Origin of the sequence: Chromobacterium sinusclupearum (genome assembly GCF_002902845.1) — a bacterium.
GTDB lineage: Bacteria > Pseudomonadota > Gammaproteobacteria > Burkholderiales > Chromobacteriaceae > Chromobacterium > Chromobacterium sinusclupearum.
Genome location: NZ_PPTF01000015.1, coordinates 1 through 54407, shown reverse-complemented (window position 1 = coordinate 54407; position 54407 = coordinate 1). Strand labels below are relative to the sequence as shown.

At 62.8% G+C, this 54407-nt stretch carries 57 protein-coding genes and 7 tRNA genes (1 of these 64 running past the window's edge); 32 read left to right on the top strand and 32 right to left on the bottom strand.

Annotation, left to right across the window (positions count from 1 at the left end; genetic code table 11):
• The 6 genes from motA to flgJ all read left to right on the top strand — a co-directional run.
• Positions 1 to 297, top strand: partial view of a flagellar motor stator protein MotA gene (gene motA / locus C2134_RS04125; protein ID WP_103317759.1) — the end only. Its footprint begins 570 nt before the window's first position; only the last 297 of its 867 coding nucleotides appear in the window; the start codon falls outside the window, past its left edge; it ends in the stop codon at positions 295 to 297.
• Between the two features lie 3 nt (positions 298 to 300).
• Positions 301 to 1290 carry a flagellar motor protein MotB gene (locus C2134_RS04120; protein ID WP_103317757.1) on the top strand — a complete coding sequence of 330 codons (990 nt, stop codon included), beginning with the start codon at positions 301 to 303 and terminating at the stop codon, positions 1288 to 1290.
• A gap of 212 nt (positions 1291 to 1502) precedes the next feature.
• Positions 1503 to 2189 (top strand): Crp/Fnr family transcriptional regulator, encoded by a 687-nt coding sequence (locus C2134_RS04115; RefSeq protein ID WP_103317756.1) that lies wholly within the window; start codon positions 1503 to 1505, stop codon positions 2187 to 2189.
• 118 nt (positions 2190 to 2307) lie between these two features.
• Complete coding sequence (gene flgM, locus C2134_RS04110; RefSeq protein ID WP_103317754.1) at positions 2308 to 2568, top strand: flagellar biosynthesis anti-sigma factor FlgM; 261 nt, start codon at positions 2308 to 2310, stop codon at positions 2566 to 2568.
• Positions 2568 to 2993: a flagellar export chaperone FlgN gene (flgN, locus tag C2134_RS04105; protein WP_103317752.1), complete on the top strand. Its 426-nt coding sequence runs from the start codon at positions 2568 to 2570 to the stop codon at positions 2991 to 2993. The genes flgM and flgN overlap by 1 nt, the downstream gene beginning before the upstream one ends.
• On the top strand, positions 2974 to 3684 hold the full coding sequence (gene flgJ, locus C2134_RS04100; protein WP_233196348.1) for a flagellar assembly peptidoglycan hydrolase FlgJ: 711 nt from the start codon (positions 2974 to 2976) through the stop codon (positions 3682 to 3684). Before flgN ends, flgJ begins: the two co-directional genes overlap by 20 nt.
• A 114-nt stretch (positions 3685 to 3798) precedes the next feature.
• Here flgJ and C2134_RS04095 read toward each other — a convergent pair.
• The 5 genes from C2134_RS04095 to C2134_RS04075 all read right to left on the bottom strand — a co-directional run bounded on the left by C2134_RS04095 (position 3799) and on the right by C2134_RS04075 (position 4224).
• A tRNA-Ala gene (locus C2134_RS04095) sits at positions 3799 to 3874 on the bottom strand.
• 9 nt (positions 3875 to 3883) lie between these two features.
• Positions 3884 to 3959, bottom strand: a tRNA-Glu gene (locus C2134_RS04090).
• 19 nt (positions 3960 to 3978) lie between these two features.
• A tRNA-Ala gene (locus C2134_RS04085) sits at positions 3979 to 4054 on the bottom strand.
• Positions 4055 to 4065: 11 nt separating this feature from the next.
• A tRNA-Glu gene (locus C2134_RS04080) sits at positions 4066 to 4141 on the bottom strand.
• 7 nt (positions 4142 to 4148) lie between these two features.
• Positions 4149 to 4224: transfer RNA gene (locus C2134_RS04075), tRNA-Ala, on the bottom strand.
• Between the two features lie 307 nt (positions 4225 to 4531).
• Between C2134_RS04075 and C2134_RS04070 the strand changes: the two genes are divergently transcribed.
• From C2134_RS04070 to C2134_RS04060, 3 genes are read left to right on the top strand one after another with little or no spacing between them, the layout of a single operon-like run.
• Positions 4532 to 5296: an amino acid ABC transporter substrate-binding protein gene (locus tag C2134_RS04070; protein ID WP_103317750.1), complete on the top strand. Its 765-nt coding sequence runs from the start codon at positions 4532 to 4534 to the stop codon at positions 5294 to 5296.
• Between the two features lie 13 nt (positions 5297 to 5309).
• The gene (locus C2134_RS04065) at positions 5310 to 5990 is read left to right on the top strand and encodes an amino acid ABC transporter permease (protein WP_103317748.1); all 681 of its coding nucleotides are present in this window, start codon (positions 5310 to 5312) and stop codon (positions 5988 to 5990) included.
• Entirely contained in the window at positions 5987 to 6754 is a 768-nt protein-coding gene (locus tag C2134_RS04060) for an amino acid ABC transporter ATP-binding protein (protein WP_103317746.1), read from the top strand. The genes C2134_RS04065 and C2134_RS04060 overlap by 4 nt, the downstream gene beginning before the upstream one ends.
• Positions 6755 to 6843: 89 nt before the next feature.
• Here the strand turns inward: C2134_RS04060 and C2134_RS04055 are convergent.
• A tRNA-Ala gene (locus C2134_RS04055) sits at positions 6844 to 6919 on the bottom strand.
• Positions 6920 to 7125: 206 nt separating this feature from the next.
• Between C2134_RS04055 and hpnC the strand changes: the two genes are divergently transcribed.
• The 9 genes from hpnC to C2134_RS04010 all read left to right on the top strand — a co-directional run bounded on the left by hpnC (position 7126) and on the right by C2134_RS04010 (position 14593).
• Positions 7126 to 7938, top strand: a complete 813-nt coding sequence (gene hpnC / locus C2134_RS04050) for a squalene synthase HpnC (RefSeq protein WP_103317744.1) — start codon at positions 7126 to 7128, stop codon at positions 7936 to 7938.
• A gap of 64 nt (positions 7939 to 8002) precedes the next feature.
• Positions 8003 to 8848, top strand: a complete 846-nt coding sequence (hpnD, locus tag C2134_RS04045; protein WP_103317742.1) for a presqualene diphosphate synthase HpnD — start codon at positions 8003 to 8005, stop codon at positions 8846 to 8848.
• A complete protein-coding gene (gene hpnE, locus C2134_RS04040; RefSeq protein WP_233196347.1) occupies positions 8845 to 10116 on the top strand; it encodes a hydroxysqualene dehydroxylase HpnE in 1272 nt (423 codons plus the stop codon). The genes hpnD and hpnE overlap by 4 nt, the downstream gene beginning before the upstream one ends.
• Positions 10113 to 10874, top strand: a complete 762-nt coding sequence (locus C2134_RS04035) for an SDR family oxidoreductase (RefSeq protein ID WP_103317738.1) — start codon at positions 10113 to 10115, stop codon at positions 10872 to 10874. Before hpnE ends, C2134_RS04035 begins: the two co-directional genes overlap by 4 nt.
• Positions 10875 to 10900: 26 nt before the next feature.
• A complete protein-coding gene (locus tag C2134_RS04030; protein WP_103317835.1) occupies positions 10901 to 11443 on the top strand; it encodes a hypothetical protein in 543 nt (180 codons plus the stop codon).
• Positions 11444 to 11515: 72 nt separating this feature from the next.
• Positions 11516 to 12877, top strand: coding sequence for a DNA repair protein RadA (radA, locus tag C2134_RS04025; protein WP_043622635.1), 1362 nt, complete (start codon positions 11516 to 11518; stop codon positions 12875 to 12877).
• 2 nt (positions 12878 to 12879) lie between these two features.
• A complete protein-coding gene (locus C2134_RS04020; protein WP_103317736.1) occupies positions 12880 to 13440 on the top strand; it encodes a sigma-70 family RNA polymerase sigma factor in 561 nt (186 codons plus the stop codon).
• On the top strand, positions 13437 to 13634 hold the full coding sequence (locus C2134_RS04015; protein ID WP_071108360.1) for a zf-HC2 domain-containing protein: 198 nt from the start codon (positions 13437 to 13439) through the stop codon (positions 13632 to 13634). The genes C2134_RS04020 and C2134_RS04015 overlap by 4 nt, the downstream gene beginning before the upstream one ends.
• 62 nt (positions 13635 to 13696) lie before the next feature.
• The gene (locus C2134_RS04010) at positions 13697 to 14593 is read left to right on the top strand and encodes a hypothetical protein (RefSeq protein ID WP_103317734.1); all 897 of its coding nucleotides are present in this window, start codon (positions 13697 to 13699) and stop codon (positions 14591 to 14593) included.
• Positions 14594 to 14665: 72 nt separating this feature from the next.
• On the opposite strand, the gene C2134_RS04005 is transcribed toward C2134_RS04010, so the two are convergent.
• The 5 genes from C2134_RS04005 to C2134_RS03985 all read right to left on the bottom strand — a co-directional run bounded on the left by C2134_RS04005 (position 14666) and on the right by C2134_RS03985 (position 19973).
• On the bottom strand, positions 14666 to 15340 hold the full coding sequence (locus C2134_RS04005) for a hypothetical protein (protein WP_103317732.1): 675 nt from the start codon (positions 15338 to 15340) through the stop codon (positions 14666 to 14668).
• Positions 15341 to 15647: 307 nt separating this feature from the next.
• On the bottom strand, positions 15648 to 16256 hold the full coding sequence (locus C2134_RS04000) for a 3'-5' exonuclease (protein ID WP_103317730.1): 609 nt from the start codon (positions 16254 to 16256) through the stop codon (positions 15648 to 15650).
• Entirely contained in the window at positions 16256 to 18061 is a 1806-nt protein-coding gene (locus C2134_RS03995) for a putative nucleotidyltransferase substrate binding domain-containing protein (RefSeq protein WP_103317728.1), read from the bottom strand. Before C2134_RS03995 ends, C2134_RS04000 begins: the two co-directional genes overlap by 1 nt.
• Before the next feature lie 57 nt (positions 18062 to 18118).
• Complete coding sequence (locus C2134_RS03990; RefSeq protein ID WP_103317726.1) at positions 18119 to 18898, bottom strand: class II glutamine amidotransferase; 780 nt, start codon at positions 18896 to 18898, stop codon at positions 18119 to 18121.
• 163 nt (positions 18899 to 19061) lie between these two features.
• Complete coding sequence (locus C2134_RS03985) at positions 19062 to 19973, bottom strand: LysR family transcriptional regulator (protein WP_103317724.1); 912 nt, start codon at positions 19971 to 19973, stop codon at positions 19062 to 19064.
• A 143-nt stretch (positions 19974 to 20116) separates the two neighbouring features.
• Between C2134_RS03985 and C2134_RS03980 the strand changes: the two genes are divergently transcribed.
• From C2134_RS03980 to C2134_RS03970, 3 genes are all read left to right on the top strand, one after another.
• Complete coding sequence (locus C2134_RS03980; RefSeq protein ID WP_103317721.1) at positions 20117 to 20977, top strand: MBL fold metallo-hydrolase; 861 nt, start codon at positions 20117 to 20119, stop codon at positions 20975 to 20977.
• Positions 20978 to 20982: 5 nt separating this feature from the next.
• A complete protein-coding gene (locus tag C2134_RS03975; RefSeq protein WP_103317719.1) occupies positions 20983 to 21663 on the top strand; it encodes a DsbA family protein in 681 nt (226 codons plus the stop codon).
• A gap of 155 nt (positions 21664 to 21818) precedes the next feature.
• Positions 21819 to 23138 carry a chitinase gene (locus tag C2134_RS03970; protein ID WP_103317717.1) on the top strand — a complete coding sequence of 440 codons (1320 nt, stop codon included), beginning with the start codon at positions 21819 to 21821 and terminating at the stop codon, positions 23136 to 23138.
• Between the two features lie 17 nt (positions 23139 to 23155).
• Here the strand turns inward: C2134_RS03970 and C2134_RS03965 are convergent, their stop codons facing one another.
• The 9 genes from C2134_RS03965 to C2134_RS22045 form a co-directional block, all read right to left on the bottom strand.
• The gene (locus C2134_RS03965) at positions 23156 to 23881 is read right to left on the bottom strand and encodes a peptidylprolyl isomerase (protein WP_103317715.1); all 726 of its coding nucleotides are present in this window, start codon (positions 23879 to 23881) and stop codon (positions 23156 to 23158) included.
• A gap of 192 nt (positions 23882 to 24073) precedes the next feature.
• On the bottom strand, positions 24074 to 24856 hold the full coding sequence (locus C2134_RS03960) for a peptidylprolyl isomerase (RefSeq protein WP_103317713.1): 783 nt from the start codon (positions 24854 to 24856) through the stop codon (positions 24074 to 24076).
• A gap of 32 nt (positions 24857 to 24888) precedes the next feature.
• A complete protein-coding gene (locus C2134_RS03955; RefSeq protein ID WP_103317711.1) occupies positions 24889 to 25677 on the bottom strand; it encodes a peptidylprolyl isomerase in 789 nt (262 codons plus the stop codon).
• Between the two features lie 20 nt (positions 25678 to 25697).
• Entirely contained in the window at positions 25698 to 25964 is a 267-nt protein-coding gene (locus tag C2134_RS03950) for a BolA family protein (protein ID WP_103317709.1), read from the bottom strand.
• The gene (locus C2134_RS03945) at positions 25961 to 26263 is read right to left on the bottom strand and encodes a YciI family protein (protein WP_103317707.1); all 303 of its coding nucleotides are present in this window, start codon (positions 26261 to 26263) and stop codon (positions 25961 to 25963) included. The genes C2134_RS03950 and C2134_RS03945 overlap by 4 nt, the downstream gene beginning before the upstream one ends.
• A complete protein-coding gene (locus tag C2134_RS03940; protein WP_103317705.1) occupies positions 26263 to 26796 on the bottom strand; it encodes a septation protein A in 534 nt (177 codons plus the stop codon). Before C2134_RS03940 ends, C2134_RS03945 begins: the two co-directional genes overlap by 1 nt.
• Before the next feature lie 62 nt (positions 26797 to 26858).
• Positions 26859 to 27800, bottom strand: a complete 942-nt coding sequence (locus C2134_RS03935; RefSeq protein ID WP_103317703.1) for an SPFH domain-containing protein — start codon at positions 27798 to 27800, stop codon at positions 26859 to 26861.
• Between the two features lie 9 nt (positions 27801 to 27809).
• Positions 27810 to 28235, bottom strand: a complete 426-nt coding sequence (locus C2134_RS03930; RefSeq protein WP_103317701.1) for an NfeD family protein — start codon at positions 28233 to 28235, stop codon at positions 27810 to 27812.
• 94 nt (positions 28236 to 28329) lie between these two features.
• Positions 28330 to 28458: a hypothetical protein gene (locus tag C2134_RS22045; RefSeq protein ID WP_255408070.1), complete on the bottom strand. Its 129-nt coding sequence runs from the start codon at positions 28456 to 28458 to the stop codon at positions 28330 to 28332.
• A 105-nt stretch (positions 28459 to 28563) separates the two neighbouring features.
• Between C2134_RS22045 and C2134_RS03925 the strand changes: the two genes are divergently transcribed.
• Together C2134_RS03925 and C2134_RS03920 are read left to right on the top strand one after the other, a co-directional pair.
• Complete coding sequence (locus C2134_RS03925) at positions 28564 to 29151, top strand: IMPACT family protein (RefSeq protein WP_103317699.1); 588 nt, start codon at positions 28564 to 28566, stop codon at positions 29149 to 29151.
• Between the two features lie 30 nt (positions 29152 to 29181).
• Positions 29182 to 30114 carry an exopolyphosphatase gene (locus C2134_RS03920; RefSeq protein WP_103317697.1) on the top strand — a complete coding sequence of 311 codons (933 nt, stop codon included), beginning with the start codon at positions 29182 to 29184 and terminating at the stop codon, positions 30112 to 30114.
• A gap of 5 nt (positions 30115 to 30119) precedes the next feature.
• Here C2134_RS03920 and C2134_RS03915 read toward each other — a convergent pair whose 3' ends face one another.
• A complete protein-coding gene (locus C2134_RS03915; protein ID WP_103317695.1) occupies positions 30120 to 30779 on the bottom strand; it encodes an HAD family hydrolase in 660 nt (219 codons plus the stop codon).
• A 145-nt stretch (positions 30780 to 30924) separates the two neighbouring features.
• Here C2134_RS03915 and C2134_RS03910 point away from each other — a divergent pair, with 145 nt between their 5' ends.
• Together C2134_RS03910 and C2134_RS03905 are read left to right on the top strand one after the other, a co-directional pair.
• On the top strand, positions 30925 to 31572 hold the full coding sequence (locus tag C2134_RS03910; protein WP_233196346.1) for a nucleotide-binding protein: 648 nt from the start codon (positions 30925 to 30927) through the stop codon (positions 31570 to 31572).
• A 184-nt stretch (positions 31573 to 31756) separates the two neighbouring features.
• Complete coding sequence (locus C2134_RS03905; RefSeq protein WP_103317691.1) at positions 31757 to 32707, top strand: GMP reductase; 951 nt, start codon at positions 31757 to 31759, stop codon at positions 32705 to 32707.
• A 65-nt stretch (positions 32708 to 32772) separates the two neighbouring features.
• On the opposite strand, the gene C2134_RS03900 is transcribed toward C2134_RS03905, so the two are convergent.
• The 7 genes from C2134_RS03900 to lptF all read right to left on the bottom strand — a co-directional run bounded on the left by C2134_RS03900 (position 32773) and on the right by lptF (position 40036).
• Positions 32773 to 33255 (bottom strand): MaoC family dehydratase, encoded by a 483-nt coding sequence (locus C2134_RS03900; protein WP_103317689.1) that lies wholly within the window; start codon positions 33253 to 33255, stop codon positions 32773 to 32775.
• Between the two features lie 57 nt (positions 33256 to 33312).
• Positions 33313 to 33858: a GNAT family N-acetyltransferase gene (locus tag C2134_RS03895; RefSeq protein ID WP_103317687.1), complete on the bottom strand. Its 546-nt coding sequence runs from the start codon at positions 33856 to 33858 to the stop codon at positions 33313 to 33315.
• Complete coding sequence (locus tag C2134_RS03890; protein ID WP_103317685.1) at positions 33846 to 34625, bottom strand: alpha/beta fold hydrolase; 780 nt, start codon at positions 34623 to 34625, stop codon at positions 33846 to 33848. The genes C2134_RS03895 and C2134_RS03890 overlap by 13 nt, the downstream gene beginning before the upstream one ends.
• 16 nt (positions 34626 to 34641) lie before the next feature.
• Complete coding sequence (locus C2134_RS03885) at positions 34642 to 35208, bottom strand: GNAT family N-acetyltransferase (protein WP_103317683.1); 567 nt, start codon at positions 35206 to 35208, stop codon at positions 34642 to 34644.
• Between the two features lie 65 nt (positions 35209 to 35273).
• On the bottom strand, positions 35274 to 37844 hold the full coding sequence (locus tag C2134_RS03880) for a [protein-PII] uridylyltransferase (protein ID WP_103317681.1): 2571 nt from the start codon (positions 37842 to 37844) through the stop codon (positions 35274 to 35276).
• Position 37845: 1 nt separating this feature from the next.
• Positions 37846 to 38922, bottom strand: a complete 1077-nt coding sequence (gene lptG / locus C2134_RS03875; RefSeq protein ID WP_103317679.1) for an LPS export ABC transporter permease LptG — start codon at positions 38920 to 38922, stop codon at positions 37846 to 37848.
• A gap of 13 nt (positions 38923 to 38935) precedes the next feature.
• Entirely contained in the window at positions 38936 to 40036 is a 1101-nt protein-coding gene (gene lptF, locus C2134_RS03870; RefSeq protein WP_103317677.1) for an LPS export ABC transporter permease LptF, read from the bottom strand.
• A gap of 193 nt (positions 40037 to 40229) precedes the next feature.
• On the opposite strand from lptF, the gene C2134_RS03865 reads away from it, so the two are divergent.
• The 7 genes from C2134_RS03865 (at position 40230) to C2134_RS03835 (ending at position 46891) form a co-directional block, all read left to right on the top strand.
• Positions 40230 to 41795 (top strand): leucyl aminopeptidase, encoded by a 1566-nt coding sequence (locus C2134_RS03865; RefSeq protein WP_103317675.1) that lies wholly within the window; start codon positions 40230 to 40232, stop codon positions 41793 to 41795.
• The gene (locus tag C2134_RS03860) at positions 41782 to 42210 is read left to right on the top strand and encodes a DNA polymerase III subunit chi (RefSeq protein WP_103317673.1); all 429 of its coding nucleotides are present in this window, start codon (positions 41782 to 41784) and stop codon (positions 42208 to 42210) included. The genes C2134_RS03865 and C2134_RS03860 overlap by 14 nt, the downstream gene beginning before the upstream one ends.
• The gene (locus C2134_RS03855) at positions 42207 to 44822 is read left to right on the top strand and encodes a ribonuclease E domain-containing protein (RefSeq protein ID WP_103317671.1); all 2616 of its coding nucleotides are present in this window, start codon (positions 42207 to 42209) and stop codon (positions 44820 to 44822) included. The genes C2134_RS03860 and C2134_RS03855 overlap by 4 nt, the downstream gene beginning before the upstream one ends.
• On the top strand, positions 44819 to 45370 hold the full coding sequence (locus C2134_RS03850) for a cob(I)yrinic acid a,c-diamide adenosyltransferase (RefSeq protein WP_103317669.1): 552 nt from the start codon (positions 44819 to 44821) through the stop codon (positions 45368 to 45370). Before C2134_RS03855 ends, C2134_RS03850 begins: the two co-directional genes overlap by 4 nt.
• A gap of 307 nt (positions 45371 to 45677) precedes the next feature.
• Complete coding sequence (locus C2134_RS03845) at positions 45678 to 46109, top strand: hypothetical protein (RefSeq protein ID WP_103317667.1); 432 nt, start codon at positions 45678 to 45680, stop codon at positions 46107 to 46109.
• Positions 46110 to 46155: 46 nt separating this feature from the next.
• A tRNA-Thr gene (locus C2134_RS03840) sits at positions 46156 to 46231 on the top strand.
• Between the two features lie 228 nt (positions 46232 to 46459).
• Positions 46460 to 46891 (top strand): hypothetical protein, encoded by a 432-nt coding sequence (locus C2134_RS03835; protein WP_146042090.1) that lies wholly within the window; start codon positions 46460 to 46462, stop codon positions 46889 to 46891.
• Between the two features lie 2 nt (positions 46892 to 46893).
• Here C2134_RS03835 and C2134_RS03830 read toward each other — a convergent pair whose 3' ends face one another.
• Genes C2134_RS03830 through C2134_RS03815 form a run of 4 tightly spaced genes read right to left on the bottom strand, consistent with a single transcriptional unit; the run spans position 46894 to position 53957 of the window.
• Positions 46894 to 47889 (bottom strand): restriction endonuclease, encoded by a 996-nt coding sequence (locus C2134_RS03830; RefSeq protein ID WP_103317663.1) that lies wholly within the window; start codon positions 47887 to 47889, stop codon positions 46894 to 46896.
• 39 nt (positions 47890 to 47928) lie between these two features.
• Positions 47929 to 51063, bottom strand: coding sequence for a type I restriction endonuclease subunit R (locus C2134_RS03825; protein ID WP_103317662.1), 3135 nt, complete (start codon positions 51061 to 51063; stop codon positions 47929 to 47931).
• Positions 51064 to 51070: 7 nt separating this feature from the next.
• Positions 51071 to 52414 carry a restriction endonuclease subunit S gene (locus tag C2134_RS03820; protein WP_103317660.1) on the bottom strand — a complete coding sequence of 448 codons (1344 nt, stop codon included), beginning with the start codon at positions 52412 to 52414 and terminating at the stop codon, positions 51071 to 51073.
• Positions 52404 to 53957 (bottom strand): class I SAM-dependent DNA methyltransferase, encoded by a 1554-nt coding sequence (locus C2134_RS03815; RefSeq protein ID WP_103317658.1) that lies wholly within the window; start codon positions 53955 to 53957, stop codon positions 52404 to 52406. The genes C2134_RS03820 and C2134_RS03815 overlap by 11 nt, the downstream gene beginning before the upstream one ends.
• Between the last annotated feature and the right edge of the window lie 450 nt (positions 53958 to 54407).

Genomic DNA, 54407 nt, shown 5'->3' with positions numbered 1-54407 from the left:
GCCCAGGGCGCCAGCGCCGGCGAGATCGCCGCCAGCGTCGCCGCGGCGATGGTGGGCACCTTCATCGGCATTTTCTTTTGCTATGGCGTGCTGGACCCGCTGTCCAACGTGATGGGGCAGCTGGTCAAGGAGGAACTGTCCAATTTCGAATCGGTGAAAGTGGTGCTGACCACCCACGCCTCCGGCAAGCCGCCGTTGCTGGCCATCGACGCCGGCCGCCGCCTGGTGCAGTTGAACACCAAGCCCAGCTTCTCGCAGCTGGAAACATGGATCAATACGCTGGAAGGGCTGGCTTAAACCATGGCGGGCCTGAAGAACAAGGATGGCCAGGACGGCGCGGTGATCAAGCGCGTGGCGCGCCGCCACGCCGAAGACGCGCACGGCGGCGCCTGGAAAGTGGCGTTTGCCGACTTCGTATTGGCGCTGATGTGTTTGTTTCTGGTGCTGTGGGTGCTGGCCGCGCGCGATCAGGAAAACCTGCAGCAGCTGCTCACCACTTCCGGCGGCAGCCCTTTGCTGCAGGGCAACGGCCGGCAGATAGACCATATGGGCAATCCGCCCGGCACGCTGATTCCGCGCGACCCGATTCCCGGCCACAACGGCAGCCAGGCGGCCAGCAAGTCCATGGTCCGCGACAGCGACAAGCAGGCGGTGAATGATGAGCCGGAGCGCGAGCGGCGCAGCTACGACAGCGAGGCCGATCTGCGCAAGCTGGCGGCGGAGTTGTCCGAAATGAGCCGCAAGGCGGGGCTGGAGAGCAATCTGCAAACGGTGATCACGCCGTATGGTCTGCGCGTGACGCTGCATGACACCGACAAGCAGGGCATGTTCGAGCGCGGCAGCGCGATTGTGGAGCCGCGTTTCCGATCCTTGCTGCAGCAGATCGGCGCCATGCTGGGCGAGATCGACAACCGGCTCTTGCTGGTGGGGCATACCGACGCGGCGCGATACCACAGCGCGGGCGGCTTCAACACCCTGTCCAACTGGTCCTTGTCCAGCAACCGGGCCATGGCGGCGCGCATGCACATGCTGCAGGGCGGGTTGGCCGGCGAATCCGTGCTGCAAGTGGTCGGCATGGCCGACCGCGCGCCGCTGGACAGCGCGCATCCGCTGGCGGCGGTGAATCGCCGCATCGAGCTGTTGATTTTGACTTCCGGCCAGGCGCAGGCGGTGGTGTCGATGTTCGGCGCGGCGGCGAAAGGCTCAGCCGGCATCCCGGGCGTGGCGTCCGCACTGCCCAGCGCGTCAGACTTGAGCAATCTCAAGCGGGATACCATCGGAATACGTTAATTTTCTGTTAATATTGTGTTTCCATAAAAATCCTTGCGTTGCAAGGATTTTTTTTTGTGAGAATTTCACACAAATTTTAAGCAAATTATTTACAATATCCCAATAGTTGATAAGAATAACGACTTGAGAGTCATATCCAATAATATAAAATGTCAATCAATGACTTTGACATTCAGTGATGGGTGTCAGTGAGTCGGGGACGTGTTACCGAGATGAAACAAGAACAAGCAATACAGATGTTGCGGCAGACGCCGCTGTTTGGCCATTTGGCTGAAGAGCAGCTGGATAGGGTCCTGGAGGAGGGCGAGACGATCCGCCTAGCCAAAGGGGAGGCGTTGTACTCGGAAGGCGATGCTTCCGACGAGGTTTACCTGCTGTTCGCCGGCTGCATGCAGGCCTATGTGGCGGAGCCGAACGGCAAGAAGTATGTGCTGCAGATCAGCATGCCGGGCGACATGCTGGGCATGGAGTCGTTTGTCGACGGCGGCATGCGCAACAGCAGCGTGGTGGCCGACGAGGACAGCATGCTGCTGCGCTTCTCCCGCAGCATGTTGTGCCAGTTGTTCGACAGCGAGGATGGCTTGCCGGGCTGCCATATGGTGCGCGGCAGCATCATGCGCTACCTGGTTTCCCTGGTGCGTCACATGACCATGCTGGCGCGCAACCTGGCCCTGCTCGATGTGTATGGCCGCGTGCGCATCCTGATCAATCAGATGCTGGTGGAGCAAGACGGCGTGCTGATCCTGCGCAAGCAATTGACGCAGCAGGAAATCGCCGATCAGATCGGCTCCTCGCGCGAGATGGTGGCGCGCATCCTGAAAGAACTCGTCTATGGGCACTATATCCGCATGGAGAACCGCCGCATCGTGGTGTTGAAGATGCTGCCGGAAAACTTCTGACGCGACCCGGCCGCGCCGCCAATGAGGCGGCCGGCCTTTTTGCCCTCCCAGCTTAAGTTCGGCGCGCTGGCGTCGCCTTGTATCGGTATCACACCGTATACGGATAGCAGGCATTCTGATGCAGATCTCACCTCATTCCTCCTGGCGCGGCGAACAGGCCGCAAACCTCAAGACCGAAAACCGCCCGGCAGCGGAAGCCGTGCCGCGCGCGCTGCCGGCGCAGGACTCGTCCGCCTCGCTGGCCGCCGATCTGCGCGCCATGCCGGAAATCGACCAGGCCAAGGTGGATGCGGTGCGCGCCGCGCTGGCGCGCGGCGAGGTGCGCTTCGATCCGCAGCGGTTGGCTGGCCTGATCGAGCAATATCACGGCGGACGTTGATGGATAGAAAGCAGGTTTATCGCGAGTTGTTCACGACCATAGCAGCGGATCTGGCTGATTATCCGCTGCTATTGGAGAGTCTGGAGGCGCAGTTTCAGGCCGCGCTAGCCCATGATGCGGCAGGCTTGGAGGCGTGCGCCAGCCGGATTTCCGAGCTGTGCGACAGGCTGGAGCGTAGCCGCCACGCCCGTCAGGCATGGGTGCGGGATTTGCTGCCTGCCGGCGCCGAATTGTCGATGAGCGCGCTCTTGGATGCCTTGCCGCCAAATCTGCGCGAGCAGGGCGCGGCGCGTTGGCGGCGGCTGTGCGAGCTGGCTGCCGCGTGTCGGGAGCGCAATCTGCGCAACGGCCAATTATTGCAGCAGCGGCAAGCCCTGTTGCGACGGGTGCTGGAGGGGGAGTCCGATGTTTACGCAGCGCAGTGAGCGAGCGGCCGGTTTTGACTCGCCCTTGGCCGAGTCCGTCGCCTTGCCGCTGGACTTGCCGGGCGGCGGCGCAGGATTCGCCGAGCAGTTTTCTGGTTTGCGCCGCGAGGTGGAACGTTTCATCGCCAATGGCGAGCCGGGTGCGGCTGCGCAATTGACGCCGGAAGCCTGGCGCTTGAAGCAGCAATTGCAGGCTGCGGGTCGGGTGGATGCGGCTGCGGTTTCGCCTGACAGGCAGGCTTTTCTTGAGGAGATGAGGCCGTATGCGCAGGCGGCTGCGGCGAGGCTGGGCGTCACGCCGGACATCGTGCTGGCGCAGGCGGCGCTGGAGTCGGGCTGGGGGCGCAAGCCGTTGACGTTGGCGAATGGCGGCAATAGCCATAATCTGTTTGGCATCAAGGCCGACTCGCGCTGGCGCGGCGGCGTCGCGGCGGCGCTGACCACGGAATTCGCGGATGGGCAAAAACAATCCCGGGTGGAGTCGTTCCGGGCTTATCCCGATTACCAAGCCGCTTTTGACGACTACGCCAGGTTGTTGGCGAGCAATCCTCGCTATCGCGCGGCGTTGGGCGTTGGCGGCGATGCGCAGGCGTTTGCCCGGGGTTTGGCGAGCGGCGGCTATGCCAGCGATCCGGGCTACGCCGGCAAGCTGGCCGACCTGGTTGGGCAGCTGCGGCGAACGGCGCGTTGATGCGGGGCGGCGGGGCGGGTAAAATCGGCGTCAAAGCACGCCGATTTTTGTTTTGAGCTTTTTAGGGGAAATAAAAAGAAAAAAGCCGAAATCTCAAGATTTCGGCTTTTTAACTGGTGGAGGTAAGCGGGATCGAACCGCTGACCTCTTGCATGCCATGCAAGCGCTCTCCCAGCTGAGCTATACCCCCAGTATTCGCTGGCGTCCCCACGGGGATTCGAACCCCGGTTATCGCCGTGAAAGGGCGGTGTCCTAGGCCTCTAGACGATGGGGACATACGTCCTAATTGTATTGTGGTGGAGGTAAGCGGGATCGAACCGCTGACCTCTTGCATGCCATGCAAGCGCTCTCCCAGCTGAGCTATACCCCCACATGAAACTATGGCGTCCCCACGGGGATTCGAACCCCGGTTATCGCCGTGAAAGGGCGGTGTCCTAGGCCTCTAGACGATGGGGACTAAATTTTGGTGGAGGTAAGCGGGATCGAACCGCTGACCTCTTGCATGCCATGCAAGCGCTCTCCCAGCTGAGCTATACCCCCACATAATCTGTCGATTTCGCTTTCGCTTTTGACCGTTGGGTCTCGACAGGAGGCGAACTATACCCGGACCAATTTGGGCGTGCAAGCGTTTTGTGAAAATATTTCGAAAATATGCAGAAATTACCCATTTTGACTGGCGAATGAAGTGCGGCGCGCGACACGAGGAGGCATTTTGGGTATTTATATTTCAATAAAGAATATAAATCTAAAATAATATTACTTAGTATTCTAACATTGCCGCTGTTAAGGTGTCGCCATGGCCGGCCCATGCTGCCGGAAGACACTGAGCAACGATGGAGATTCGACAATGAAAAAACTGAATGCCGCACTGATTCTTGGTCTGTCTTTGGCCGCCGCTTTTGCGCACGCTGACGATCTGGCCGATATCCGCAAGGCTGGCGTGTTGAAGATCGGCACCGAAGGCACGTATGCCCCGTTTACTTATCACAATGCTTCCGGCGAACTGACCGGTTTTGATGTCGAAATCGGCCAGGCCATCGCCAAGCGTCTGGGCGTCAAGCCGCAATTCGTCGAGGGCAAGTGGGATGGCTTGATCGCCGGCCTGGACGTCAAGCGTTACGACGTCGTGATCAACGAGGTGGCCGTCACCGATGCGCGCAAGGCCAAATACGATTTCTCCGAGCCGTACATCGTGTCCAAGGCGGTGTTGATCGTGCGCGACGACAATCGCGACATCAAGCGCTTTGAAGACTTGAAGGGCCGCAAGTCCGCCAATACCCTGACCAGCAATTTCGGCAAGCTGGCGCAGCGCTATGGCGCGGAGGTGGTGCCGACTCAGGGCTTCAATGAATCCGTCGCGCTGCTGGAGTCCGGCCGCGTGGAAACCACCATCAACGACAGCCTGTCCTTCCTCGATTTCAAGAAGAAGCAGCCCAAGTCACGCCTGAAAGTAGCCGCTACCGAGGCGAATGGCGACGCGTCCGCCGTGCTGTTGCGCAAGGGCAATCCGGAATTGAAGGCCGCCATCGACAAGGCGCTGGCGTCGATCAAGGCTGACGGCACGTATCAGAAGATTTCGCACAAATACTTCGGCGCCGACGTGTCGCGCTGATTGAGGAGGAGCGATGCCTTCGTGGTTGCAGTTGATGGCGGATTCGCTGCCGTCGCTTATTTATGCCGGGCTGGTGTTCACCGTGCCGCTGACCTTGCTGTCTTTTGTCGGTGGCTTGGCCTTGGGCCTGGTGGTGGCCTTGATCCGGCTGTTTGGCCCGCGCCCGTTGGTGCTGTTGGTGCGCGCTTATTCCTGGCTGGTGCGCGGCACGCCCTTGCTGGTGCAGCTGTTCGTGATCTTCTACGGCTTGCCGCGCGTCGGCATCGTGTTTGATCCGTTTCCAGCGGCGCTGCTTGGCTTCGTGCTCAGCGTCGGCGCGTATACCTCGGAAGTGATACGGGCGGCCATCGTCTCGGTGCCGAAGGCGCAGTGGGAGGCGGCGTATTCGCTGGGCATGAGCTGGTCGCAGGCGATGCGCCGCACCATCCTGCCGCAGGCGAGCCGGGTGGCGGTGCCGCCGCTGGCCAACTCCTTTATCTCGCTGGTAAAGGATACCTCGCTGGCGGCCGTATTGACGGTGCCGGAGATGTTCCAGGCGGCGCAGCGGATTGCCGCCACCACTTACGAGCCGCTGGTACTGTATCTTGAGGCGGCTTTTCTATACCTGATGCTGAGTACGGTGTTGACCTGGCTGCAAGAGCGTCTGGAAAAACGTTTTGACCGCCATGTGGCGCCCGTGGGAGCGGCGACATGATCAAGCTGAACGATATCGTCAAATCCTTTGATGGCCACCGGGTGCTGGACGGGGTGAGCCTGACCCTGTCCGAGGGCGGCGTCACCGCGCTGATCGGCCCGTCCGGCAGCGGCAAGAGCACGCTGCTGCGCTGCGTCAACCTGCTGGAGGTGCCGGATGCCGGCAGCCTGGAGCTGGCCGGCGATGCCTTGAGCTTTACACCGGGTCGCAAGCTGTCACGCGAGGCGGTGCTGCGGATGCGGCGGGCGACCGGCATGGTGTTCCAGAGCTTCCAGCTGTTTCCGCATCAGACGGTACTGCAAAATGTGATGGAAGGCCTGCTGACCGTGCAGCGCTGGCCGCGCCAGCAGGCGGAACAGCGCGCGCGCGAACTGTTGGACAAGGTGGGCATGGCTCACAAGGCTGACGCCTGGCCGTCTACCCTGTCTGGCGGCCAGCAGCAGCGGGTGGCCATTGCCCGCGCCCTGGCGCCGTCGCCGCGGCTGTTGTTGTGCGACGAACCGACATCGGCGCTGGACCCGGAGCTGGCGGCGGAAGTGGTGGCGGTGCTGCGCCAGCTGGCGGCCGAGGGCGTCACCATGCTGATGGCGACGCACGATCTGCGCCTGGCGGCCAGCGTGGCGCGCGATGTCGTGTTCTTGGAGCATGGCCGCGTCGTCGAGGCGGGCAGCGCGTCCCAGATATTCGGCGCGCCGCGCCAGCCGCGCACGGCCGAATATGTCTCCACGCTGACTGCCGGGGCGAGGGATTTGGTGCAGATTTGAGCGCAAGGGGCCGCCGTCGGCGGCTTCCTGGCGCTGGAATGCAAAAAAGCCTGCTTGCGCAGGCTTTTTTGTTTGGTGAAGCAGTCGAGTGGTGGAGGTAAGCGGGATCGAACCGCTGACCTCTTGCATGCCATGCAAGCGCTCTCCCAGCTGAGCTATACCCCCGTTGGATGTCGCTGCGTTCACAGTGCTGGGCATTCTATGCGTCTCTTTGCGGCTTGTAAATACCCTGCCGTCACAAAAGTGAAAAATGCCAGCGCAAGCTGATTTGGCATGTTTCGGCGGGATCGAGCATGGCATTGTCAGCGCGCGGGACGCTGTCACGCTGGCTCGGTTATAATCCGCAGCCGGAATCGGTTTGAGAGGCGGCAATGTCGGTTGGCCATTACGAGAATTTCCCGGTGGGTTCCATCCTGCTGCCGCGAAAGATGCGGCGGGCGGTGCACGCCATCTATCATTTCGCCCGCTACGCCGACGACGTGGCGGACGAAGGCGATGCCGACTCAGCGACGCGGCTGGCCGAGCTGGACAGGCTGGAAGCCGATCTGGACCGCATCGCCGTCGGCGAGCCGCCGCGGATCGCGCTGATGGCGCCGCTGGCGGTGGCCATCGCCGAGCATGCCTTGCCGCTGCAACCGTTCCGCGACCTGCTGTCGGCTTTCCGGCAGGATGTGGGCAAGACGCGTTACCAGAGCTTTGGCGAATTGGTGGACTATTGCCGCCGATCTGCCAATCCGGTGGGGCGGTTGATGCTGGCGCTGTACGGCGAAACCGATCCGCGCAGCCTGGCGCAGTCCGACGGCATTTGCACCGCGCTGCAACTGATCAACTTTTGGCAGGATGTGGCGATCGATTGGCAAAAGAACCGGGTCTATCTGCCGCAGGAAGATCTGGCGCGCTTTGGCGTGAGGGAGGCGCAGATCGCGGCCGGCCTTTGCGACGCCAAATGGCGCGCGCTGATGCTGTATCAGGTGGAGCGGGCGCGCAAGATGCTGCAGGCCGGCGCGCCGCTGGGGCGGACCCTGCGCGGCCGGCTGGGGCTGGAGTTGCGGCTGATCGTGATGGGCGGCGAGCGCATCCTGCAAAAGCTGCATGCCAGCGAAGGCGACGTGTTCCGCCAGCGGCCGAAGCTGAAGGGTCGCGATTGGGCATACATGATATGGCGGGCGTGCCGGGGCAAATGAGCCGGCGCGACGCAAACTACGGAATCCCGCCGGCAAAGTCCGGCGACAGTTTTGGGAGAGGCGCGTGACGCCGGATCAGTATTGCGAGGACAAGGCCGCGTCCAGCGGCTCCAGTTTCTATTACAGCTTCCGTTTTCTGCCGGCAGAGCGGCGGCGCGCCATCACCGCGCTGTACGCCTTCTGCCGCGAGGTGGACGACGCGGTAGACGAATGCCAGGACCTGAACGTGGCCAAGGCCAAGCTGGCCTGGTGGCGCGGCGAGGTAGGCCGGGCGTATCTGGGCCAGGTAGACCATCCGGTGATGCGCGCGCTGCAGCCGCACCTGAAAGCCTTCCAGCTGCCGCAGTCGCAGCTGGAAGAGATCATAGACGGCATGGAGATGGACCTGCACATGGTGCGCTATCAGCGCTACCAGGACCTGCTGCTGTATTGCCACCGCGTGGCCGGCGTGGTGGGGCAGCTGGCCGCCCGCATCTTCGGCTACCGCGACGAACGCACACTGGAGTACGCTCATGAACTGGGCGTGGCTTTCCAGCTGACCAACATCATCCGCGACGTGGGCGAGGACGCCCGGCGCGACCGCATCTATCTGCCGATGGATGAGCTGCAGCGTTTCAACTGCCCGGCGATGGACATCCTGCATTACGAGGAGAGCGAGGCATTCCAGGCGCTGATGGCCTTCCAGATCGAACGGGCGCAAGAGCAATACCGCAAGGCCTGGGATTTGCTGCCGGCGGAAGACCGCAAGTCGCAGCGGCCCGGCCTGCTGATGGCGGCGATCTACCGCGCCACGCTGAAGGAAATCCGGCAGGATGGTCCTGCCAAAGTGCTGAACCAGCGCCTATCGCTGGGAACCGGCCGCAAGCTGTGGCTGGCCTGGAAAACCTGGACCTTCGGCTACAAGCCGTGAAACCGAGAGTGGCGGTGGTGGGCGCCGGCTGGGCCGGCCTCGCCGCGGCGGTAGAGCTGGCCGGCTGGGCGGACCTGACCGTGTACGAGGCCGGGCGCGATCCCGGCGGGCGGGCGCGGTGCGCCGGCAAAGATGGCGCCAGGTTTGACAATGGTCAGCACATTCTGCTGGGCGCTTATGCAGAATGCTTGCGCCTGATGCGGACTGTAGGCGTCAGCCCGGAAAGCGCTTTGCGGCGGCTGCCCATGCAGTGGCTGCGCGATGGCGGCTTGCGTCTGCGCTGCCCGCAACTGCCGGCGCCGCTGCATGTGGCGGCTGGACTGCTGCTGGCGCGCGGCGTGTCCTGGACGGACAAGTGGAAACTGGCGCGCGCGCTGGATGGATTGCGGCGCTCGGGATACCGTTTAGAACACGACTTGAGCGTGGACGCCTGGTTGGCGGAGCAGGGGCAAAGCGCGGGCTTGCGCCGCGACTTCTGGCAGCCCTTGGTGGCGTCGGCGCTGAATACGCCGCTGCCGCGGGCATCGATGCGGGTGCTGGCCGCCGTCTTGCGCGACAGCCTGGGCGCCGCCCGCGAGGCCAGCGATCTCTTGCTGCCGGCGCTTGATCTGTCCGCGCTGTTTCCCGATCCCGCCTGGCGCTGGCTGGGCGAGCGCGGCGCGGCGTTGCGGGCCGGCGAGCGCGTGGCATCGGTGGAAATGAAGGATGGCAGGCCGCAGGTGGACGGTACGGAGTATGATGCTGTGATCGTCGCGGTGGCGCCATATCATGCCAAGGCTTTGCTGGCCGAGCCGGCCCTGCGGGAGTCGGTAGCCGCCTACCGATATTGCCCCATCGCCACGGTGTATCTGCGCTTCGACCGCTCGCCGCGCTTGCCGGCGCCGATGATGGGCGTCAGCGGCGGCACGGCGGACTGGTTGTTCGATCGCGAGGCGCTGTGCGGCGAGGCCGGTTGGCTGGCCGCTGTGATCAGCGCGCCCGCCGCGCTGCCGCCGGCTCAGGAGCTGGTCCATGCGGTGGCGGCCGATGCGCGCCGTTTGGCGCCCTGGCTGGGCGAGCCTTGCCAGAGCCAAGTGATTGTGGAGAAGCGCGCCACGTTTGCCAGCGAGATCGGCCTGATGAGGCCGGGTACTCGCGCTGCGTGGCCGGGAGTTTATCTGGCCGGGGATTGGGTGCATCCCGATTACCCGGCGACACTGGAGGGCGCGGTGCGCAGCGGCGTAGCCGCGGCCGCCGCAGTGAAGCGGGATTTACAGGTAGAACAATGACAATGAAGACTGAATTTGCTCCAGACGCGCTGGCCGGGCGCGTCATCCTGGTTACCGGCGCCTCGCAAGGCATAGGCCGCGAGGCGGCGCTGGCCTTCGCCCGCCATGGCGCGACGGTGGTGCTGCTTTCTCGCAGCGTCAAGGGCCTGGAGAGAGTCTACGATGAAGTGGTGGCGAGCGGCGCGCCGGAGCCGGCCGCGGTGCCGCTGGATCTGCTGAATGCCGGCGAGAACGAATTCAACAATCTGGCGCTGACCATACATCGAGAGTTCGGCCGCCTGGACGGGATTCTGCACTGCGCCTCGCATTTTTACGCGCTGTCGCCGCTAAGCAACCAGACCATAGAAGAATGGATGAACCAGTACCGCATCAATACCGTGGCCCGCTTCGCGCTGACCCGCGCCTGCCTGCCGCTGTTGAAGGATGCGCCGGATGCGTCGGTGCTGTTCGTCGGCGAGCATCACGCGCTGCATCCCGCGGCCTACTGGGGCGGCTTCGGCGCTTCCAATGCCGGCCAGGTTTATCTGACCACGGTGGCCGCCAGCGAATGGGACATGCATCCCAATTTGCGGGTCAATCTGCTGCTGCCGGGCCCGGTCAACTCGCCGCAGCGCAACCGGACGCATCCGGGCGAAGACAAGCGCGAGCGCGGTGATCTGGCCGATCTGATGCCGCATCTGCTGTACTGGATGAGCGCAGACAGCCGCGGCCGCAGCGGCGAAGTACTGGAACTGGATCTGCGTCAGCCGCGCGGCTGAGGCATTAGCGAAAACGGGGGATGAGCATGAGAATTTTGCTGCTGCTGACGACCATGTTGGCCCTTGGCGGATGCAATTGGGTAAACAGCGTAACCGGCCTGACCCGGGACTCGGACAAGGCTGTGGGCGCCGCCTGCCGCCAGACCGGCCGCTCGCTCGAGGAGTGCTATATCCGCAACCCCGAGGCTGATAAGGCGTCGATTTATGCCGGCTGGCGCGAGATGAACGAATACATGGCCAAGAACAAGCTGGAGACGATGGCGCCGCCGCCGGAGAAACCGGTCGCCGCTAGCGGCGCCATGGCGGGAGCGCCCGCCGCCGCCGTCAACAAGCCGGCCGCGCTAGCCGGCAAGTCCAGCGACGCCGGTCCGCATCCCTTAACCAGCGAAGAGGCGGACCAGGCCGCCAAGAACGATCCGGAAGTGGCCGCCGTGGTGGCGGCGATGCAGCATCCTGACGCGCCGGCCAAACCCAAGCAGCCCAACGGCAAGAGCGAGGCCGATCAGAAGCGCCTGCTCAACATCATCAACGAGCTCAACAAGTCCGACGCCAAGCATCCGGCCAATTGATCGTCCGCTTTTGCGGCATGGCTGGCCGGCTCCTGTTATTCTTCCGCCTTTGATTCCCATTTATTGTCCCTAATGGCCAAGAGCAAAACCGTATTCAGCTGCACCGAGTGCGGCGGACAAGCGCCCAAATGGCAGGGCCAATGCCCGCACTGCAACGCCTGGAACACGCTGGTGGAGTCTGTCGCTGCGCCGGCCGCCGCCGGCCCGCGCTTCCAGTCCTGGGCGGCCAATGTCACCCAAGTGCAGAAGCTGTCCGAAGTGCAGACCGAGGAAACTCCGCGCGACCCTTCCGGCATCGACGAGCTGGACCGCGTGCTGGGCGGCGGGATCGTGCGCGGCGCGGTGGTGCTGATCGGCGGCGACCCCGGCATCGGCAAATCCACGCTGCTGCTGCAGGCCTTGTCGCAGATCGGCCGCAACCGCAAGGTGCTGTATGTGTCCGGCGAGGAATCGGCGCAGCAGATCGCGCTGCGCGCCTCGCGCCTGGCGCTGGATACCAGCAGCGTCAATCTGCTGGCCGAGATCTGCATCGAAAACATCCTGGCCACGCTGAAGCGCGAGCTGCCGGACGTGGTGGTGATCGACTCCATCCAGACGCTGTACACCGAGCAGGTGACGTCGGCGCCGGGTTCGGTGTCGCAGGTGCGCGAATGCGCGGCGCAGCTGACGCGCATGGCCAAGCAAAGCGGCATCACGGTGCTGCTGGTGGGCCATGTCACCAAGGAAGGCTCGCTGGCCGGCCCGCGCGTGCTGGAGCATATGGTGGACACCGTGCTGTATTTCGAGGGCGACTCCCATTCCAGCTACCGCATGATACGGGCGATCAAGAACCGCTTCGGCGCGGTCAACGAGCTGGGCGTGTTCGCGATGACCGACCGCGGCCTGAAGGGCGTGTCCAACCCGTCGGCCATCTTCCTGTCGTCCTACCGCGACGACGTGGCCGGCTCCTGCGTGCTGGTGACGCAGGAAGGCACGCGGCCCTTGTTGGTGGAGATCCAGGCGCTGGTGGACGACTGCCATGGCTTCCAGCCCAAGCGTCTCACCGTCGGCCTGGAGCAGAACCGGCTGGCGATGCTGCTGGCGGTGCTGCACCGCCACGGCGGCGTGGCTTGCTTCGACCAGGACGTGTTCCTCAACGCGGTGGGCGGCGTCAAGATCAATGAGCCGGCGGCCGACCTGGCCATCATCCTGGCCATGGTATCGTCCTTGCGCAATAAGGCATTGCCGGAAAAATTGGTGGTGTTCGGCGAGGTGGGCCTGGCCGGCGAGGTGCGCCCGGTGACGCGCGGCCAGGAGCGGCTTAAAGAAGCCGCCAAGCTCGGCTTCACCCGCGCCATCGTGCCCAGCGCCAACAAGCCGCGGCAAGAAATCGAAGGCCTGAAAGTGCTGGCGGTGGACCGGCTGGATCAGGCGGTGGAATTCTGCAGGGAGTGAGCATGATAGACGCGCAGCTGATCGAGCAGGAGCGGCCGTATTTGTTGCGTTACGCGCTGGCGCAATTGCGCGAGCGCGACGCGGCGGAGGAGGCGGTGCAGGAAACGCTGCTGGCCGCGCTGGAGTCGCAGGCCAGCTTTTCCGGCAAGTCCACCCTGCGCACCTGGCTGACTTCCATTCTGCGTTTCAAATTGATAGACGCGATGCGCCGCAAGGGCAAGGAGAAGCTGTTCGAGTCGCTGGAAGACGAGGCGGACGACAGCGATTTCGACGGCCTGTTCGCGCAGGACGGCCATTGGCGCGAGCCGGTCAAGGCCTGGAGCGGGCCGGAGAATGAACTGATTTCGCGCCAGTTCTGGCAGGTGTTCGAAGAGTGTTCCCAAGTGATGCCGCGCCGCACCGCCATGGTATTTGTCATGCGCGAGGTGATGGGGATGGAAATCGCCGACATCTGTAACAATCTGGACATCAGCGCGACAAACTGTTCAGTACTGCTGTACCGGGCGCGGATGAGTCTGCGCGAATGTTTTTCAATACGCTGGAGCCGGGAGGACGAGCGATGAAGTTGAGTTGCCGCGAAGCCAGCCGGCTGATTTCGGCCGGCCTGGATCGGCCCCTGGGCGCCACCGAACATCTGAAATTGAGGATGCACCTGCTGCTATGCGGCAATTGCCGCCAATTCTCGCAGCAGTTGCAGCTGATGCGCCGGGCGGCGCGCCGGGCTGGCGATGGAGAAGACAGCATGCCTAACGGCTGATGCTTTTGACATGTCGGGTGGTGTTGTGGAAACTGGGCCTTTCTTTGAGAAAGGCCTTTTTCATGACCGCCGCCTCCACGCTGCAACAGCTGATTCAAATCCACGACGACAGTCCGGATGAGGTGATCGCGCAATTGCCCGGATTGATCGATTCTCCTGCGCTGCCGCCGGCCGACCATCCGCGCTTGGCCTGGCTGATCAATCACTTGCTGGGTGAGCAAAAGGGCGACTGGCGCGCAGCCTGGACGCTATTGCGCCGTTTGCCCCTGTCAGACGCCGGCCCAATCCTGCTGCGCCATAGCCTGGTTGCGGCAACTTTGTCCGGCGATGCTTTGGCGGCCTGGCGGCTGGAGCGGCAATGGCAGGCCGCGGGAATGGACGCCGGGATGATGCGGCTGCTGGGGCGGCTGGGCGTGTTGCAGGGTTTGCAACAGCATGGCCCGCTGTCCGGCTTGCTGCCGGCATTGGATGAATTGCTGCAGGAGCTGGAGCCTATCGCGGCCAGCGCCAACGACGCCACGCTGGCTTCGCTGGCCAACAATATCGTTTCCGGGCTGCTGGAGCGGGAAGACCTAGATGCCGACTCCTCAAGCCCGCGCATTGTCTGGCGGGCCGCGCAGTGCGCGCGGCGGCTATGGGGGCGGGCGGGGAACTGGGTCAATCATGAGCGGGCCGAGTACCTGCTGGCGCTGACGGCGAATCGATTTGCGCAGTGGCGCGATGGCCTGCAATCGGCCGATGCCGGCCTGGCGCTGATCGCCGACAACGGCGAGGAAGACGTGGACCGCGCCTTTCTCTTGCTCGAACGCGCCCGGGCATGCTTTGGCCTGGGACGCTCCGACGAGGGCGAGCTGGCTTACCAGCAGGCGCAGACCCTGGCGGCAGCGTTCGATGCCAGCCTGCGGCCCTGGTTTGATGGCTGCGCCAGCCGTGCCAGAATGGACGGCCCGCGCGCTTGAGGTTCTGCCTATGCCCGGCAGAACGAAAAAGGCCTTCCGCATGGAAGGCCTTTGTCTTGAAGCCGGGAAGCTTTACACCGATAGCGACATCAGCAGGCTGGAGATGTCATTGTTGCCGGCGCTGGCCTGGTACAGGCTGAGCGCGGCCTGGGCTTGCTGGTTGATGGCGTTGCTGCTGGCGCTGCTGTCCGTCGCCGCGCTTTGCTTGTTATTGCCGCCGTTCAATAGGTTGGCCAAACCGTTGTTTTGCTCGCCGCCGCTGTCATGGTGATGATGATGGTGGCGATGGCCGCCTTCGCTGGCTTGCGCCCCGTTGGCCTGTTGCAGGCCTTGCTGCAGTTGCTGGAAAGCCTGCTGAGCCTGGCTCAGGTTGCCGGATTGCAGATCCTGGCCCAGGGTGTTCAGCAAGGAGGAGACGGAATTGCCGGTGCCACCGCTGGTCTGGCTGTTGTTCAGCGCGGCAAACGGATCGGTTGCCGTGGCGCTGGCGCCGGTGGCGGACGTGGAGGATGCCGCGCTGATGGCATTGTTCAGCACCGCGCCGAAATCCTGGTTGCCATTGTCGGTGTTGTTGGAACCGTTCAGCTGCTGCAGTGCGGCCAGCGCTTGTTGCGCGCCGGCGATGTCGCCTTGCTGAACCGATTGCGTCAGGCTGCTGAAATCCTGGCGCCGCTGCTGATGCAGCGATTGCAGTTGCTGCCAGTACGAACTGGCGTTGTTGCTGGTGTTACTGCTGCTGATAGACATATTGCCTCTCCTTGAAAACGTGGATGCCGGGCAGCGCTTCACGGATCAGCTGCTGTCCTGGGCGGCGGGGCTGCAATTTTTGCCGCTTTGCCGCTGTCGCTTGCCGCCATGCCGGTATCAAAGCGTCTATTTGCCGATTTTTCTTGCCGGAACAATGGCTTGCCGCTATGGGTGTCAGCAAGGCGCGTGCCAGAAATGAGCTAAGAGGAGAGGCAAATGTTTACAAATATTTTGTCATGCGCCTGAGTGGGGTTTGGCGCCTGCAACCCAAGCTCGCACAGCGCCGTATCCAAGGCGGCGTCGGCGCTTAACCGAATCCGCGCTGGCGCAGCGCCTGGTACAGCATGGCCACGCCCAGGGCGTCGTTCAGCGCGTCGTGTCGCGGCGGGGCGGGGATGGCGAGGTCGCGGTACAGCTCGGCCAGCCTGAGATCGATATAGGCGCCGGGGTTTTGCTTGAACTTATAGTCGTAGTAGCGGGCGGAAACCTCGATCTGCCGTTGCGGCAGGGCAATGCCGAGCAGTGGCTTCACGTATTTGTTCAATACCGCCACATCGTATTCCAGGTAGTAGCCGAGCAATGGCCGGCCGCCGATGAAATCCAGCAGCTGCCGCACGGCCTGCGCCGGTTCCATGCCTTCGTCCAGATCGCGCCGGCGCAAGCCGTGGATGGCGATATTGTCGCCTTGCGGCAGGGTTTGCGGTTTGACCAGCAGGTACAGCGATTCGCTGCTGAGGATGCGGTTGCCGCGCAGCTTGACGGCGCCTATCGACAGCAGCTCGGCCTGCTTGACGTCTAGGCTGGTGGTTTCGCAATCGAGGCTGACCAGCTCCTCCGGGTGTTCGTCGAATACATGGCGCCAGGCCGGATCGCGCAACCGGGCAAGCAGCCAGCGGCGGTGCCATTGGCGCAGCATTACAGGCTACCCAGGCGATAGTGGTGGCGCAGTTGCGCCTTGAAGCGCTTGACGACGGCCAGCGCCTCCTTCAGCAGGTCTCTTTCCAGCGAGGATAGCCGTTCCGGCTCGATCAGATTGTCTGCAGGCTGGGCCGCCTCGATGCGCCGCAGCCCCTGGTCCAGCCGCAATTGCGACAACACGCCCAGCGCCTCCACGATGTCGTTGGCCAAAGAGGATTCCAGCCGCCCGGCGGCGGCGAGCGCCTGCGCGCGGGCGTGGCTTCCGGTTTCGTCGATGCCGTATTCCAGCGCCAGCGCGCGCAAGCCATGCACCAGTGGGAAAATGCCGCCTTTTTTCAAATCCAGCGTGTCGCGGCCATCGCGTTCGCGGGTGCGCAGCCGGGCGAACGGCCCCAGCGGCGTGTCGAACTGATCGATGGCGCGGGCGAAGCGGGCGTAGAAGCCGGCGTCGTCCTGCAAGCGTTCGCGCAGGTAGCCGCGACAGTCGGCCAGCAAGGAGGCGTCGCCGCATACCGCTTCGGCGTCGCAGAAGATCGCCAGCTGCATCATGCCCTCGCCGCTGGGCTGGGCCAGCCAGCCGTGTATGCGGTCGCGCATGGCGGCGCGGGTCAATCGCCATTCGGGGTGGCTGACCATGACGCCGCCTGGGCAGGGCGGGTAGCCAAAGCGGGCGAGGGCGGCGGAGAAGGCGTCGCAATATTCCGCCACGCTTTCAGGGGGAACGCCGTCGCGCAATAGCAGCGCGTTGTCCTGATCGGTCTTGAGGATTTGCTCGCCGCGGCCTTCCGAACCGAGCACAATCAGGCAGCTGTTGTCCGCCAGTTCGGCCGGCGCGATCATCCGCCAGGCGCGGGCGAACAGCCGCGCGTTCAGCGCCTGCACCAGCCGTCCCAGTTGCAGCGGCCGCACGCCGTGGCCGGACAGGATGCCGATCAGTCGGTCGATCTGGCTGGCGATGTCGGCAAGTTCATCCAGGCTGCTGGCGCGCTCCAGCCGCTGCGCGATCAAATGGGAGTGGTTGGAGAAGTAGGACAACACGTCGACCTGCGCCAGGATGCCGACCGGCCGGCCGTGTTCCGTCACCACCAGCCGGCGCAGATTGCGCTGCGTCATCAACAGCAAGGCGTTGAACAGGAAATCGTCGATGTCTATGGTCAGCAATTGGTAGCCGCAGTGGCGGCCTATCGGTTCGGCGCTGTCCACGCCGTCCAGGATCACGTCGCGGAAATCCGTGGTGGTGAAGATGCCCAGCCGCTCGCCATCGCGCACCAGCACGGATTTGCTGCGCTGCGCTTTCATGGCGGCAGCTACGTCCCGGATGCTGTCGGCGGCGTCGACAAATACCGGCTGGCGGCAGCCGGCGTCGCGCACGGTGGCGGTCAGCAGCGTTTGCAGTTCGCGGGTGCCGGCGCGCTGCGCCAGCATGCCTAGCTTTTGCGAGACGCTGGCGTAGAAATAGGCGCCGAAGCGCGGATGGCTTTCGGTCAGCGCCAGCAGCTCGGCGCGCGGCAGCGCCAGCAGCAGGGCTTCTTCCTCCACCACGAAGCGGTGCGGCGTCTGGCCGGCGATCAGCGCGCGGGTGTCGAAGCTGTCGCGCGGATGGTAGCGCGAAACCACTTCGTCTCCGGCCAGCTCGCACACCTTGCCTTTGATCACCATGTACAGCGCATCTATGGCCTGGCCCGGGCCGATGACCAGCGCGTCGTCGGGAAAGTAGACGATGTCGGCGCGGGCCTCGAGCGCGTCGCGCTCTGCGGGACCGAGCGTGTCGAACGGCGGCTGGCTGAAGTCGAAGCGGCTCATGGCGGATCCGGTCGTAGAAGGCTTACCCTCAGCATACCGCCAATCTCCGCCTGGATGTCAGTCCGTCTTGTGCGTCAGCAGCGGCGCGCCGTCGCGGAACAGGATCAGTTCGCCGGGCGACAGCGCCGTCCAGTGCTCGTTGTCGGTCAGCGGCTGGGTGGCGATCATCGCCACCTGGTCGCGCGGCGTGGTGACGGTGGCGAAGTCGACGCTGACGTCGTTGTCCACTAGGTGGGCGGTGTTGAACGGCGCGCGGCGGATGATGTAGTGCAGATGGGTGGAGCAATGGGCGAACAAAACCTCGCCATTGCTCAGCATGAAATTGAACACGCCCTTGCTGCCGATTTCCGCCGCCAGCGCGGCGACTTCCTTGAACAGCGTTTCCAGCTCCGGCGGCTGCGACCACTTGGCGCGCAGCCGCTCCATCAGGTGGCAGAAGGCGCGTTCGGAGTCGGTGGTGCCCACTGGGCGGTAATACTCGCCGGTTTCCGGCTGGAAGTCTTCCAGATTGCCGTTGTGGGCGAAGATCCAGTACTGGCCCCACATCTCGCGCATGAACGGGTGGGTGTTGGCCAGGTTGACCTTGCCCTGGGTGGCCTTGCGGATGTGGGCGATGACGTTCTCGGACTTGATCGGGTAGCGGCGCACCAGTTCGGCCACCGGCGATTCGACCGAGGGTTTGTCATCCAGGAAAACGCGGCACCCCTTCTGTTCGAAGAAGGCGATGCCCCAGCCATCGGCATGGTGGTCGGTCAGGCCGCCGCGGCGATGGAAGCCCTCGAACGAGAACAGGATGTCGGTCGGGATATTGCAATTCATGCCCAGCAGCTGGCACATCGATCTGATTCCACTTCATTAACGGTTTGCGTCACTGCCGGCGGGCGGCCGGCATATCGGATGTAGCTGAGCTTAGGCGATCTTGCGGCAACCGGCAATTGCCAATAGCCATTTGGCTCGAAAAGTCACTTCTTCATGCTGATAAGATCTAAGCGGCAGCGGCTTAGCCGGCGGCGCGGTCCCACGGCGGCAGCGGTCCGCCCAGCTTTTCCACCAAAAAGTCCAGCAGACTGCGCAGCGCCAGCGGCAGCAGGCGGCGCGACGGATACAGCGCATGAATTCCCATCAGCTGCGGCTGCCAGTCTGGCAGCAGCGCCACCAGTTCGCCGCGGCGGACGTAGGGCGCGGCCAGATAGCTGGGTTGCAGGGCGATGCCGCCGCCCGCGACCGCGGCGCACAGCAGCGCGCTGGCTTCGTTGGCGCTGATGGCGCCGCTGACTCTGACCCGCTGTTCCTCTGTGCCCTGGCGGAAGCGCCATTCGCTGCGGCCGAAGTTGCTGTAACTAAGGCAGCGGTGGTTTTCCAGATCCAGCGGATGCCCGGGCATGCCGTGGCGGGCCAGATAAGCGGGCGAAGCCACCGCCAGCGAGCGGCAGTCGCATAGCCGCCGTCCCACCAGGCCCGGATCAGGTTCATTGGTGATGCGGATGGCCAGGTCTATTCTTTCTTCAATCAGGTTGACGGCGCGGTCGCCCAATTGCAGGTCGATGCGCAGCTGCGGGTGGCGTTCGCTGAATTCGGCCATCAAGCCGCCCAGCACCGCTAGGCCAAACGAAGTGCTGGCCGCCACCCGCAACAAGCCGCGCACCTGGCCGTCGCGCTGGCTGGCGTCGGCCCGCACTTCGGCCGCCAGTTCCAGCATCTGCTGGCAGCGCGCCAAGCAGGCCAGGCCGGCGTCGGTGAGCGTGACCTTGCGAGTGGAGCGCTGCAGCAGCCGCACGCCCAGCCACTGTTCCAGCTCGTCGACATAGCGGGTGACCATGGGGCGGGACATGTCGAGTTTGTCGCCGGCGGCGGTGAAGCTGCCCAGCTGGGCGACTTCGGCGAACACTTGCATCGCGGTCAGCCTGTCCATTTATATGCTCGTTTTTTGAAACAATAATGTGCATTTTAAGCCATTTATTGGTGCGATTACTAAGCTTATAGTGTGCGCATCTTCACTGATTCGCAGTGCAACCCCGCCGGCGGGCGCCGGCATAAGACTGAAGGAGTCCCACCATGATCCGTCAAACCCTGATCGCCGCCGCTCTCGCCGCTGCCGGTTTCGCCCATGCGGGCGATCTCAAGCTGTCGGTCTACAACGCCGACAGCAACAGCTTCAACGTCAGCTCGGTGCTGGTGACCGGCGACAAGGACGCCGTGCTGATTGACACCGGCTTCACCCGCGCCGACGCCTACCGCATCGCCGCTCGCGTGCTGGACAGCGGCAAAAACCTGAAAACCATCTACGTCAGCCAGGCCGATCCGGACTACTACTTCGGCGCCTCGGTGCTGAAGCAGATCTTCCCCAAGGCCGAGCTGGTGGCCGCGCCGGAAGTGCTGGCCCACATCAAGGGCAATGTGAAGGGCAAGGTGGCGTTCTGGGGGCCGAAGATGGGCGCCAACGCGCCGCAGGCCAATCCGCTGCTGCCGACTGAAATCAAGGCCGACAAGATCATGCTGGAAGGCAAGGCGCTGGAACTGCGCGACACCAAGGGCGTGATGGCCCACCGCGGTTATGTATGGATTCCGTCCATCCGCGCCATTGTCGGCAATGTCGGCGTGTACTCCGGCATGCATGTGTGGACCGCCGACACCCAGAACGACGCCGAGCGCAAGGGCTGGTACAAGCAGCTGGACGATATGGAGGCGCTGAAGCCGGCCGTGGTGGTGCCGGGCCATATGATCGCCGGCGACAAGATGGACGTATCCGCCATCCGCTACACCCGCGATTACCTGAAAACTTTTGAAGCCAAAAATGCCGCCACCGCCAACAGCGGCGAGTTGATCGAGGCGATGAAGCAGGCCTATCCGAACGCGGCCGAAGTGTCCACGCTGGAACTGGGCGCCAAGGTGCGCAAGGGCGAGATGAAGTGGTAAGCCAGATGAAACTGCATTATTTCTACGACCCACTTTGCGGCTGGTGCTACGGCGCCTCTCCCTTGCTGAAGGTGGCGGCCGCTGTGCCGGGATTGGAATTGATCATGCACGCCGGCGGCATGATAGACGAAGCGGAAGGCCGCACCATCACGCCGGAGTGGCGCGGCTACGTGATGCCGCACGACGCGCGCATCGCCCAGATGAGCGGCCAACCTTTCGGTGACGCCTACTTCAATGGCTTGCTGAACGATATCGGCGCGCCGTTGGCGTCGGACCCGCCCATCGCTGCCATTCTGGCGGCCGGCAAACTGGGCCTGGAGCCGCTGGCCATGCTGGCCCGCATCCAGCGCGCCCATTATCAGGAGGGACGGCGCATCGCCGAATTCGAAGTGTTGAGCGAACTGGCGGCGGAGCAGGGCGCCGACGCGGCGGCATTTGCCCAGGCCTGGAGCGCGGCGCGGACCGAGGCGGAGCGGCATATCGCTGAGAGCCGCCGCCTGATGGCCCAATGGGGGTTGCATGGTTTCCCGTCCGTGGTGCTGGAGCAGGATGGACAACGGGAGCGGCTGGAATTGTCCGCCTGGTTCGGCAGGCCGGAGCAACTGGCAGCCGCCCTGCGGGAACGGTTGCCGAAACCGGCGGCGGCAGATGACGCGCTGTTCTGTACGCCTGACCGTTGCCGCTGAGCATGGGTTGATATCAAGCCGTGTCCCATATGGGACGCGGCTTTTTTATTGGATTTAGAAATTTGGCATTTTGATGTTGAAAATTGATATGGATAGCATAGTCTGAAATACCAATTAAATACCAATTGGTTCAACTCGATACGAGGAGGCAGACCATGCATCAAGGATTCAACAACATTCTGCGCGCCATCGGCCTGGCGCTGCTGCTGTTCTGGGGCCAGATAGCGCAAGCGGACTGCCCGGTCTGGGCCGAGGGCGCGACTTACAAGGTGGGCGATGTCGTCAGCTATAGCAATGCCAATTACACGGCGTTGGTGGCGCATACGGCCTACGTCGGCGCCAATTGGAATCCGCCGGCCACGCCGACCTTGTGGGCGTCGGGCGGCAGCTGCGCCGGCGGCGACCCCACCCCGCCGACGCCGCCGAGTCCTCCCACGCCGCCCAGCCCGCCGCCGAGCAATGGCGCGGCTTTTGCCAAGCATGCTTTGATCGGCTATTGGCACAACTTCGCCAATCCCAGCGGCCCGGCTTTCCCGTTGTCTCAGGTCAGCGCGGACTGGGATGTGGTCGTGGTGGCCTTCGCCGACGATGCCGGCAACGGCAATGTCAGCTTCACGCTGGACCCGGGCGCCGGCAGCGCGGCCCAGTTCTCTCAGGACATCCGCACGCTGCAGGCCAAGGGCAAGAAGGTGGTGCTGTCGTTGGGCGGACAGAATGGCTCGGTGACGCTGAACAACGCCGCCCAAGTGCAGAACTTCGTCAACAGCCTGTACGGCATCCTCACTCAATACGGTTTCGACGGCATAGACCTGGATCTGGAGAGCGGCAGCGGCATCGTGGTGGGCGCGCCGGTGGTCAGCAATCTGGTCAGCGCGGTGAAGCAGCTCAAGGCCAAGGTGGGGCCGAGTTTCTACCTGTCCATGGCGCCGGAACACCCCTATGTGCAGGGCGGCTTCGTCGCTTACGGCGGCAACTGGGGCGCCTATCTCCCCATCATCGACGGCCTGCGCGACGACCTGTCGGTGATTCATGTCCAGTATTACAACAACGGCGGGCTGTATACGCCGTATTCCAACGGCGCGCTGGCCGAGGGCTCGGTGGACATGCTGGTGGGCGGCAGCAAAATGCTGATCGAGGGTTTCCCCATCTCAAACGGCGCGTCCGGCAATTTCAAAGGACTGCGGCCGGATCAGGTGGCCTTTGGCGTGCCGTCCGGCCGCAGTTCGGCTAATTCCGGCTTTGTCACGACCGACATCGTGGCCAAGGCGCTGAGCTGCCTGACCGCCTTGCAAGGCTGCGGCACGGTGCTGCCGGCGCAAGCCTATCCGACCTTCCGCGGCGTGATGACGTGGTCGATCAACTGGGACCGGCACGACGGCTACAGCTTCTCCAAGCCGGTGGCGGCCAGCCTGCATCAGCTGCCGGCGGCGGCGAGCATGAAAAAGGCCGCCGGCAAGAAGCCGGCGGCCCGATAAGCTGGCTGGATGGCCGCTTAGGCGTTCATCTGATAACCGCTGATCTGAGCAGCCGATACCAGGCCGTTCAGGTATTCGTGCATGGCTTGATTGACTGCCAGGTCGGTCAGGTAATGCTGCAGGCGTTCCTTGATCTCGTCGAAGCTGATCTTGCCGCCTTCCACGCGTTGCTCCACCTGAATGATGTGGTAGCCGAACTGGGTTTCCACCAGGTTGGGGGTGATTTCGCCGGCCGCGGTGCTGAACACCGCTTGTTCGAATTCCGGCACCATCTGGCCGCGGCCAAACTGGCCCAGGCTGCCGCCTTGCTTGCCGGACGGGCAGGTGGAATGCTCTTGTGCCAGCGCGGCGAAGCGCGACGGATTGGCCTGGACTTCAGCCAGGATGCCTTCAGCCTTGGCTTTGATCAGGCCGGCTTCCAGGCCTTCGCCCTTGGGCAGCAGGATGTGGTTGGCCACGGCGCTGTCGCCGGCGCTGAAGCGTTCCGGGTACTGTTCGTAGAATTCGCGGCAGCTGGCTTCGTCGATGGTCGGCACCTGCAGCTTGCTGTCCAGCAGCGATTGGATGGCTTGTTGCTCGTCGGAGACGTCCAGGCCTTCGCTCTTGGCCTGCTGCACCAGCAGGGTGTGCAGGATCAGTTGCTGGATCGCGGTGTCGCGCGGGCTGGGCGTGTCGGCATAGTGGTCCAGTTGGGACGCGATCATCTCTTCGCTGATTTCAACGCCGTTGACGGTAATGGTCATGAGAATTTCCTGTGCGGAGCAGCCATCGAGGCGGCATTTCCGAATGAGGCTGCCTGCGGCAGCCGGTGACAAGGGCAGGGCGGGCCTGCGCGACGATGTGCCGGCAAGGTAAGCGGGACGGCGCGGGCTGTCAAGTCCGCCTAAACGAAACGAGGACGGCAAGCCGTCCCCGTTGTTGAAGCATGGCGCGGATTATTGCTGAACCTGGGCCTTGGCCTTCAGATCGGCAACGTATTTCTCGATGCGGGCGCCCATCACGCGCTGGGTCAACTGCGGACGGATGTCATCCAGCGACGGCACGTTGCGCTGGGTGCGCATGTCGTCCAGCTTGATCACGTGCCAGCCGTACTCGGTTTTCACCGGAGAGGCGGTCACTTCGCCCTTGGCCAGTTTGCTCATCGCCTCGGAGAACGGCGCGACAAAGGTGCCGGCTTCCTGCCAGCCCAGATCGCCGCCATTGGCCTTGCTGCCCGGGTCCATGGACTTTTCCTTGGCCAGCTTGTCGAAGGACTTGCCCTTCTTCAGCGCTTCGATCACCGCCTTGGCTTCGGCTTCGGTCTTCACCAGGATGTGGCGCGCGTGGTACTGCTTGGTTTCCGGAACCGAAGCCACCAGCTTGTCGTATTCGGCCTTCAGATCGGCGTCGCTGACCGGGTTGGCCTTCTCAAAGTCTTTGATCAGACGGTTGGCCAGCGCCATCGCCTGCATATTGGCCAGCTCGGCATTGAATTCCGCAGACTTGTCCAGGCCCTTTTTCACGGCTTCCTGGCGCAGCACTTCGGCGGTGATCAACTGGTCTTTGATCTGATCGCGAGCTTGCGGGGTGACATTCTGGCCTTGGGTTTCCATCATCTTGGCCACGGCGTCGATGCGGACGTCGGAGATCTGCTGGCCGTTGACGGTCGGGCCGGCTACGGCGATGGCGCTGCCGGCGAAAGCGGCGACGAGGGCGGTATGCAGCAGGATTTTACGCATTCTGTTTGATTCCTGATTCGGTATCGGGGGTGTTACTGGATCTTGCTCTTGGCGCGCAGGTCTTCCACGGCCTTGGCAATGGCTTCTTCCTGCAACTGGCGGGCGAGCTGAGGCTTGACTTGATCCAGCGACGGCACTTGCGCGTCGCGGATGTCGGCTACCTTGAACACATGCCAACCCAGCTGCGACTGGAACGGCTGGGCGCTGACCTGGCCCTTGGGGATGGCCTTCAGCGCTTCGGCCAGCTTGGGCTCCATGCGAGACAGATTGCCCCAGCCCATGTCGCCGCCGGTTTGCTTGGCGTTGGGATCGATCGAGCGGGTCTTGGCCAGCTCTTCAAACTTGCCGCCCTTCTTCAGTTGGGCGATCAGCTTTTGGGCGTCGGCCTGGCTGGACAGGGTGATCTGGTAGGCGTGCAGTTCCTTGGTGCCGGCGTACTTGGCGACTTCCTGATCGTAGCGGGCCTTGATGTCGGCATCGCTGATGCTGGCCTTGTTGGCGATGTCGGCGAACAGCGCGTCGCGCAGCAGCTCGGAACGAGCTTCGTCCAGGCGTTTGACGAATTCCGGCTGTTTGTCCAGGCCGCGGCGGGCGGCTTCCTGCAGGATGACTTGGCGGCTGATCAGCGAATTCTTCAGCTGTTCGCGCAGCTCCGGGGAGTCTTGCACCCGGCCGCCGTTGCTTTGCACCACATTGGCGACGGCCGCGTCCAGTTCGGACTTGTCGATGGAAACGCCGTTGACCACGGCGATCGATTCGGCGGCTGCCGGCAGACTGATCGAGGCTGCCAACAGCAGCGCGGCGATACGGGAGTGCTTCATGTTAGCCCTTTGGTAGAAATTCAGAGTTCTTCTGGAGTGAGCGCGCGGATGGCCAGCGCATGCACGCGGCTGGTCATCAGTTCGCCCAGGGTTTGGTAGATCAGCCGGTGGCGTTGCACGCGGCCCAGGCCTGCAAAGCGGGCGCTGACTATCGTCAACGTATAGTGGCCGCCACCGCCCTTGGCGCCGGCGTGGCCGGCGTGCAGGGCGCTGTCGTCCTGGATGTCCAGATGCTCCGGCGCAAGCACCTGCAGCGCCGTTTCCAGCAGTTGCACGGTGTCGCTCATGCCGGGAATACCTGGCGGAAGGGCTTGACCTCGACGCTGGCGTAGACGCCGGCGGCGCGGTAGGGATCGGCGTCGGCCCAGGCTTGCGCCTCGGCCAGCGACGGGAATTCGGCGACGATCAGGCTGCCGGAAAAGCCGGCCGGGCCGGGATCGATGCTGTCGATGGCCGGGAACGGGCCGGCCAGCGTCAGGCGGCCGGCGTCCTGCAGCGCCTGCAGCCGGGCCAGATGGTCAGGGCGGGCGGCGAGGCGCTTGTCCAGCGTGCCGGGCGCGTCTGCTGCGACGATGGCATACAGCATTATTTCTTTTCCTCGATGTATTTGGCCAGGAACAGGCTCTGGGCGATCACGAACAGCAGCATCAGTCCCATGCCGCCGAACAGCTTGAAGTTGACCCAGACGTCTTCGCTGAAATGGTAAGCGACGAACAGGTTCAGCGCGCCCATGAAGCCGAAGAAGCCGCACCAGGCCCAGGTGAGCTTGCGCCATACCGGGTCCGGCATGCTGATCTGCTGGCCCATCATCATGCGCAGGCCGTTCTTGCCGGCGAAATCGCTGATCAGCAGACCGCCGCCCATCACCCAGTACAAGACGGTGGGCTTCCACATGATGAAGTGCTTGTCGTGCAAGAGCAGGGTGGCGCCGCCCAGCACCACGATCAGCCCCAGGCTGATCCATTGCATGGTGTCCACCTTGCGGTGCTTGTACCAGGCCCAGGCCACCATGACGACGGTGGCGGCGATGGCCACGCCGGTGGCGACGAACATGTCGCGGGTCAGCCAGTAGGCGCCGAAGAACAGCAGGACGGGGAGGAGGTCGGTAAAAAATTTCATGCGGGTGATTATGCGGGCTGACGCCGGCATATTCAAGCCGCGCCAGCCCGAGTTTTCCTGAGTTAACGGTTAGTTTGTTTGACGACGCTGAGCGCGCTGGCCACCAGGCCGCCGACGTCGGCGACGTTGCTGGGCATGATGATGGTGTTGTTTTCCTTGGCCAATTTGCCGAAGGCGGCGATGTATTGTTCGGCCACTTTCAGGTTGACGGCCTCCAGGCCGCCATCGGTGCGGATGGCGCCGGCGATGCGGTTGATCGCGTCGGCGGTGGCGTCGGCCACCAGGCGGATGGCTTCGGCCTCGCCCTTGGCCTGGTTGATGGCAGCCTGCTTGTTGCCCTCGGAGTTGTTGATGGTGGCCTGCATTTCGCCCTGAGACTTCTGGATGGCAGCCTCGCGCGCGCCGGTGGCCAGGTTGATCTGCTCTACCTTCACGCCTTCGGATTGGGCGATGCGGGCGCGCTTTTCCCGCTCGGCGGTGATCTGCGCCTGCATCGCGTGCAGGATGTCCTGCGGCGGCACCAAGTCCTTGATTTCATAGCGCAGCACCTTGACGCCCCAGTTGATCGCGGCCTCGTCCAGCGAAGCCACCACGGTGCGGTTGATGTCGTCGCGCTCTTCAAAGGTCTTGTCCAGCTCCAGCTTGCCGATGACCGAGCGCAGCGTGGTCTGCGACAGCTGGGTGATGGCGACGATGTAGTTGCTGGTGCCGTAGGAGGCCAGCTTGGCGTCCGTCACCTGGAAGTAGAGGATGCCGTCCACTTTCAACTGAGTGTTGTCGCGGGTGATGCAGATCTGGCTGGGCACATCCAGCGGGACTTCCTTCAGGCTGTGCTTGTAGGCGATGCGGTCGATGAACGGGGTGATGATGTTGAGGCCCGGCGTCAGGGTGGCGTGATAGCGGCCCAGGCGCTCGACGATGAAGGCATGCTGCTGCGGCACGATGGCCAGCGATTTGAAAATGAAGACGACAACGGCCAGGAACAGGATCAGGGCGATTTCCATGGTGGACTCTTATTCGGGTTGTGTGGACGCGATTTTGAACAGATTGCCTTGGCGGCCGGCGATGTAGCCGGTGGCGCCGGCATGCAGCGCCGGATCCAGCAGCTCGGCATCCCACTCCGCGCCGCGGTAATGGATGCGGGCATGGCCTGGCGAGGTGAGCGCAAGGATTTCCACCTGCCGCCCCCAGTCCGGATCATCCTGGGGGCGCGGCGGGGCGGCGATCCGGCGGCGGCGCTGGCGCACCAGCAGCACTCCCGCGATGCCGCTGACGCTGGCGAGCAGCCATTGCCAAAGTTCCGGCGCGCCCAGCCAGGCGGCGAGGCCGCCGCAGGCCATGGCCAAAGACACCATCAGCAGATAGAAGGTTCCGGACATGAATTCGGCGATCAGCGCGACAAGCGCGCCGACCAGCCAGAAGGTGAGGGCTTGCGACATGGGTTTCCCGCTAGATGGCCACGGCGTCATTGTCGGGCCATTCACTGAAAATGACAACGAGCTGAATAATCAGCCTTTGTCAGCTTGCGGGGATTCAGACGTGATCGCGGTCCGGCAAATAGTGCGACAGGTGGATGGCGTCCTCGCTTTGCAGCCAGAACTTCTGGATGAACAGCCAAAGGCCGGCCACTACCAGCGCGGAGGACAGCAGCAAGGTTTTCATGGCGCTTCTCCATGAGATTTCCCGCTTTCAGTCTAGACCGTAATTGGGCGCTCCGCGGCCACGGCGTTACAATGCCCGCCCTATTCAGACTGCTGGGTGCGATAAATGTTCCAACTGGAAGCCATGGCCTGCGCCGAGGTGGAAATCCGCAAGAGCCGCTTCATCGGCATCGTGCAGCCCGTGTCCAGCCGGACGGAGGCGGAAGCGGCGCTGCGCGACATCCGCCAGCGCTGGCCCGATGCCCGCCATTACTGCGCGGTGCTGCTGTGCGCCGGCGATTCCATGCTGGACGACGATGGCGAACCTTCCGGCACCGCGGCCAAACCGATGTATAACGTATTGCAGCATCGTGAAATTGCCAATGTGCTGGCGGTGGTGGTGCGCTATTTCGGCGGCATCAAGCTGGGTGCGGGCGGCTTGGTCAGAGCCTACACTCAAGCTGTCAACGCCGCGTTGGCCGAAGCCAGCTTGCTGCCGGTGGTGCGGATGCGCCGCGTGCGGCTGGCGGTGGATTTTTCCGGCGAAGCCAGGCTGCGCCGCCTGTGCCATGACGCCGGCGCGACGGTGCTGGAACAGCGCTACGCCGAACGGGTCTGGCTGACGGTGGCATTGCCGGAGGCCGGGTTGGACGCGACGCTGGCGGAATTGGCGGACGGCATGGCCGGCGCGCTGGAGGCGAAGCCGGACGATTGACGGCGGATGGGTAAACGGGAGGCAGGCAAGATGACGCAGAAACAGTATCGGCTGGTGACGCGCAGCGATTTCGACGGCTTGGTGTGCGCCGTGCTGCTCAATGAACTGGGTTTGATCAAGGAGGTGCAGTTCGCCCACCCCAAGGACATGCAGGACGGCAAGGTGGAGATCACCGGCGACGACATCACCACCAACCTGCCTTACGTGGCCAAGGCCCATCTGGTGTTCGACCACCACTTGTCGGAGACGCTGCGCAACGCCACGGATGCCGACAACTACGTGATCGACCCGCGCGCGCCGTCTGCCGCCCGGGTGGTGTACAACCACTACGGCGGCAAGCAGACCTTTCCCGGCATCAGCGATGAAATGATGGCGGCGGTGGACAAGGCCGACTCCGCCCAATTCAGCATCGAGGAAATCCTCAATCCCAAAGGCTGGGTGCTGCTGAACTACCTGATGGACGCGCGCACCGGGCTGGGACGTTTCCGCGAGTTCCGGGTGGGCAATTTCCAGTTGATGATGGACCTGATCGGCTACTGCCGAAACCATACGATAGAAGAAATCCTCAGCCTGCCGGACGTGCAGGAGCGGGTCGCCTTGTATCGCGAGCACGAAACCGAGGCCAAGGCGCAGATCCTGCGTTGCGCCAGGGTGCACGGCAATGTGGTGGTGCTGAACCTGCAGAACGAGGAGATCATCCATCCGACCAACCGCTTCATGGTGTATGCGCTGTTTCCGGACTGCAATGTCTCCATCCATGTGATGTGGGGCCTGAACAAACAGAACACCGTGTTCGCCGTCGGCAAATCCATCGTCAACCGCAGCTCGCACAGCAATGTCGGCGCGCTGATGCTGCAGTACGGCGGCGGCGGACACGAGGCGGCCGGCACCTGCCAGGTGCCGCATGATCAGGCGGACGACGTGCTGGACGAGCTGGTGGCGCGCATCCGCGGTTTGGGCTGAGGCGCTTACAGCGAGCGGATCAGCTCCAGCGCCTGGTGCAGGTCGCCGCATACCGCCAGCGCGGCGGCGCGGTCGTCGTCGCTGGGCGACAGCAGGTCCGGCACCAAAATTACCCGCGCGCCGGCGGCCACGCCGGCTTGCAGCCCCATCCGGGAATCCTCCAGCACCAGGCAGCGCTGCGAGGCCACGCCCAATTTGGCGGCGGCGTCGTGATAGACGTCCGGCGCCGGCTTGGTGCGGGCCACCTCGTCGCCGGCCACGGTGACGTCGAAGAATTTTCCCAAGCCGCTGCGTTGCAGCTTGATATCGGCGATATGGCGCCGCGTCGAAGTGGCCACCGCGCGCGGGATGCCTTGTTCCCGGACCCAGTCCAGCAGTTCCAGAATGCCCGTCTTCAGCGGAATGTCCTCATGCCGCAGGATGTGCTGATAATGGCGGTCCGACCCCTTTTGCAGGCGGTCGGCGGCCTCCGCGTCGCCCAGATAGTCCTCGACAAAGCGAATGCAGTTCTGGAACGACATCCCTACCATCGCGTGCAGCATTTCGTCCTGAATCGCTATGCCCAATTCCGCGCCGGCGCGGCGCCAGGTCTCGTTGGATAGCCGTTCGGTATCCAGCATCAGTCCATCCATGTCGAACAGCAGGGCATCGAAACTGCGGGGCATTGCGTCTCCTTCAGGGCTTGGGTTGGTCTGGCTCGATTGTGCGGCCGCGGCGGCGGGCTGTCGAGCGCCTGTTTTTGTCATGGGCCGGCGCGGCGCGCCATGGCTCTGGTATAGTGGCCGGATGCACCGGAAAGGGGAGGATGATGTGCGGTCGGTATTGATAGCGAATCCCAAGGGCGGCAGCGGCAAGTCCACGCTGGCCACCAATCTGGCGGGCTACTTTGCAGCCGGTGGCAAGAAGGTGATGTTGGGTGACGTGGATCGCCAGCAGACCTCCTTGCACTGGCTGTCGCAACGCAACGCGGCGCTGCCGGCGATTGCCGGTTGGGAAGTATTGCCCAACGAGCCCAAGCGGCCGCCCAAGGGCACGGAAGTGGTGGTGCTGGACAGCGCGGCCGGTTTGCGCGGCAAGAAGCTCAGCGCCTTGCTGTCCCAGGTGGGGCATGTGATCGTGCCCATCCAGCCGTCGCCGTTCGATATGTGGGCCAGCGAAGACTTTTTCGAGCAGATGCTGGAAGAGAAGACCATCCGCAAGAACAAGGCCTTCATGGCGGTGGTGGGCATGCGCGTGGACCCGCGCACCCGCTCGGCGCGCGAGCTGGAGCAATTTCTGGCCCGCCACGAAGTGCCGGTGCTGACCTGGCTGCGCGATACCCAGCTGTATGTGCAGGCCGCGTCGGCCGGGATGTCCTTGTTCGATCTGCCGCCTTCGCGCACGGAGCGCGACCGCGAGGCGTGGCAGCCGATTTTGCGCTGGTTGGGCGAAGATCCGCAGGCCTGGTGCGACAAGTAGCAATCATTCTGCCTGATAACTCTTGACGTGGAGAAAAAATCGGCGTAGCTTGTATTCGTAACTGCGTGCGAGCCAAACCAAGGCGTCGCAGGGGAACGCGCAATCGGGAGCCTATACGGCTCCCGTCTTTGTTTGGGGCCCCTGTTTTTTTCGTTCACCTCATTCAAGCTTTGGGAGCACACGCATGATCAAGACCGAACTCAATTACGGCGACGTATACCTGGTACCGAAAAAAACCGTGGTGGACAGCCGCAAGTCGTGCGACACCTCCGTGCAATTCGGCCCGCGCCGTTTTGTCATGCCGGTTTATCCGTCCAATATGAAATCCGTGGTATCGGCCGAGACCTGCGAGTTCTTCGCCCGTCAGGGCTGGTTCTACACCATGCACCGCTTCAATGTCGATTCGGTCGCCTTTACCCGCGACATGCAAGCCAAGGGCCTGTTCGCCTCGATCAGCGTGGGCGTCAACGAAGACACCATCGAGCAACTGGAGGCGCTGCAAGCCGCCGGCCTGCAGCCCGAATACATGACGCTGGACGTCGCCAACGCCTGGTGCGTCAAGGCCGAGCGCATGATCAAGCACATCAAGCAGCATTTCCCCAATACCTTCCTGATCGGCGGCAATGTGGCCACCGCCGAAGCGGCGCGCGATCTGGAAAGCTGGGGTTGCGACGCGATCAAGGCCGGCATTGCCGGCGGCCGCGTCTGCATCACCAAGAACAAGACCGGCTTCCATCGTCCGATGGTGTCCACCGTGCGCGACTGCGTGTCCGCGGTGACGGTGCCGGTGATCGCCGACGGCGGCATCGTCGAGCATGGCGACATCGCCAAGGCGCTGGTGTGCGGCGCCACCATGATCATGGCCGGTTCGCTGTTTGCCGGTTACGACGAGTCGGCTGGCGACATCGTCGAAATCGGCGGCAAGCACTACAAGGAATACTTCGGCAGCGCCTCGCAGTTCAACAAGGGCGCCTACGTCAACGTGGAAGGCAAGAAGATTCTGGTCGAGTACAAGGGCAGCATGGGCAAGCTGCTGCGCGAACTGCAGGAAGACCTGCAATCTTCGGTCAGTTATGCCGGAGGGGATTGTCTGTCCGCCTTGCGCGAGGTGGAGATGATCCAGGTCTACCGTTGATCGGATAGCGCCTGGGGCGAGATGCGGCCGCCGGCTTTTGCCCGCGGCCGTTTTCTTGTCCGCGATCAGTCCGCGCGGGCCAGCGTCGGCCTGTCTTGCGCGGCGACGCTGCGGCATTGCAGCCAGATGGCGCACTCCAGCTGCACGGCGATGGCGTCGTCCTGGTTGCGGGTGGTCCACTTGACCTTCACCACGCCGAAGCCGGGCTGGCTGCCAGAGCGCCTCTTGTCCAGCACCTCCACTTCCACTTGCAAGGTATCGCCGGGGCGCGTCGGCTGCGGCCAGCGCATCTTGTCGATCTGCATGCCGATCAGCCCGTTGGCGGCGCGGCCCAACTCAGATTCCGCCACCAGCCGCATCGTCAGGCTGCTGGTGTGCCACCCGCTGGCGGCCAGGCCGTTGAAGATGGTTTGTTTCGCCGCCGCCGGATCGGTGTGGAACGGTTGCGGGTCGAACTGGCGGACGAAGGCGATGATTTCGTCCTCGCTCAGGGTATGGCTGGCGCTGAAAAAACGCTGGCCGAGCTGCAGGTCTTCGAAGTAGAGCATGATTGAACTTACGTTAACGTAATCAGAAGGCCAGCATAACGGCAGTCGAGCAGATGGTCAAAGAGTGGAATGTATTGATCGGTAAATGTAAATCCAGTCGGTCGAGGCCTCGCCATGCAGTTCTGCCGCTTCGTCCCGTAGTTTGACGAAGCCGTTTTTGCGCAGCACTTGCTGCGAGGCTGGGTGTCGGCTATCGACAGCTGCCAGCAAGGGGCCATATGGCAGCCAGTTTTCCAGCTTGCGAATCAGCCAGGAGACAGCCTCGCTGGCCAGGCCTTGCCCCCAGTGGCTGGGCGCCAGTTTATAACCCAACCACTGGCTGCCGTCTGCAAAGCGGGTGGCCTGCAAGGTGCCAATGACGGTGCCGTCAGCCTTCAGGCGCATCGCCCAGTTCAGCCAGATTTCCCCACTGTCGGCCGGCGCGCCGCCGGCGAATTCGCGGTATTCGGCGCGCATCGATTCCAACGAGCGGTGAGGGCGTTCCGGAATGAAGCGGTACAGCTCCGGATGCTGAAACGACTGGAACAGTTCATCGGCATGCGCTTCCGCCAAGGGCTCGATGCGCAGGCGGTGGGTATCTCCAGATAGCGTCAGGGATGGCATGCGTTGAATTCCAGAGCGGCATGAATGGCGGCGGCAAGCCCTGACGGATTGTCCCAGGCCATCGAGTGGCCGGCATCGGAGACGATGCGGATGGCAATGCCATGCTGCGGCAGCCATTCGGTATCCGGGTCTGGCAGCGAGCGCTCGCCGAAAATCACGTAACGCGGCATGGGCAATGCCAGCAATTGTTCGCGCCAGCTGACCGGGCTGCCTTGGACCAGTCCTTTCGCCGCGCGGTGCACCGCCTGCGGCGAGGCGACCGCCATGCTGCCGGCCCAGTTGGGATTGTCACCCCCAAAAGTTGCGATGATCTCCTGATGGCCCCGGGCGATGTAGTCCTGTTCGTCCCAATTCGCCAGCGCGCGGCTATAGGTGCCGCCGCCGTTGTCCAAGTTGGGCTCGGCCACCACCAGCTGGCGCACGCGGTCCGGCAGCAGCGTGGCCAGTTCTATGGCGACGCTGCCGCCCATGCTGTGGCCGAACAGGTCAACGCCGCGCAAGTCCAGATGTTCGATCCATGGCGCCAGCGCTTGCGCCTGGGCGCGCGGCGTGTAGCTGAAATCTTCCGGCTTGTCGCTGAAGCCGTGGCCCAATAGATCGACCAGCAAGGCGTGGCGGCCGGCCAGGCCGGGTTCCGCCAGCAGGCGAGGGTAGTCGAAGGACGAGGCGCAGCCTATGCCGTGCAGCATGACGAGCGGCGCGCCGTGGCCGGGAATATCGTGATAGCGCAGATGAGCGGCGGGTTGGGTGAGTCGGTGCGATTTCATTATCAAACTTCAGGGCTTAGTTGGTCAGGGCATATAGGGCGGTATCACGCATGCTGCCGTCCGGGGCGATCCGTTCATTGCGCAGTATGCCTTCCAGCTGGAAGCCGGCGCGCTCCGCCACGCGGCGGCTGTCCAGGTTCAGCGTGTCGGGCAGGCAGCTCAGGCGGCGAAATTGCAGCCGCGTCAGCGCGAAGTCGCTCACGGCTTTCACCGCCTCGCCGATCAGGCCCTGGCCTTGCCATGCCCGATGGCACCAATAACCGATTTCAGCTTGTTTGTGCTTCCAGTGGATGGCGTGCAGGCCGGACGCGCCGATGAAGTGGCCGCCCTCTTTCAGAAACAGCAACATCGGCAGGTTCTTGCGCGCCAGATAGTCCACGCGGCCTTGGCGGCAAAAGGTTTCCGAGGCTTCCACTGAGGGTTCTGCCTGCGCCCAGGGCATGGAGGCAGGCCAGGCGCGCAACTGTTCCAGCGTGGCCACGACGCCGGAGTGGACGGCGGGGCCATCGCCAGGCATCGGGCTGCGCAGAATCAGACGGCGGCTTTCGATTTGATCGGGTATGTCCAGCAGGATGGCGCTCACTTAATGCTCCTTGCATTGTGCAATGCAATGGTAACAAAGCGAGCCGGATATTCAAACTAGATTGTTCAGATGCGAAGCGCTGCGATCAGCTCCGCTTCCAGCGCCAACGCGGTCTTGTCGTCTTTGAGCCCCGGGCCGGAAATCAGGAAAGAGTCCTCGGCGCGGCTGCCCAGCGTCATGATCTTGGCCGACTGCACGTTGAGGCGATAATCGGCCAGCACCTTGGCGATGCGGGCCAGCAGGCCGGGGCGGTCGCCGGCCACGATGGACAGGATGAAGTAATTGTCCTTGTCGTCCGGGCGGATGGATACCTGCGGCGTGATCGGGAAATGCTTCAGATGGCGGCTGATGCGGCCTTGCGGCGGCAACTGCAGCGGCTTGTCCTGCGCCAGCGTGGCGGCCAGCTCGAACTCGATGAAGTTGATCATGTCCCGGTAGTCGCCATCGTGATGTTCCGGCACGAAGACATGGAAGGTGTCCAGCGCATATCCGTGGCGCGTGGTATAGACCTTGGCGTCGGCGATGCTGTAATTGGTGCGCCCGAAGAAGGCGCAGGCGCGGGCGAACAGTTCCGGCCGGTCCGGCGAGTAGACCAGTACCTGGATGCCGTCATGGTCGTCGGCCAGCCGCGCCTTGACCTGCGGCGCATCGGGCGCGAGCTGGCGGTTCAAAACGCGGGCGTGCCAGGCGATTTCCTTGGCTTCGTGGCGCAGAAAGTAGACGGTGTCCAGCTGCGCCCACAGTCCGGCTTCCACGCCGTCCGGGATGGCGTGCAGCCGGAGCAGCGCCCGGGCCTGGTTCTTGCGGGCTTCGAGTTCCGAGGCGATGTCGGTTTCGCCGCCGCGCGACAGCACGCGCAGCGTGGCGTGGTAAAGGTCTTCCAGCAGCTTGGCCTTCCAGGCGTTCCACACCTTGGGGCTGGTGCCGCGGATGTCGGCCACCGTCAGCAGGTACAGGGCGGCGAGGCGGCGCGGCGTCTGCACCAGTTCGGCGAAGCGGCCGACGGTTTCCGGGTCGTAGATGTCTTGCTTCTGCGCGATGCTGGACATGGTCAGGTGGTGTTGCACCAGCCAGACGATCAGCGCGCAATCTTCTTCAAGCAAGCCGTGGCTGCGGCAGAAGGCTTCGGCGTCGGCCATGCCCAGCTGCGAGTGGTCGCCGCCGCGGCCTTTGGCGATATCGTGGAACAGGCCGGCCAGGTACAAGGCTTCCGGGCGTTCGAAGTCGTTGATCAGCCGCGACAGAAACGGGTACTCGTGGTTGTAGGCGCTGATGGCGAAGCGTCGCAGATTGCGCACCACCATCAGGATGTGCTCGTCCACGGTGTAGACGTGGAACAGGTCGTGCTGCATCTGGCCGACGATCTGGCCGAAGTTGGGCAAGTATTGCCCCAGAATGCCATACAGGTTCATCCGCCGCAGGGTGCGGGTGAGGCCGGACGGTTCGCGGAATATCTGCAGGAAGGTGGCGCGGTTGCGCGCATCCTGGCGGAAGCGCTCGTTGATCTGGCTGCGGGCGTGCCACAGCGCGCGCAGCATGCGCGGCGCGAAGCCGGACAGCTCCGGGTGGCGCTGCAGCGTCAGAAACGCTTCCAGAATGGCGTGCGGATGCTTGTCGAAGACGTTGACTTCGCGGATGCCCAGCATGCCGTTGACGGCGTGGAAGTATTCGTTGATGTGCTGGGTGACGCGCGGCACCTGGCAGTAGATGCGGCCGCGCAGATTCGGCAGCAGGATGCCGTTGAGCTGGTTCACGGTCTTGGCGGCGCGGAAGTACAGCTGCATCAGCTGCTCGCTGGCGCGCTTGGCCGGGGTGTCGGAGAGGTTCCAGGCCTGGGCCATCTGCTGCTGCAGATCGAAGATCAGCCTGTCCTCGCGGCGGCGGGCCAAGAGGTGCAGGTCGATGCGCAGCTTCTGCAGCTGTTCCTCGCTGTGCTTGATCAGCCGCGCTTCGGCCAGGGTCAGGATGCCGCGCCGCACCAGCGCGTCCCAGTTGTCGCCCAGGCCGGCCGCCTTGCTGATCCACAAGATGGTGTGCAGATCGCGCAGCCCGCCGGGACTTTCTTTCAGGTTGGGCTCGAGATTGTTGCTGACGCCGAAATGCCGGGTGTGGCGTTGTTGCTGCTCGCGCGTTTTGCCCTCGAAGAAGGCCAGCGGATCGCGTTGGGCTTCCAGCTTTTGGATCAGCTGCAGCCACGGCGTGACCGGCCCGGCCACCAGGCGGTTTTCCAGCAGATTGGTCTCGATGGTGATGTCTGACTGCGCCTCGCGCAGGCATTCCGCCTCCGTGCGTACGCTGTGGCCGATCTCCAGGCCGATGTCCCACATCAGGCCGATGAAGCGGGTGACTTTATCGTTGATGTCGGCCGGCGTCGGGTCCGGCAGCAGGATCAGGATGTCGATGTCGGATCCGGGAAACAGCTGGCCGCGGCCATAGCCGCCCACCGCCGCCAGGCTGGCCTCGCCGTCCAGGCCTTGCTCGCGCCACAGGGTTTGCAGCGCCTCATCCACCGCGTGGCAGTAGCGGCGCAGATAGGTTTGAGCGTCGCGCGTTTCGCGGTAGCGCTCGGCCAGTTGTTGTCGCTTGTCGGCCAGCGTCTGCCGCCAGTGTTGCAGAGGAGTGGCCGCAAGCATCATGTCAGCGCCTTTCCTGTTTCGTGATGATGGCGATGCCGCCCAGGAAGAAGATCAGCGTGGGCAGGGTGGCCGACAGGATGGCGTTCCAGTCGTACAGCAGGCCCAGGTGGCCGAACAGGCGGTTCACGAAGTGGAAGCTTACACCCAGGCAAATGCCGGCGAACAGCTTGATGCCGAGTTGCCCATGGCGTCGCTGTTGCGGCGTGAAGGCCAGCGCCACCAGCGCCATCGAAATGCAGGCCAGCGGGTAGAACAGTTTGCTCCACAGCGCGATTTCATAGCGCTGGGTTTGCTGCTTGTTCTTCTTCAGATGCTCGATATAAGTCAGCAGGTTCAGCGCCGACATCTGTTCCGGCACCACCAACAGCACCGACAGAATGGCCGGCTCGACAATCGACTTCCAGCGCAGCGTGGGATAGAAGGCGCTGGTGGTGTGGTCGCTGGAGAGCACGGTTTCCTTGACGTTTTCCAGTTGCCAGACGTGGTCCTGCTTGGAGAAGGTGCCGCGCTCGGCCAATTGGGTGCGCACCAGCTTGAAGTCCTGATCGTAGGTATAGATGCGCACCCCTAGCAGGGTGTTGTCCGGCAGCATTTCGCGCACATTGATGAAGTTCTGATTGTCTTTCACCCAGGTGCCGGAGCGGAATTCGCGCGCGATGATGGAGTGGGTGGCGGTCAGCTTGCCGCGTTCGGCTTCCTGCATCGACCACGGGGCGACGAATTCGCCCAGCACGATGGTCAGCACGGCGAAGCCCAGGCCAAACTTCAGCAGCGTGGCGGCGATCTGTTTCAGCGTGACGCCGGAGGTGCGGATGACCGTGTATTCGCTGGAGCTGGCCAGCTGGGTCATCGCCACCATGCCGCCTATCAAGACGGCCAGCGGCATTAGCTCATAGGCGTGGCCTGGGGCCAGCAGCGCCACATAGGTGGCCATCGCGCCGGCGTTGTAATTGCCGGTACCGAGCATCGGCACCTCGCCCAGCAGGTCGAAAAAGCCGTACAGGCCCAGCAGCGCCAGCAGAGTGAACAGCGTGGACTGGGTCAGCGTGCTGATGATGTAGCGGTGGATCAGTTTCATCGGTGTGTACGTGTCAGTTTTTGCCGAACATCTGGGCCAGAGATTGGCCGAACGGAAGCTGGGGGCGGTTACGGTGTCTGAGCAGGGCCAGCGCCAGCAACAACAGCAGGGCATGGACCAGCGCGATGGACCAGACGCCGGTCTTGCCTTGCGCGATCCAGTTCCGGGCCACGGTGAGGCCGTTCTGGTAAACGAAGAATGTCAGCAAGGCAAACAACAGATTGTAGGTGTGGCCGCTGCGCGGGTTGTAGTAGGACAGCGGCAGCGCCAGCAGCGCCAGCAGGATGCAGCTGATGGGCATGGAAAGCCGCCACGCCAGTTCCGCCTTGTATTCCGGATTGCTGCTGCCCAGCAATTGCCGGGTGGGGATGGACTGGCGATTGCCGGCCGGGCCGGTGGCCATCTGGCTTTCGCCTATGCTGGCGGTATAGCGTTTGAACTTGCCGACCTGGTAATCGGCCTTGCCCGGGTCGCCTACGTAGCGCGTGCCGTCTTCCAGCACCAGCACCCGTTCGCCGTCTTTCTTGGTGGTGATGTAGCCGTGCTTGGCGAATACCGTGCTGACTTTGCCGTCGGTCATGTCCTGCATGAAAATATTCGAGGCCGCACTATTTTGGCCAGTGTAATTTTCAATGAAGTAAACCTTGGTGGCGGAGGAGGACTCCTTGAAGACGCCGGGCGCGATGGCGGAGACTTCCTCGCGCCGTTTAATGATTTCCGCGTAGTCCTGGCTGCGCTGGTCGGCCCATGGTCCGACGAATAGCGTGACGCCGGCTACCAGAATGGCCAGCGGCAAGGTAAAGCGCATGATGGGCCAGATCCAGTCGCGCAGCGACAGGCCCGCCGACAGCCACACTACCATTTCGTGGTCGCGCCAAGTGCGGGTGAGCACTACCAGAACACTGACGAAAACCGTCAAAATCATCAATACTGGAAAAAATCCCAGTGTCCAGAAACCGATCAGCGCCGTGATCGCCTCATTGGCGATCTGGCCTTCGGCGGCGCGGCCCAGCATGTTGATGGCCTGGGTCGATACGATAATGGCCAACAACACGACGAAGACGCCCAGGGCGGTGAAAGTCAACTCGCGTGTCAGGCTTTTTTGAAAAACCATTTATTCAGTGCCTTTTTGACTTTTTATGAAAAGCATTGTGATAATTCAATGAGACAATCCTGAAGCGCCATTTCCGGCAAAATCGGACCAAACAACAATCCTGCGTTCATTGGCGGCCTAGCCGTCCGTCTTCCCCGAGCTTAGACGGCCGTCATGAGGTGGGCAACGACACTCGTTCTACAGCGGAGTACCTATGGAATTTAACATAAAAAGCGGCAGCCCGGAGAAGCAGCGCGTCGCGTGCGTGATCGTCGGCGTTTACGAATCCCGCAAACTGACTTTCGCCGCGGATTTGCTTGATCGCATCTCCAACGGCTTCATCAGCGACGTGCTTCGCCATGGCGATATGGAGGGCAAGCTGGGCAGCACGCTGGTGCTGCATTCGGTGCCGCATACCCTGTGCGACCGCGTGATGCTGGTCGGCCTGGGCAAGGAGCGCGACTTCCGCGCCAAGGAATACCGCGAGGCCGTTCGCACTTCGATCAAGGCGCTGACCCAGACCGCCGCCGGCGAGGCGGTGAGCTATCTGTCCGAACTGACAGTCAAGAAACATGACGTTGAGTGGATGATCGAACAGGCCGCCGTGGTGACGCTGGACGCGCTGTACCGTTTCGACCGCTTCAAGAGCAAACAGGATGAGTCCGTGCGCGAGCCGCGCAAGCTGACGCTGGCCGTGCCGCGCCGCAGCGATCTGGCCGACGGCGAGAAGGGCCTGCAACGCGGCCTGGCCATCGGCAACGGCATGAAGCTGGCCAAAGACCTGGGCAATCTGCCGGGCAATGTCTGCACCCCGAACTATCTGGCCGAAGAAGCGCGCAAAGTCGCCGAAACCTTCGGCGCGGCCGCGGAAATCCTCGGCCCCAGCGAGATTGCCGAACTCGGCATGCATTCCTTCCTGTCCGTAGCCAAGGGCAGCGTGGAAGAGGCCCGCCTGATCGTGCTCAGGCACAACGGCGCCAAGGACAAGAACGATAAGCCCATCGTGCTGGTGGGCAAGGGCATCACCTTCGATTCCGGCGGCATCTCGCTGAAACCGGGCGAGGGCATGGACGAGATGAAGTACGACATGTGCGGCGCCGCCACCGTGCTGGGCGCCTTCCGCGCCGCGGTGGAAATGAATCTGCCGCTGAACGTCATCGCCATCGTCCCGGCCTGCGAGAACATGCCCAACGGCAACGCCAACAAGCCGGGCGACATCGTCACCTCCATGTCCGGCCAGACCATTGAAATCCTGAACACCGATGCCGAAGGCCGCTTGATCCTGTGCGACGCGTTGACCTATGCCGAGCGCTTCAATCCGGCCACGGTCATCGATGTGGCCACGCTGACGGGCGCCTGCGTCATCGCGCTGGGCCATATCGCCACCGGCCTGTACAGCAACCAGGACAGCCTGGCGCGCGAACTGCTGGCCGCGGGCGAGGAAGTGGCGGACCGCGCCTGGCATATGCCGCTGTGGGACGAATATCAGGAACTGCTGAAGAGCCCGTTCGCCGACATGGCCAATATCGGCGGCCGTCCGGGCGGCAGCATCACCGCGGCCTGCTTCCTGTCGCGCTATGCCAAGGCCTACGACTGGGCGCACCTGGACATCGCCGGCACCGCTTGGAAGGGCGGCAAGGACAAGGGCGCCACCGCGCGTCCGGTGCCGCTCTTGGTGCAATTCCTGCAGGATCGCGCCGACATCGCGCTAGGCAACGTGGTGCGCCGCGGCCGTCCGCGCCGTGAGGCGCCCGAAGTGGCGGAAGATGACCAAGATTGATTTTTACACCAATGTCGCCGACCCGCAGGAGTTTGCCTGCCGGTTGGCGGATACGGTGCAGCGCAAGAAGGAACGGTTGCTGATCTGGCTGGACAGCGAACGCAGCGTCGATGTGTTCAGCAACCGTTTGTGGAGCTTTGGCGATACTCGCTTCGTGCCGCACTGCAGGCTTGAGGTGGCGGAAGCGGCCGAGACGCCGGTTTGGCTGGCCGCAACGCTGCCGGACGATCTGGCGCATCCGGTGCTGTTGAACCTGGGACCGTATGTACCCTATGCATTCGAGCGGTTTACGCGCATTCTTGAAATCGTGGGGCGCGATTCGGCCTCGCTGGCGACTGCCCGCGAGCGTTTCCGCGCCTACCGAGAGCGAGGCTGCGAAATCGAACATCACGACATGAGTCAAACGCAGACATGACTGAGTCGCCGAAAGCCAATGAACCCGACTGGTCCGGATTGAATCTGCCGGTACTGACCGAGGTGGTGGACGAGCAGGCCGTGCCGACGCTGGCCGAAGAGGCCGGCATCGACGTGCCCGAGTTCGATTTTTCCTCTGAGTTGGACCTGCTGGAACATGAGCTGACGGAGGATCCGCCGGGGGCTGGCGGCGTGGCTCTGGAAATTCCCGAGCTGACGCTGGAGGATCTGCTGGCCGGCGAGGAGCTGGCGGTGGAGCCCGCCTCTCCCATGCTGGACTTCAGCTCCTTGCCCTCCTTGGAGCTGACCGACGCATCCGCTTCACCCGATGAACATACCGCGCTCGACTTTGTGCTGGAGCCGCGTGAGCCGGCTGCGACCACGCCGGGGCTGGAGGCTTTTGTCGAGGCGGCGGATCTGCAGCCGGAGTCTTTGCCGGACTTGCCTCCCGTTGCGCAAGACAACGTCCCGCTGCCAGAGCTTGCGCCTGCCGATCAAAGCCCCGCTAGCGAGGATTTGAGCTGGGACGACGTGGCTGCCGCCGCTGCGCAACTGCCTGCGGATGAATCCGGCGTAGCGGAGCTTCACGAGGCGCTAGCGGCCGAACCCGTGCCAGAGCTTGCGCCTGCCAATCAAAGCGCCGCTGGCGAGGATTTGAGCTGGAACGACGTGGCCGCCGCCGCTGCGCAATTGCCTGCAGATGAATCCAGCGTGGCGGAGCTTCAAGAGGCGCTTCTTGCCGAACCCGCGCCGAAGCTGCAGGCCGAGGCGACGCAGGCTTCGCTGGCAAGCCCGGCGGAACCGGGCGCGCCGCAGGATGATGCGGCCCAGCCTTTTGTTTCCATTCCCTTGGACAGCTTGCCCAGCGGCGTGTTGGGCGGCGGCATCGGCCGCGAGCCGGCACCTGAAACCGGCCTGGAATGGCTGAACGATTTGCCCAAGCCAGAAGGCCAGCCCGCAAGCGAAACGGCTCCTGAGGCGCCATCGCTGCAGGATGTGTTGCAGGAGGCGGAGCGAGTCTTGGCGGAAGAGCGCGCGCAACTGGCTGCGCAGGCGGACTCGTCAGCCGACGAGAACGCGGGGTCGTCTGTCTCCGAAGGCCTCCCCGCTATTCCGGACTCGCTGGAGGCGGCAGAAGCGGTGGCGGCGTTGGCGAACGAGCAAGATGCGCTTGAAGCAGTGGGCGAGGAGATCGAGCCAGCACAGGCTACTCCGTCTGAGGCGTTGGAGATGGACGCTTCCGTAGCCGAGGCCATGCCAGAGCTTGAAGAGTCCCTGATTGAGGCGCCCATTCCCGAATTGTTGGAAGTTTCCGACGTCGTATCCGAGCCGGGTCTAGCGGATCAAGATGGCGAGTCTGCTCTGGGCGAGCAGCTTGATGAGGCCATGGCGCTGCCAGAGCTGCCGAGCGCGGTAGAAGCTTCTCCGGATGTCCAGGCAGCCAAGGACGAGCCGCTGGTTGTTGCTGACGAAGCTGCGTCTGAAGCGCTGGCTTACGATGCCGTTGCCTTGCCCGAGCTGCCGGTGGTGACCGAAGTGGCGCTGGACGAGGCCGACTTGCCCGCGGCCCCCGTGGCTATTGTCGAGGAGGCTCCGGTCGGCGAGGCGGCCGCGTTGCCGGAGTCGCCAGTGAATGCGCAGCCGGCTACGGAAGCGTTGCCAGTTGATGCTATGGAGGGCTTGGGCGAGGAGGGCGTGGCGCTTGCCGAAGAGGCCGCCGCAGCCGCGTCGCTTACGCCACTGGTCGAGCAGGTGCCATTGCCAGAGCTTGCGAGTGAGGCGCTGGAGGCTGGGGCGGAGTCCGTTGCCGAATCTCAGTCCGAAAATGCAGCGCTCAGCGATATCTCTCCTGCCGAGGCGGAGGCGCTGCCTGAACTGGCCATCGACCAGCCGCTTGTCGAGCCTGAAGCGGTAATCGACTTCGGGCAGGCTGATGACGCGTCTGCTGCAGCGATTCAGACGTTGTATGAGCCGGTGCCGGAGCTTGCGCCGACCGATGCGATGGCCGGCCAGTTTGCGGCAGAGCCCGAAACGCGGATTGAGGCCGTCGATGCTCAAGCAGCCGGCGCTGCGCCGGAGCAGGCTCTGACCGAATCCATGGCGGGCGAGCTGGCGGCATTTGCCGAGCCGCAGCTGGAAACCGAAGTCGCCAATGATCTGGACGCTGCCGCTGTCAGCATGCTGTATGAGGGCGTGCCGCAGCCTGCGCCGCTGGAAGACGAAGACATGCCGGCCTTGTCCGGCTTGCTGGAGCGTGGACAAGAGCAAGCGGCGGCCGAGGCATCGATAGCCGAGGCTGCCGCGTTGCCCGTGTCTGTGGTCAGCGTCGCCGCCATGGCCTCTGCGGCGGCCGCTGGCCGGCCGCTTCCGCCGCCCTTGGACGAACAAGCCTTGTTCGAGTCGCTATACGAGCAGATGCTGCCGAGGATGAAAGTGGAGCTGTCGCTGTGGCTGCAGGACGCCATCGAAGTGCAGGCCAAGCAAATGCTGTCCGGCATGATGCATCAACTGAAAGAGGATTACGAAATGCTATTCAGCGACGCGCTGAAAGAAAGCCTGCGCGAGGCGCTGCATCATGCAGGCAGCGCAGGCAAGGACGAGGAGCAGCCATGAGCGACCGATTGTCGGATATTGTGACCCGAACCGGCGACGATGGCTCCACCGGACTCGGCGATGGCAGCCGCGTGGCCAAGGACAGCCCTCGGATTCAGGCATTGGGCGACGTGGACGAGCTGAACTCGGTGATCGGCGTGTTGTTGGCCGATCAACCGCCGCAGCCGATGGCGCAATGGCTGGCGGAAATCCAGCACGATCTGTTCGATCTGGGATCGGAGCTGGCCGTGCCGGGCTATAGCGCGCTCACCGACAGCCATGTGCAGGCCCTGGAAGGCTTGGTGGCCTTCATGAATGAAGAGCTGGGCCCGCTGAAGGAGTTCATTCTGCCGGGCGGCCTGCGCACGGCGGCGCTGGCCCACCAGGCGCGCTCCATCTGCCGCCGCGCCGAGCGCAGCATCGTCGCGTTGGCGCGGGAAGAGACCTTGTCCCAGCCCTTGCGCCGCTACCTGAACCGACTGTCGGATTTCCTGTTCGTGCTGGCCCGCTATCTGAATCGCGAGGGCGGGGTGCCGGATGTGTTGTGGAAGCCGGGGAGGGAACGCTGAGTCTTGGCTCAGATAGTCTGCGCGGTTTTGTTCGCAGCGCAAAGTCAAAACAGGCTGGTTGTCCAATGGGCAGCCAGCCTGTTTGGCTTGCCGGCCCTTGCGCATGATCGCAAGATCATGCCATACGAGGCCGCCATCGGCCCCTGGCCTGTAACGCAAGCGCGGCACGATGAGATGCGCCACGCCGATCCCAGCCGCAGTCTCCTCAGGAGGCCGACTCCTGGCCCCCCGCCGCACTCATGCTAATATAGGCTGATACCGCTGCGATCCAGTTCGTCAGCCATGACCAACAAAATCCGATAAAAACATGAATCTGATCAAGCTCATCAGTCCGTTCATCGCCATCGGCCTGGCCGTTGCTAGCCCGCTAAGCCACGCCGAACCAGAAGATCAGCCCTTGCCTGGCGATTTTCAGCCGGCGCCTGCCGCCAAGCCGCTGCATCAGCCGCGCGCCAAGGCTGCGACGTCCCACAGCGCCCCTAAAGCCACGCGCGCGCCGAAAGCCAAAGGCACGCATGCCAAATCTGGCAAGGCCCATGGCAAAAAACACGCGGCGAAAACGCACGAAGCCAAGAAACATCGCGCCAAGGCCAAGCCAGCCCACTCCGCCGCCAAAGCGCCCAAGGCCCGCCAAGCAAAAAAACACGCGCATAGGCCGGCGAAGGTGCATAAACACAAAGCGCATAAAAACAAAAAGTTAACTACCCATCCTCATCAAAAGCACAAGAAAAAACATTAAACCTCTTGTCAGCCAATAAACGGACAGGCATAATCCACATCTCTTCGCCGGTGTAGCTCAGTTGGTAGAGCACCTGACTTGTAATCAGGGGGTCGCGAGTTCGATTCCTGCCGCCGGCACCATATTCCACGGGCCTTGTAGCGATACAAGGCCCGTTTGTTTTTTCCGCAAATCCCAAACTTCCCCCGGTCAGTAGTTCGCTTTTCGTAGTCTCAATCCTGCCGCTCGCCCACTCTACGGCTGCGCAAAATCCCCTCGGCAGTGCTGCTCTCAAGCCGCGGGTGGAGACAGCCAAGCCAAGCTGACAGTTCAAGGAAATCGAAATCCGCACGCCCACCCTGGGCGACATGATGGATGCGGAAGAAGAGGCGTATTGGCCAGCGGGCGCGGGACAGGTGGAATGGCTGCTGCTGGCAAGCGAGGGCACAGGGCTGGAGGCCGAGACATTGAAACCCGTTACCGCGAGGCCACGGCTGACTTGGCTTGGCTGCGAGCTGGTCCGTCGCGAAGCTCGAGGACGGACAGCCTGGACCTGGCGGCGCACCAAACAAGAGATGGCCGAGCTGTACGCCTTGTTGACCTCACAAGCCCAGCAACGCCACTACGCAGTCCTGGCAGACACGCTAGAGCGCATTGCCCGGCAGCCAGGGCTTCATGGTGTCAGGACGCAATCCTGGGCGCTTTGCCAGGAGGCATGCAGGCTCGGCTACCCGGGCGAGCTGCCGCATCTGCATTACCTACAGAAGGTCAGCCACAGGGAGCATTTAATCCTTGCCGGCTAGAGTCAGGCCGGCCAGTAAACCCGTTTCAGCGGCAACAGCACGCGCGTTTCCAGGTCCATCGCCTCATAGTGTTCGAGGATGGCCTCGACAAGGTCATCCAGGTCCATCAATGTGATGGGGTTATTTGCGCGTTCGGCCTCGTAATAGGCTTCACGTGAGAACCCACCAGTGCTGACGTACAAACCCTTGTCCCCAGGGTGCCGGATGACGGCCAGAAAACCACGCACTTCCTGTGTCCCCATCTGGCCGCGACGATGCTTCACCTCGACGATGATGCGTGGCTGTTCAAAACCGAAGCCATCCGGCGAAGCAACAATATCCTTCCCGCGGTCGGGCCCCGAGGGCGACACGCGGGTTTTATACCCCATAGCACGCAGCAACCCTGCCGTCAGGTCCTGCATCTGCTCCCAATCGAGTTTGCTCACCCGGTCTTTGATGAACTCGAGGGACCTTGCTTGCAAATCCTGCAGGAGGTCCTCTTCCTCAAGCCCCTCGTCTTCCTCGCTTGCTTGTTGTGGCTGCCCGCCGCCCATCAGGGCTTCAAACTCACGGTAGATTTCTGCCGAGACCTTGAAGAGGGTCAATGTCGAACCCAGCGAGTTCTTGGCCTTGACCGTCAAGTCATCCCGCGCCACCTCGTGCAGCCACTCAATCTGGCGGTAGGTCGGAAACTCCCCCTCAAACAGGGTGGCGTCATACCGTGCGGCGCTGACAATCCTGCCAACCAGATAAAGACGGCGGGCACTGTCGTAGGTCACCACTTGGTCGCCGACTTGCACTTCGCGCACAAACCGGAACACCTGCCCTGCGGCGCTGCGCTGTTTGGGCTTTGAATCCTCCGGGTAAGCCTCTGCCATACGCTGCGAAAAGTCTTCGCGTGTGACAAGGTCCAAGGTATTCCCCGCTTCAATCCAGCCAATGGCGACGATGGCCCTGGATTTGAATTCCGGAGCAAGACGGCCGCCACTATCGGCGCGCACGAGCCAGGTTGAGCCCATAGCAATCCTTTTTTGACATTATTTTCACAACAGCCCGCATCAAATCCACGCTTCACCCAGGGCTTGCGCCTGCTGCAGCACCAGCTCCACGGCGCCGTCCTGCTGGTCCGGCGGATACTTGTACTTGCGCAGAATCCGCTTCACCATCAGCCTCAGCTTGGCGCGGACGCTTTCGCGCGCCGACCAGTCCACGGTGAGGTTTTTGCGCAGATTGTCAGTCAGTTCATGGGCAATCTTTTTCAGCGTCTCGTCCGTCAGCTCGCGCACCGCGGACTCGTTGTTGGCAAGGGCGTCGTAAAAGCGGATTTCATCTTCAGACAAGCCCAACGCTTCGCTGCGGTTGGCCGCTTCATGAAACTTCTTGGCCATCTCGATGAGTTCCTCGATGACCTGAGCCGTTTCAATGGAGCGGTTCTGGTAGCGCTTCACCACATTAGCCAGCATTTCGGAGAACTTCTTCTCCTGCACCACGTTGCCGGAGAAGCGGCTTTTCACTTCGCCTTCCAGCAGGCGCTCCAGCAGCTCTACCGCCAGGTTGCGCTCAGGCAGATTGCGCACCTCCGCCAGAAAGGCTTCATCCAGGATGCCAATATTGGGTTTATCGAGGCCAACGGCTTCGAAGACATCCACCACTTCGTCGGACACCACCGCCGAGCCGATGATTTGGCGGATAGCCAGCTCCCGCTCTTCATCGGCGCGCTTCTGCTGGCTGATATCGCGCTTGGTCAGAATGACCTTGACCGCCTGCATGAACGCCACTTCCTCGCGCAGGGCCTTGGCTTCGTCCAGCGTGCAGCACAGCGTGAAGGCCTTGCTCATCGCCAGCGCGGCATCGGCGAAGCGCTTCTTGCCATCCTCCAGCCCCAGAATATGGTTGGCTGCGCCGGCCAAGCATTTGTGGCCCGCCGTCAGGAAGTCGCTATAGTCGTAGCCATGCAGCATGCTCTGCAGGATGTCGAGCTTCTCCGCCAGGATGGCATAGGCTTCGGCGGCATCCACGGTCGGCTTGCCGCGGCCATTGCTAGCGGTGTATTCCTTGAGCGCCGATTTCAGCTCGTTGGCGATGCCGATATAGTCCACCACCAGGCCGCCTTGCTTGTCCTTGAACACCCGGTTGACCCGCGCGATGGCCTGCATCAGGTTGTGGCCCTTCATCGGCTTGTCCACATACAGGGTATGCACGCAAGGCGCGTCGAAGCCGGTGAGCCACATGTCGCGCACGATGACCAGGCGCAAAGGGTCGGCGGGGTCTTTGAAGCGTTTTTCCAGGCGTTTCTTGGTTTGATGGTTGTAGATGTGCGGCCGCAGCAGCGCTTTGTCGCTGGCCGAGCCGGTCATCACAATCTTGATGACGCCTTTTTCCGGGTCGGCATCATGCCAGTCCGGACGCAGCCTGATGATTTCGTTGTAGAGGTGGACACAGATGTCGCGGCTCATGGCCACCACCATGGCCTTGCCGTTCTGCGCCTTGCAGCGTTCCTCGTAGTGGGCCACCAGGTCCGCCGCCACCGCTTCGATGCGCGGTTCCGCGCCAACCACCTTTTCCAGGGCCGCCCAGCGGCTCTTCAACTTGGCCTGCTGGCTTTCCTCTTCATCCTCGGCCAGCTCGTCCACTTCCTCGTCTATCAACGGCAGCTCGTCCGCCTTGAGCGACAGCTTGGCCAGGCGGGATTCAAAGTAGATGGCCACCGTGGCGCCGTCCTCCTTGGCCTGCTGCATGTCGTAGACGTGGATATAGTCGCCAAACACCGCCCGGGTGTCGCGGTCCTCGCTGGACACCGGCGTGCCGGTGAAAGCGACGAAGGTGGCGTTGGGCAAGGCATCGCGCAGATGCTGGGCATAACCCACCTGATACACGGCGTGCGGCTCGGCCGCCCGCTGGAGCTTATCGTCATTGGCGGCGGTTTTCGGGGCCTTCAGCGTCTTGAGCTTGGCCTCAAAGCCATACTGGGTGCGATGCGCCTCGTCGGCGATGACCACGATATTGCGGCGGTCGGACAGCATGGGGAAGCTGTCTTCATCCTCGCCGGGCATGAACTTCTGGATGGTGGCGAACACAATGCCGCCGGAAGGCCGGTTGGCCAGCTTGGCGCGCAAGTCCTGGCGTGTGGCTACCTGCACCGGCTGCTCCCGCAGCAGGTCCTGCGCCAGCGAGAACACGCCAAACAGCTGCCCGTCCAGGTCGTTGCGGTCGGTAATCACCACGATGGTTGGGTTTTCCATCGCGGCGTCCTGCATCACCCGCGCGGCGAAACAGGTCATGGTGATGCTCTTGCCGCTGCCCTGGGTATGCCACACCACGCCGCCCTTGTGGCTGCCGCCGGGGCGGGAAGACATCACCACCTGCTGAATGGCGGCGCGCACCGCGTGAAACTGGTGGTAGCCGGCAATCTTCTTCACCAGCTTGCCGTCATCCTCAAACAGCACGAAGAAGCGCAGATAATCGAGCAGATAGGCCGGCGCCAGCACGCCGCGCACCAGAGTTTCCAGTTCGTTGAACTGCCCCAGCGGGTCCAGCGTGACGCCATCGATGGTGCGCCACTGCATATAGCGCTCGGCATTGGCCGACAGCGAACCCATGCGGGCTTCGGAACCATCGGCAATCACCAGGATTTCGTTGTACTGGAAAACATCCGGTATCTGTTCCTTGTAGGTCTGAATCTGCTCGTAGGCTTTCCAGATATCGGCGTTTTCATCCGCCGGGTTCTTCAGCTCCAGCAGCGCCAGCGGCAAGCCATTCACAAACAGAATGATGTCCGGGCGGCGGCTGTGGCGCGGCCCCTTGATGGCGAATTGGTTCACCGCCAGCCATTCATTGGCGGCCGGGTTGGCCCAGTCGATGAGGCGCACAAAGTCGCCGCGCATTTCGCCGTCTTTCTGCACCTCCACCGGCACCCCGCCCACCAGCAACTGGTGGAAACGGCGGTTAGCGGACAGTAGGGCTGGGATGCCCAGCTCCTGCACCTGGCGCAGCGCATCCTCGCGCGCCGCCAGCGGAATGCCCGGGTTGAGCCGGGCCATGGCGCTACGCAGCCGCTCCAGCAACAGCACCTGGCGGTAGTCGGCCCGCTCGCAATCAGGGCCTTCCGGCGCCAGGTCCGGGCCAAACAGACGGGTGTAGCCGACGTCTTCCAGCCAGCCTAGGGTTTCCTGTTCCAGTTGGTCTTCGGTCATGGTGTTCTCAGGCAATGAGCGCTTCCGCCTCGGGCAGGCGGAGTTGGCCGGAAATCAGGCGGGGGAGAAGGGTGTCGCGAATTTCTGCCAACCGTTGCACTTGGGTCAGATGGCTACGGTCAATCATTGGGCACACGATACTGGCAAATGCAGAAAGAACCTCATCAGATGGAACCGCAACAGGCTCCGCCTCAAGGAAGTGAGTTGTTTGGAAATTGGCTATGCCAGTGCTCTGGTTTTGATATTCCCAAGTTTTCCCTTGTGCATAAATGTAGGTAAGGTGTTGCCCTAAGAGAATCCCAATGTGTTCGGATTGGGGGCGCAACAACCTACAGAAACTTGCAGGCTCTACTGGGCAGTCGAACTGTTGGAGCAGGCCTTCTGTTAAAAATAAGGAACGACCAGTCGGCTGGTCTTTGCTACCACCAGAAACCTCCAAGACAATATCTCCGGCTTGGAGCTTTCGAGTCGCCAGCTTCTTGGCAGAGGTATATCGAATTGGAACTCGACTATCTGCTCCACGCTGTAAGTCTGGAATATCAGTTCCTCGAATAATTGCCACTCTCATCTCATTTTTGGCGTCCGGCTCCTCACTTCCCCAATCACCACCGATGGTATGGGAAAGAAGCTGCCCGAATCGAATCAACCGCCACCCCCTCGGCACCAGCCCCAGCTCCGACTCCTCGAATCCATCCGGGAACAGCGCCGCCGTGGCTTCGTCCATGCCTTCCGGGGCGCGGCCTTCCATTTTGGCGCGCACGGGGTCGAAATCGACAAACCAGGATTTGAACAAGGCTTGGGCGATGGCTTCCAGCGTGGCGTTGGTTTCGCGCAGGAGGGTGATGCGGTCATCAAGGGACTCAAGGAAACTTCCAATTTCCCTTTGAACTTCCACCTCAGGAACTTGAATCGGAAACGACTTGATTAGCTTGCCATTTAGGTTTTGTTGAGCACCGCCGTTCTTTAAGTCGACAAGCGCCTTGTAGCTTGCTTTAAGGTAATAGTAGATGAACCTGTAATCTGCTTTAGATGGGTCAATTACCAGGTTGCAGCAAGCTTGATTTGTCGTCAAAGGAACCTTGGTGATTGCCACTCGGCCGGCAGTATCCCCATTGCCGTACATCGCAACGACAACGGAATTTACGGGAACTATCTTTGCCGAGGAAGCGGCAAGGCCTGCTTCTGAAATGGTTTCTTCTGTGGAGTAAATTTTCGTATAGTTAACCTCCTTGGTTCGAAGCCAAGGAATATCTCCGCCGTAGTATTCAGACTTGGTGGAGGCCGGTGTGCCTCCAGAGAAAACGCGACTACATACCGCTCCTATGGTGCTTTCTTTCCACTCAGAACTCATACCCCAGCCCCCCCAGCTTCTGACGAATCAAGGCATCCAGTTCCGCACCCTTGGCCATCTGCTCGCCCAGTTGTTCTGTCAGCTTCTGCATCTTGTCGGCAAAGGCTTCGTCGTCGTCTTCCACTTCTTCTGCGCCGACATAGCGGCCCGGTGTCAGCACATGGCCGTGCTCGGCAATTTCGGCCAGCTTGACGCTGCGGCAGTAGCCGGGGATGTCTTGATACTCGCCAGCCTCGGCCTCGCCGCGCCAGGCGGCGACGGTCTGGGCGATGCGCTCTATGGTGTCGTCGGTCAGCTCGGCCTGCACCCGCGAAATCATCGTCCCCAACTTGCGCGCGTCGATGAACAGCACTTCGCCCTGGCGGGTGGTTTTCTGCTTGGCCAGGAACCATAGGCAGGCGGGAATCTGGGTGTTGAAGAACAATTGGCCGGGTAGGGCAATCATCACTTCCACCACGTCCGCGTCCACCATGGCGGCGCGGATGACGCCTTCGCTGTTCTGACTGGAGGACATGCTGCCGTTGGCCAGCACGATGCCGGCGCGGCCATTCTGCTTGAGGTGGTGCAGCATGTGCTGCAGCCAGGCGTAGTTGGCGTTGCCTTGCGGCGGCGTGCCGTATGCCCAGCGCGGGTCGCCTTCCAGGCTGCCGTGCCACCAGTCGCTGATATTGAACGGCGGGTTGGCCAGGATGAAGTCGGCGCGCAGGTCCGGGTGCTGGTTGCGGGTGAAGGTGTCGCCGGGCTCGCGGCCCAGGTTGTAGTCTATGCCGCGAATGGCCAGGTTCATCGCCGCCAGCCGCCAGGTGGTGGGGTTGGATTCCTGGCCGTAGATGGACACGTCGCCCAGTTTGCCGCCGTGGGCTTCGATGAATTTTTCCGACTGCACGAACATGCCGCCGGAGCCGCAGCAGGGGTCGTACACCTTGCCGTGGTGCGGCGCCAGCACGGCCACCAGGGTCTTGACGATAGAGGCCGGGGTGTAGAACTGGCCGCCCTTTTTGCCCTCGGCGCTGGCGAACTGGCCGAGGAAGTATTCGTAGACCTGGCCCAGCACGTCGCGCGCCTGGCTGGCATCTTCGCCAAAGCCGATGGTGGAAATCAAATCCACCAGCTCGCCCAGCTTGCCATCCGGCAGTTGGGCGCGAGCGTAGCGCTTGTCCAGAATGCCCTTGAGCTTGGGATTCTCGCCCTCGATTTCGGCCAGGGCATTATCCACCCGTTTGCCGATATCGGTTTGTTTGGCCGCGGCGCGCAAGTTTTCCCAGCGGGCCGCTTCCGGCACCCAGAAGACGTTCACCGCCGTGTAGTAGTCCCGGTCGTCCAGCTCTTCCGCCAGCAGCTCATCATCGCAATCGTGCAGGAAGTATTCGTCGCTCTCGTCGGCGAAGCGCTTCTTCAATTCGGCCTGCCGGGCGGCGAAAGTGTCGGAGATGTACTTGAGGAAGATAAGGCCAAGGACGAGGTGCTTGTATTCGGCGGCATCCATATTGGCGCGCAGCTTGTCAGCCGCGGCCCAGAGGGTCTTCTTGATATCGTCAAGCATGGGTATGGGTATTTCCGTTCAAAAATCGCAGGAACGCGTGGCGCATGCCCGCATCAGCATTCAATAGGCCGCTATTTTACGCTATATGGGATTTCACCGGGCGACGGGATGCGAGGATGGCGCCTTGGGGCGTGCAGATGAAAGGCGAACGATATATTTCGCCCGTCAGGCTGTCAGCCCAGCCGCCTCCAGGGCAGCGAAAGGCGCGACAATTGGACGGCAATAAAAGTTGCAACCAGCGCGGCATGCCGGCTCGCGCAACAGCGGTTTTGCATTTGAATCCAAGACTGAAGCCAAGGCATGGGCGGCTGCCATAGGGGCTGTTGACGTTTGGTGGGCGGTCGCGCCGGGATGCATTTTGCGACGAATCGAGGCGTTTCGCGCGCCGCATAGTCATTCTCTGCCAGCGCGGAACAACGAAGAGTCGGCGCGAAAGGCGCCCGGCCCTGC

Coding starts and splice junctions, on each gene's coding strand:
- C2134_RS03950 (WP_103317709.1), bottom strand. CDS start 25,964: ATGAGCGACACCGTGCAACTGCTGGAAACGGCGCTGCAGGTGCTTGCG.
- C2134_RS03895 (WP_103317687.1), bottom strand. CDS start 33,858: ATGCCATCCCTGACGCTATCTGGAGATACCCACCGCCTGCGCATCGAG.
- radA (WP_043622635.1), top strand. CDS start 11,516: ATGGCCAAGAGCAAAACCGTATTCAGCTGCACCGAGTGCGGCGGACAA.
- C2134_RS04020 (WP_103317736.1), top strand. CDS start 12,880: ATGATAGACGCGCAGCTGATCGAGCAGGAGCGGCCGTATTTGTTGCGT.
- flgN (WP_103317752.1), top strand. CDS start 2,568: ATGGATAGAAAGCAGGTTTATCGCGAGTTGTTCACGACCATAGCAGCG.
- C2134_RS03850 (WP_103317669.1), top strand. CDS start 44,819: ATGAGCGACCGATTGTCGGATATTGTGACCCGAACCGGCGACGATGGC.
- hpnC (WP_103317744.1), top strand. CDS start 7,126: ATGTCGGTTGGCCATTACGAGAATTTCCCGGTGGGTTCCATCCTGCTG.
- C2134_RS03900 (WP_103317689.1), bottom strand. CDS start 33,255: ATGCTCTACTTCGAAGACCTGCAGCTCGGCCAGCGTTTTTTCAGCGCC.
- C2134_RS03845 (WP_103317667.1), top strand. CDS start 45,678: ATGAATCTGATCAAGCTCATCAGTCCGTTCATCGCCATCGGCCTGGCC.
- C2134_RS03995 (WP_103317728.1), bottom strand. CDS start 18,061: ATGAGCCGCTTCGACTTCAGCCAGCCGCCGTTCGACACGCTCGGTCCC.
- C2134_RS03865 (WP_103317675.1), top strand. CDS start 40,230: ATGGAATTTAACATAAAAAGCGGCAGCCCGGAGAAGCAGCGCGTCGCG.
- C2134_RS04030 (WP_103317835.1), top strand. CDS start 10,901: ATGAGAATTTTGCTGCTGCTGACGACCATGTTGGCCCTTGGCGGATGC.
- C2134_RS04120 (WP_103317757.1), top strand. CDS start 301: ATGGCGGGCCTGAAGAACAAGGATGGCCAGGACGGCGCGGTGATCAAG.
- C2134_RS03930 (WP_103317701.1), bottom strand. CDS start 28,235: ATGTCGCAAGCCCTCACCTTCTGGCTGGTCGGCGCGCTTGTCGCGCTG.
- C2134_RS03890 (WP_103317685.1), bottom strand. CDS start 34,625: ATGAAATCGCACCGACTCACCCAACCCGCCGCTCATCTGCGCTATCAC.
- flgJ (WP_233196348.1), top strand. CDS start 2,974: ATGTTTACGCAGCGCAGTGAGCGAGCGGCCGGTTTTGACTCGCCCTTG.
- lptF (WP_103317677.1), bottom strand. CDS start 40,036: ATGGTTTTTCAAAAAAGCCTGACACGCGAGTTGACTTTCACCGCCCTG.
- C2134_RS03860 (WP_103317673.1), top strand. CDS start 41,782: ATGACCAAGATTGATTTTTACACCAATGTCGCCGACCCGCAGGAGTTT.
- C2134_RS03975 (WP_103317719.1), top strand. CDS start 20,983: ATGAAACTGCATTATTTCTACGACCCACTTTGCGGCTGGTGCTACGGC.
- C2134_RS03855 (WP_103317671.1), top strand. CDS start 42,207: ATGACTGAGTCGCCGAAAGCCAATGAACCCGACTGGTCCGGATTGAAT.
- C2134_RS03965 (WP_103317715.1), bottom strand. CDS start 23,881: ATGACCATTACCGTCAACGGCGTTGAAATCAGCGAAGAGATGATCGCG.
- C2134_RS03835 (WP_146042090.1), top strand. CDS start 46,460: ATGGATGCGGAAGAAGAGGCGTATTGGCCAGCGGGCGCGGGACAGGTG.
- C2134_RS03880 (WP_103317681.1), bottom strand. CDS start 37,844: ATGATGCTTGCGGCCACTCCTCTGCAACACTGGCGGCAGACGCTGGCC.
- C2134_RS04005 (WP_103317732.1), bottom strand. CDS start 15,340: ATGTCTATCAGCAGCAGTAACACCAGCAACAACGCCAGTTCGTACTGG.
- C2134_RS03820 (WP_103317660.1), bottom strand. CDS start 52,414: ATGAGTTCTGAGTGGAAAGAAAGCACCATAGGAGCGGTATGTAGTCGC.
- C2134_RS03830 (WP_103317663.1), bottom strand. CDS start 47,889: ATGGGCTCAACCTGGCTCGTGCGCGCCGATAGTGGCGGCCGTCTTGCT.
- C2134_RS03935 (WP_103317703.1), bottom strand. CDS start 27,800: ATGGAAATCGCCCTGATCCTGTTCCTGGCCGTTGTCGTCTTCATTTTC.
- C2134_RS03940 (WP_103317705.1), bottom strand. CDS start 26,796: ATGAAATTTTTTACCGACCTCCTCCCCGTCCTGCTGTTCTTCGGCGCC.
- C2134_RS04065 (WP_103317748.1), top strand. CDS start 5,310: ATGCCTTCGTGGTTGCAGTTGATGGCGGATTCGCTGCCGTCGCTTATT.
- C2134_RS03925 (WP_103317699.1), top strand. CDS start 28,564: ATGTTCCAACTGGAAGCCATGGCCTGCGCCGAGGTGGAAATCCGCAAG.
- C2134_RS04015 (WP_071108360.1), top strand. CDS start 13,437: ATGAAGTTGAGTTGCCGCGAAGCCAGCCGGCTGATTTCGGCCGGCCTG.
- C2134_RS22045 (WP_255408070.1), bottom strand. CDS start 28,458: ATGAAAACCTTGCTGCTGTCCTCCGCGCTGGTAGTGGCCGGCCTTTGG.
- C2134_RS03905 (WP_103317691.1), top strand. CDS start 31,757: ATGATCAAGACCGAACTCAATTACGGCGACGTATACCTGGTACCGAAA.
- C2134_RS04000 (WP_103317730.1), bottom strand. CDS start 16,256: ATGCTGCGCCAATGGCACCGCCGCTGGCTGCTTGCCCGGTTGCGCGAT.
- C2134_RS03915 (WP_103317695.1), bottom strand. CDS start 30,779: ATGCCCCGCAGTTTCGATGCCCTGCTGTTCGACATGGATGGACTGATG.
- C2134_RS03985 (WP_103317724.1), bottom strand. CDS start 19,973: ATGGACAGGCTGACCGCGATGCAAGTGTTCGCCGAAGTCGCCCAGCTG.
- C2134_RS03920 (WP_103317697.1), top strand. CDS start 29,182: ATGACGCAGAAACAGTATCGGCTGGTGACGCGCAGCGATTTCGACGGC.
- C2134_RS04010 (WP_103317734.1), top strand. CDS start 13,697: ATGACCGCCGCCTCCACGCTGCAACAGCTGATTCAAATCCACGACGAC.
- C2134_RS03960 (WP_103317713.1), bottom strand. CDS start 24,856: ATGCGTAAAATCCTGCTGCATACCGCCCTCGTCGCCGCTTTCGCCGGC.
- C2134_RS03815 (WP_103317658.1), bottom strand. CDS start 53,957: ATGCTTGACGATATCAAGAAGACCCTCTGGGCCGCGGCTGACAAGCTG.
- C2134_RS03990 (WP_103317726.1), bottom strand. CDS start 18,898: ATGTGCCAGCTGCTGGGCATGAATTGCAATATCCCGACCGACATCCTG.
- flgM (WP_103317754.1), top strand. CDS start 2,308: ATGCAGATCTCACCTCATTCCTCCTGGCGCGGCGAACAGGCCGCAAAC.
- C2134_RS04060 (WP_103317746.1), top strand. CDS start 5,987: ATGATCAAGCTGAACGATATCGTCAAATCCTTTGATGGCCACCGGGTG.
- lptG (WP_103317679.1), bottom strand. CDS start 38,922: ATGAAACTGATCCACCGCTACATCATCAGCACGCTGACCCAGTCCACG.
- C2134_RS04115 (WP_103317756.1), top strand. CDS start 1,503: ATGAAACAAGAACAAGCAATACAGATGTTGCGGCAGACGCCGCTGTTT.
- C2134_RS04035 (WP_103317738.1), top strand. CDS start 10,113: ATGACAATGAAGACTGAATTTGCTCCAGACGCGCTGGCCGGGCGCGTC.
- C2134_RS03955 (WP_103317711.1), bottom strand. CDS start 25,677: ATGAAGCACTCCCGTATCGCCGCGCTGCTGTTGGCAGCCTCGATCAGT.
- C2134_RS03980 (WP_103317721.1), top strand. CDS start 20,117: ATGATCCGTCAAACCCTGATCGCCGCCGCTCTCGCCGCTGCCGGTTTC.
- C2134_RS04070 (WP_103317750.1), top strand. CDS start 4,532: ATGAAAAAACTGAATGCCGCACTGATTCTTGGTCTGTCTTTGGCCGCC.
- C2134_RS03945 (WP_103317707.1), bottom strand. CDS start 26,263: ATGCTGTATGCCATCGTCGCAGCAGACGCGCCCGGCACGCTGGACAAG.
- C2134_RS03970 (WP_103317717.1), top strand. CDS start 21,819: ATGCATCAAGGATTCAACAACATTCTGCGCGCCATCGGCCTGGCGCTG.
- C2134_RS03825 (WP_103317662.1), bottom strand. CDS start 51,063: ATGACCGAAGACCAACTGGAACAGGAAACCCTAGGCTGGCTGGAAGAC.